Source organism: Clostridium sp. UBA871 (assembly GCF_002295255.1).
In the GTDB taxonomy this organism is placed as follows: domain Bacteria; phylum Bacillota; class Clostridia; order Clostridiales; family Clostridiaceae; genus Clostridium_J; species Clostridium_J sulfidigenes.
This window is the reverse complement of record NZ_DBFV01000007.1, coordinates 230,686-288,356: the sequence shown is the minus strand read 5'-3', so window position 1 is coordinate 288,356 and position 57,671 is coordinate 230,686. Positions and strand designations below refer to the sequence as shown.

Annotated in this window: 52 protein-coding genes (2 of these 52 only partly in view); 46 read left to right on the top strand and 6 right to left on the bottom strand. The window is 30.1% G+C overall.

Translation table 11 applies throughout. The features are described 5' to 3' along the window. The 25 genes from B3086_RS12050 to B3086_RS11930 form a co-directional block, all read left to right on the top strand. Positions 1-38, top strand: the 3' end of a protein-coding gene (locus B3086_RS12050) for an ABC transporter ATP-binding protein (RefSeq protein WP_346846412.1). The gene continues 736 nt to the left of window position 1, outside the view; the window shows 38 of its 774 coding nt (coding positions 737-774); its start codon lies off the left edge, out of view; its stop codon occupies positions 36-38. Between the two features lie 171 nt (positions 39-209). Further along, a complete protein-coding gene (locus B3086_RS12045) occupies positions 210-947 on the top strand; it encodes a ferritin-like domain-containing protein (RefSeq protein ID WP_346846413.1) in 738 nt (245 codons plus the stop codon). A gap of 262 nt (positions 948-1,209) precedes the next feature. Next, positions 1,210-1,581, top strand: coding sequence for a PH domain-containing protein (locus B3086_RS12040; protein ID WP_035130653.1), 372 nt, complete (start codon positions 1,210-1,212; stop codon positions 1,579-1,581). 238 nt (positions 1,582-1,819) lie between these two features. After that, positions 1,820-2,056, top strand: coding sequence for a hypothetical protein (locus tag B3086_RS12035; protein ID WP_346893455.1), 237 nt, complete (start codon positions 1,820-1,822; stop codon positions 2,054-2,056). 160 nt (positions 2,057-2,216) lie between these two features. Continuing rightward, positions 2,217-3,746 (top strand): ABC transporter substrate-binding protein, encoded by a 1,530-nt coding sequence (locus B3086_RS12030; RefSeq protein ID WP_346846415.1) that lies wholly within the window; start codon positions 2,217-2,219, stop codon positions 3,744-3,746. Beyond that, the gene (locus B3086_RS12025; protein ID WP_346846416.1) at positions 3,743-5,563 is read left to right on the top strand and encodes a sensor histidine kinase; all 1,821 of its coding nucleotides are present in this window, start codon (positions 3,743-3,745) and stop codon (positions 5,561-5,563) included. The genes B3086_RS12030 and B3086_RS12025 overlap by 4 nt, the downstream gene beginning before the upstream one ends. Next, the gene (locus tag B3086_RS12020; RefSeq protein WP_346846417.1) at positions 5,550-7,148 is read left to right on the top strand and encodes a response regulator transcription factor; all 1,599 of its coding nucleotides are present in this window, start codon (positions 5,550-5,552) and stop codon (positions 7,146-7,148) included. The genes B3086_RS12025 and B3086_RS12020 overlap by 14 nt, the downstream gene beginning before the upstream one ends. Before the next feature lie 286 nt (positions 7,149-7,434). Further along, positions 7,435-8,931: a sugar ABC transporter ATP-binding protein gene (locus B3086_RS12015; RefSeq protein ID WP_346846418.1), complete on the top strand. Its 1,497-nt coding sequence runs from the start codon at positions 7,435-7,437 to the stop codon at positions 8,929-8,931. A 13-nt stretch (positions 8,932-8,944) separates the two neighbouring features. Next, positions 8,945-9,961 (top strand): ABC transporter permease, encoded by a 1,017-nt coding sequence (locus B3086_RS12010; RefSeq protein ID WP_414632291.1) that lies wholly within the window; start codon positions 8,945-8,947, stop codon positions 9,959-9,961. 65 nt (positions 9,962-10,026) lie between these two features. Continuing rightward, on the top strand, positions 10,027-11,013 hold the full coding sequence (locus B3086_RS12005) for a sugar ABC transporter substrate-binding protein (protein ID WP_346846420.1): 987 nt from the start codon (positions 10,027-10,029) through the stop codon (positions 11,011-11,013). Positions 11,014-11,081: 68 nt separating this feature from the next. Continuing rightward, positions 11,082-12,119, top strand: coding sequence for an NAD(P)-dependent alcohol dehydrogenase (locus B3086_RS12000; protein ID WP_346846421.1), 1,038 nt, complete (start codon positions 11,082-11,084; stop codon positions 12,117-12,119). Between the two features lie 25 nt (positions 12,120-12,144). Continuing rightward, entirely contained in the window at positions 12,145-13,659 is a 1,515-nt protein-coding gene (xylB, locus tag B3086_RS11995; RefSeq protein ID WP_346893453.1) for a xylulokinase, read from the top strand. Between the two features lie 213 nt (positions 13,660-13,872). Beyond that, positions 13,873-15,546, top strand: coding sequence for a sensor histidine kinase (locus B3086_RS11990; RefSeq protein WP_346879247.1), 1,674 nt, complete (start codon positions 13,873-13,875; stop codon positions 15,544-15,546). Between the two features lie 4 nt (positions 15,547-15,550). Continuing rightward, positions 15,551-16,252, top strand: a complete 702-nt coding sequence (locus B3086_RS11985) for a LytTR family DNA-binding domain-containing protein (protein ID WP_346846424.1) — start codon at positions 15,551-15,553, stop codon at positions 16,250-16,252. Positions 16,253-16,357: 105 nt separating this feature from the next. After that, positions 16,358-17,794: a carbon starvation CstA family protein gene (locus B3086_RS11980; RefSeq protein ID WP_346846425.1), complete on the top strand. Its 1,437-nt coding sequence runs from the start codon at positions 16,358-16,360 to the stop codon at positions 17,792-17,794. Positions 17,795-18,121: 327 nt separating this feature from the next. Next, positions 18,122-18,766, top strand: coding sequence for a histidine phosphatase family protein (locus tag B3086_RS11975; RefSeq protein ID WP_346893451.1), 645 nt, complete (start codon positions 18,122-18,124; stop codon positions 18,764-18,766). A gap of 287 nt (positions 18,767-19,053) precedes the next feature. Next, positions 19,054-19,989, top strand: coding sequence for a DUF5692 family protein (locus B3086_RS11970; RefSeq protein WP_346846427.1), 936 nt, complete (start codon positions 19,054-19,056; stop codon positions 19,987-19,989). 106 nt (positions 19,990-20,095) lie between these two features. Then, on the top strand, positions 20,096-20,470 hold the full coding sequence (locus B3086_RS11965; RefSeq protein WP_346846428.1) for a phage holin family protein: 375 nt from the start codon (positions 20,096-20,098) through the stop codon (positions 20,468-20,470). Positions 20,471-20,624: 154 nt separating this feature from the next. Beyond that, positions 20,625-21,737, top strand: coding sequence for a PQQ-dependent sugar dehydrogenase (locus B3086_RS11960; protein ID WP_346846429.1), 1,113 nt, complete (start codon positions 20,625-20,627; stop codon positions 21,735-21,737). 219 nt (positions 21,738-21,956) lie between these two features. Next, positions 21,957-22,562: an isoprenylcysteine carboxylmethyltransferase family protein gene (locus B3086_RS11955; RefSeq protein WP_346893449.1), complete on the top strand. Its 606-nt coding sequence runs from the start codon at positions 21,957-21,959 to the stop codon at positions 22,560-22,562. A gap of 182 nt (positions 22,563-22,744) precedes the next feature. Beyond that, the gene (locus B3086_RS11950; protein ID WP_346893447.1) at positions 22,745-23,335 is read left to right on the top strand and encodes a DUF3862 domain-containing protein; all 591 of its coding nucleotides are present in this window, start codon (positions 22,745-22,747) and stop codon (positions 23,333-23,335) included. A 301-nt stretch (positions 23,336-23,636) separates the two neighbouring features. Continuing rightward, on the top strand, positions 23,637-24,449 hold the full coding sequence (locus B3086_RS11945; RefSeq protein ID WP_346846432.1) for a CsxC family protein: 813 nt from the start codon (positions 23,637-23,639) through the stop codon (positions 24,447-24,449). A gap of 311 nt (positions 24,450-24,760) precedes the next feature. Continuing rightward, a complete protein-coding gene (locus B3086_RS11940; protein ID WP_346846433.1) occupies positions 24,761-25,531 on the top strand; it encodes a CsxC family protein in 771 nt (256 codons plus the stop codon). A gap of 549 nt (positions 25,532-26,080) precedes the next feature. Beyond that, on the top strand, positions 26,081-26,857 hold the full coding sequence (locus tag B3086_RS11935) for a pseudouridine synthase (RefSeq protein ID WP_346893445.1): 777 nt from the start codon (positions 26,081-26,083) through the stop codon (positions 26,855-26,857). 2 nt (positions 26,858-26,859) lie between these two features. Further along, complete coding sequence (locus B3086_RS11930; RefSeq protein ID WP_346880111.1) at positions 26,860-27,873, top strand: serine hydrolase domain-containing protein; 1,014 nt, start codon at positions 26,860-26,862, stop codon at positions 27,871-27,873. 266 nt (positions 27,874-28,139) lie between these two features. Here the strand turns inward: B3086_RS11930 and B3086_RS11925 are convergent, their stop codons facing one another. After that, positions 28,140-28,481 (bottom strand): DUF6483 family protein, encoded by a 342-nt coding sequence (locus tag B3086_RS11925; protein WP_346893443.1) that lies wholly within the window; start codon positions 28,479-28,481, stop codon positions 28,140-28,142. Positions 28,482-28,872: 391 nt separating this feature from the next. On the opposite strand from B3086_RS11925, the gene B3086_RS11920 reads away from it, so the two are divergent. The 3 genes from B3086_RS11920 (at position 28,873) to B3086_RS11910 (ending at position 30,881) form a co-directional block, all read left to right on the top strand. Beyond that, positions 28,873-29,307 (top strand): GNAT family N-acetyltransferase, encoded by a 435-nt coding sequence (locus B3086_RS11920; RefSeq protein ID WP_346879237.1) that lies wholly within the window; start codon positions 28,873-28,875, stop codon positions 29,305-29,307. Between the two features lie 387 nt (positions 29,308-29,694). After that, on the top strand, positions 29,695-29,922 hold the full coding sequence (locus tag B3086_RS11915) for a hypothetical protein (protein WP_346880045.1): 228 nt from the start codon (positions 29,695-29,697) through the stop codon (positions 29,920-29,922). After that, a complete protein-coding gene (locus B3086_RS11910; protein ID WP_346880044.1) occupies positions 29,919-30,881 on the top strand; it encodes a GNAT family N-acetyltransferase in 963 nt (320 codons plus the stop codon). Before B3086_RS11915 ends, B3086_RS11910 begins: the two co-directional genes overlap by 4 nt. A gap of 244 nt (positions 30,882-31,125) precedes the next feature. Here B3086_RS11910 and B3086_RS11905 read toward each other — a convergent pair whose 3' ends face one another. Then, positions 31,126-31,809 carry a DNA alkylation repair protein gene (locus B3086_RS11905; RefSeq protein ID WP_346846896.1) on the bottom strand — a complete coding sequence of 228 codons (684 nt, stop codon included), beginning with the start codon at positions 31,807-31,809 and terminating at the stop codon, positions 31,126-31,128. 222 nt (positions 31,810-32,031) lie between these two features. Here B3086_RS11905 and B3086_RS11900 point away from each other — a divergent pair, with 222 nt between their 5' ends. From B3086_RS11900 to B3086_RS11885, 4 genes are all read left to right on the top strand, one after another. Then, positions 32,032-32,802, top strand: coding sequence for a hypothetical protein (locus B3086_RS11900; RefSeq protein ID WP_346893441.1), 771 nt, complete (start codon positions 32,032-32,034; stop codon positions 32,800-32,802). A 272-nt stretch (positions 32,803-33,074) separates the two neighbouring features. Then, positions 33,075-33,605: a DUF4489 domain-containing protein gene (locus tag B3086_RS11895; protein ID WP_346880043.1), complete on the top strand. Its 531-nt coding sequence runs from the start codon at positions 33,075-33,077 to the stop codon at positions 33,603-33,605. A 331-nt stretch (positions 33,606-33,936) separates the two neighbouring features. Further along, positions 33,937-35,076, top strand: coding sequence for an aminotransferase class V-fold PLP-dependent enzyme (locus B3086_RS11890; RefSeq protein ID WP_346846441.1), 1,140 nt, complete (start codon positions 33,937-33,939; stop codon positions 35,074-35,076). A 67-nt stretch (positions 35,077-35,143) separates the two neighbouring features. Further along, positions 35,144-36,874: an NAD(P)/FAD-dependent oxidoreductase gene (locus B3086_RS11885; RefSeq protein ID WP_346846442.1), complete on the top strand. Its 1,731-nt coding sequence runs from the start codon at positions 35,144-35,146 to the stop codon at positions 36,872-36,874. Positions 36,875-37,110: 236 nt separating this feature from the next. Here B3086_RS11885 and B3086_RS11880 read toward each other — a convergent pair whose 3' ends face one another. Beyond that, a complete protein-coding gene (locus tag B3086_RS11880) occupies positions 37,111-37,611 on the bottom strand; it encodes a DUF4489 domain-containing protein (RefSeq protein WP_346846443.1) in 501 nt (166 codons plus the stop codon). A gap of 245 nt (positions 37,612-37,856) precedes the next feature. Further along, on the bottom strand, positions 37,857-38,645 hold the full coding sequence (locus B3086_RS11875; protein ID WP_346846444.1) for a hypothetical protein: 789 nt from the start codon (positions 38,643-38,645) through the stop codon (positions 37,857-37,859). Between the two features lie 178 nt (positions 38,646-38,823). Here B3086_RS11875 and B3086_RS11870 point away from each other — a divergent pair, with 178 nt between their 5' ends. The 7 genes from B3086_RS11870 (at position 38,824) to megL (ending at position 47,885) form a co-directional block, all read left to right on the top strand. After that, the gene (locus B3086_RS11870) at positions 38,824-40,380 is read left to right on the top strand and encodes a hypothetical protein (protein WP_346846445.1); all 1,557 of its coding nucleotides are present in this window, start codon (positions 38,824-38,826) and stop codon (positions 40,378-40,380) included. 80 nt (positions 40,381-40,460) lie between these two features. After that, a complete protein-coding gene (locus tag B3086_RS11865) occupies positions 40,461-40,730 on the top strand; it encodes a DUF3343 domain-containing protein (protein ID WP_346846446.1) in 270 nt (89 codons plus the stop codon). A 307-nt stretch (positions 40,731-41,037) separates the two neighbouring features. Then, positions 41,038-42,534, top strand: coding sequence for a hypothetical protein (locus tag B3086_RS11860; protein ID WP_346877013.1), 1,497 nt, complete (start codon positions 41,038-41,040; stop codon positions 42,532-42,534). Beyond that, positions 42,527-44,053 carry a hypothetical protein gene (locus B3086_RS11855; protein WP_346879231.1) on the top strand — a complete coding sequence of 509 codons (1,527 nt, stop codon included), beginning with the start codon at positions 42,527-42,529 and terminating at the stop codon, positions 44,051-44,053. The genes B3086_RS11860 and B3086_RS11855 overlap by 8 nt, the downstream gene beginning before the upstream one ends. Positions 44,054-44,331: 278 nt before the next feature. Next, positions 44,332-45,060, top strand: a complete 729-nt coding sequence (locus B3086_RS11850) for an HAD-IB family hydrolase (protein WP_346893439.1) — start codon at positions 44,332-44,334, stop codon at positions 45,058-45,060. A 106-nt stretch (positions 45,061-45,166) separates the two neighbouring features. After that, a complete protein-coding gene (locus tag B3086_RS11845) occupies positions 45,167-46,414 on the top strand; it encodes a sigma 54-interacting transcriptional regulator (protein ID WP_346893437.1) in 1,248 nt (415 codons plus the stop codon). A gap of 274 nt (positions 46,415-46,688) precedes the next feature. Further along, positions 46,689-47,885, top strand: coding sequence for a methionine gamma-lyase (gene megL, locus B3086_RS11840; protein ID WP_346846451.1), 1,197 nt, complete (start codon positions 46,689-46,691; stop codon positions 47,883-47,885). Between the two features lie 66 nt (positions 47,886-47,951). Here megL and B3086_RS11835 read toward each other — a convergent pair whose 3' ends face one another. Further along, on the bottom strand, positions 47,952-49,760 hold the full coding sequence (locus tag B3086_RS11835; RefSeq protein ID WP_346879230.1) for a tetratricopeptide repeat-containing glycosyltransferase family 2 protein: 1,809 nt from the start codon (positions 49,758-49,760) through the stop codon (positions 47,952-47,954). A gap of 304 nt (positions 49,761-50,064) precedes the next feature. Here B3086_RS11835 and B3086_RS11830 point away from each other — a divergent pair, with 304 nt between their 5' ends. From B3086_RS11830 to B3086_RS11800, 7 genes are all read left to right on the top strand, one after another. Next, complete coding sequence (locus B3086_RS11830) at positions 50,065-50,364, top strand: hypothetical protein (RefSeq protein WP_150844550.1); 300 nt, start codon at positions 50,065-50,067, stop codon at positions 50,362-50,364. A gap of 74 nt (positions 50,365-50,438) precedes the next feature. After that, positions 50,439-51,236, top strand: coding sequence for a DNRLRE domain-containing protein (locus tag B3086_RS11825; protein WP_150844549.1), 798 nt, complete (start codon positions 50,439-50,441; stop codon positions 51,234-51,236). A 173-nt stretch (positions 51,237-51,409) separates the two neighbouring features. Beyond that, complete coding sequence (locus B3086_RS11820; protein ID WP_346846453.1) at positions 51,410-53,434, top strand: glycosyltransferase; 2,025 nt, start codon at positions 51,410-51,412, stop codon at positions 53,432-53,434. 157 nt (positions 53,435-53,591) lie between these two features. Next, positions 53,592-54,002 (top strand): hypothetical protein, encoded by a 411-nt coding sequence (locus tag B3086_RS11815; RefSeq protein ID WP_346846454.1) that lies wholly within the window; start codon positions 53,592-53,594, stop codon positions 54,000-54,002. Positions 54,003-54,084: 82 nt separating this feature from the next. Further along, positions 54,085-55,296: an efflux RND transporter periplasmic adaptor subunit gene (locus tag B3086_RS11810; protein WP_346893617.1), complete on the top strand. Its 1,212-nt coding sequence runs from the start codon at positions 54,085-54,087 to the stop codon at positions 55,294-55,296. A 2-nt stretch (positions 55,297-55,298) separates the two neighbouring features. Continuing rightward, positions 55,299-55,970: an ABC transporter ATP-binding protein gene (locus tag B3086_RS11805; RefSeq protein WP_346846455.1), complete on the top strand. Its 672-nt coding sequence runs from the start codon at positions 55,299-55,301 to the stop codon at positions 55,968-55,970. Further along, entirely contained in the window at positions 55,971-57,173 is a 1,203-nt protein-coding gene (locus B3086_RS11800) for an ABC transporter permease (RefSeq protein WP_346879227.1), read from the top strand. Positions 57,174-57,214: 41 nt separating this feature from the next. Here the strand turns inward: B3086_RS11800 and B3086_RS11795 are convergent, their stop codons facing one another. Next, on the bottom strand, positions 57,215-57,671 hold the 3' portion of the coding sequence (locus B3086_RS11795) for a Crp/Fnr family transcriptional regulator (protein WP_346879226.1). 203 nt of this gene lie beyond the right edge of the window; 457 of the gene's 660 nt are visible here — the last part of the coding sequence; its start codon lies beyond the right edge, outside the window — the gene reads right to left on this strand; it ends in the stop codon at positions 57,215-57,217.

Sequence of the window (57,671 nt, the reverse complement as noted above, 5' to 3'; positions counted from 1 at the left end):
TCTGTGGAGCTTCAAAAAATGATTTCTATAACATATAAACCACCCAATAATTATGGCTTTTGATTTGGTATAATATAGGGGGATAAAATGCGAATTGTAGTTATAGATGGACAAGGTGTGGAATATGGAAGGAAAAGAGTAATTATTTTCACATTTATAGATACCTAGCATAATATATTATTGAATTATTATTTCTGGAGGAAATTTTAGTGTATATTAAGCCTAGAGTAGAGAATCAAATGATGTATAATACTCAGTTACAAGAGGCTCTTGAGAGAGTGAAAGAGGCAGTTCAAGGTGAAAGAGAAGATGAACTTTTTTATGATTTTCTCATAAGTATGGCACCTACTGTGGAAGAAAAAGACATTATAACGTCTATACGAGATGATGAACGTAGACATAATAGAGAGTTTAGAAAAATTTATAAGGACTTTACCGGTATGGAGATTCCAACGGTAGAAGACGAGTCTTTTGAAAGACCAGAGTCATATATAGATGGTATTAAAAAAGCTTTATTCGGAGAGCTAAGAGCGGTAGAAAGATATAGAGATATTAGAAAAGCTTTAGGTATGGGCCCACAAAGAGATGTTTTATTTGATATAATTACAGATGAATTGAAACACTCTTCAAAATATAATTATCTTTTTACTTTGAACAGAAGTATGGAAAGTCCATCTATGAATAGACGTTCAATGCAGGATACTTCTAAATTTACGCCAGATGACTGGGTAAGGTATATAACTCCATTAGTAACTCGTGCTTTAGCAGAAGCGAGAGAAGGGATTAATCCTGAACATTTATATCAAGAATTTATCCTATCAGGTGTCCTTGTCGGTTTGGGAAAAACTCCTCAGGAAGCTATTGAACAGGTGGAAGAGTGGGAAAGGACAGGTGCATCTAAACTGCTTGCAGAGAGTAAAATGGCAAGGGGTTACTATTATTACTAGAGTATGAAACTAAAAAGTAAAATGCGATATCTTAGTATTTAAGTTATCGCATTTTTGTTTTTAATTGAAAAGAATATCGATTAAATATTAGTATCATAAGTTATAGAGGTTATTATAGCTATGTATATTAATATCATCAATAAATGAAGTGGATCTAATACTTTTACAAAAGCTTGAAAAAAATCATTTATTGAGGAAGGTTTTTCTACATAGATGCAGAATAGTAAATAGAGACAAAGATTTACTATAGGAGGTAAATAAAATGGCAGAAACACAAGGTATATTAACATGGACACTAGTATCTGAATGCCCAATTCCAAATGATGTTAATGATTTATTGGTTGAAGGAGAAGTAGCAATTGCTGCTTATAAAACATTCCGAGATAGTGCAATTTTTACTAATAAAAGATTAATTGTAAGAGATGCACAAGGGCTTACTGGCAAGAAAGTAGAGGTGTATTCTTTACCATATTCTTCTATTAACATGTGGTCTACTGAAAATGCAGGGAAGCTTTTTGATCTTAGTGCAGAAGTTGAATTATGGACTAGAGCAGGTCAAATCAAAGTAAATCTACAAAAGGGAGTAGATATCCGTAAATTGGATAAATTAATAGCTAATGCACTTTTAAAATGATAATCATAGACATATGTAAAGTGAATAAGTTTTAAATTTTATTTAGTGATTTATTCCACATCATAGGTTGCAGTAATATAATTCTGATATTTAATAAACAGCCGTTATTTAAGTTTTTAAGTAGCGGCTTTAACTTTTATAAACATTACCTTGAAATTTATTATCTACAAACTGGCTTATTATCCTTTGTTGCATTTCGATGGTATTTAATGTAAAATATTATTAGGGGGTGATTAAGATGGAAGAAGACATGAAGTTGAAATCAACACCAATACAAAGGAATGAATATGATGTTGCCATTGAATTGACTAATTTATATTTTTCATATCGAACAGATTCACCAGAAGTTGAAGAAATTCAACAGGTATATGCTAGATTTTATGCTGTAGTTTGTGGAATGGATGTTAAATTCAGAAATGGTATACCAGTAAACAAGATTGAAGAATTATTATCAGAAGCATTAAAAGAAAAATAAGTTCATTGGAGAACTCTCATTATGAGGGTTCTTTTTTTCTATTTTTTAATAGAGTAGCATTTTAATGAAAAAATAGTGATTTAATCATTTAAATATGTAGAATTATTATGTATAATGTAGCTAAATGGAATAGTATTTTATATAAAAACAAAGGAGGAAGGTGATTATTATTAGAAATAAAAGAATTTATATTTTCATTGTAATTATGGCTGTAATGATGCTTTGTTTAACTACTTATAGCGAAAATATAATAATGGCTAAGTCTAAAGATGATGAATTAATTAGTAATAAAATTAAAGCGCCTTTTTATCCATGGGATAATGAATTACCCAATATAGAAACACCAGAGGGATTTCAATGGAGGGAATTTCAAGGTACTACCCTTAATTTTGTAGTAGAAAATAATATAAATGCTAATATTCTTTCTAGGGAGTGTAGAAATTTTACTGAAAAAACTGGTATTAGAGTAAACATTAGACCAATGGACTATAGTACAATGATAAATAAGATAAATAATGATTTTATATCTGAAAGAGCAAAGTTTCAACTTGTTTATGTAGACCCATATCAAACTCTTAACAGGTTTCATAACAATCTAGAGGATTTAAATTTATATAATAATGATCCTAAAATGCCTCATATACCAGGTGGTATGGAGGATTTCTTTGATGATCAGGTAAATATTTTATCCTACTTTGGAGATAAAACTAAGTTATGTGCTATACCTTTTGATACTACAACTATGATTTTCTTCTATAGAAAGGATATTTTCGAAAAGTATAGAGAACAGTTTATGGCTGAAAATGGATTTGATTGGACTCCAGGACAGAAAGATTTTACTTGGGAAAGGTATTGTATTGTTTCAAAATGGATTGATGAAAATGTTCCAGATGAGGAAGTTAAATATGGAAGTGCACAAATGGCTCAATTACATAATTCAGTATATTGCGATTTTTCTAATGTCCTTGAATCCTATGGAGGGGATTATTTTGATGATCCCTATGTTAATACATTAGGAGTAGAAAAACCCAAAATGGTTTCAGTTAAAAATCATAACCTTGAAGATGGATTAAGTATGTACAAGCAGATGGTAGAAGTGGGTGAACCAGATAGTATTAATTGGAATTGGACTGATACTGCGGAAGCTTTTAAGAATGGTGAAATTGCAATGATGGCAAACTGGGATGAAAATGGAGCTGTAGTAGAAAATCCTAATTTATCTAAAGTGGCAGGTAAGGTTGGTTATAGCATCTTGCCCTATGGAAATGTGAGAAGTGCCAATATATATGGAGGAGCAGGAATAGGAATTAATAGTAATGCTTCAGAAATTGAAAAGAAAGCTGCCTGGTTATTTATAGTTTGGGCTACTGCACCTCAGACTCAAAGTATGGTTTTATGGGAACCAGAAGGTGGAAGCATGCCACCAAGAAAATCTGTATATAATAGCAAGGATGTACAAGACATTATAGAAAATGTAAAAAGTAATACAAATGAAATAAGTAATTTAAACCACTTACCTGCACTACTAGAGGTCTGGAAAGAGGATAATGTATATTTTAGATCTAAGATTAGTAATTTCTATTTTGTAGAGCAAATTATTATTAATAATGTAAGAGATATGGTTAAGAATGATTTAGATCCTAAGGTAGTAGCAGATAAAATTTTAAAAGAGTTGAGTTTACTACAATGAAGAGCGGGGATAAAATGAGAACTTCATGGATTAGAAAGAGCTTTAGAAATAAATTGCTAGTTATTTTTATTCTATTAATATTTATACCTATTGGATTTATATATATTATTTATAACAATGTAATGAAATCAATTATTACTACAAAGTATAGTGAATCTGCAAAACAATCTGTATATGAGGCAGGAAGCAATATTGATTTTATAATTGATAGCATTGCTGACCTGTCAGACATGGTTGTTACCAATAGAGATTTTATTGAAAGCTTGAAAGGCTCATCAACTAAAAGTCATGAGGAATTAAATAATATACTGAGAAATTTTTGTACTACAAATGAAGAGGTGGAAAGTATATACCTTACAACTAAACATAATATTTATAATGTAGGGGCTAGCAAAACCTATGTTAAACAGGGAATTGATATTAATAATATCAATATGACTCATGGTGAGTTAGTTTGGTTTGATACAATTCCTGTTAGAGTTAAGATATTGTCGGGAGAAATTCCTAAGAACTATTTTTCTTTAGGAAGAAAGATAATAGACTTAAATAGCTTAAAGGATATGGGAACAATATTTATTGATGTAGATGAAACCATATTAGAGGATTCTTATAAAAGTCTAATTACAGAGGAGAATAGTGAATTATTTATTTGTAATGAAAAGGGTCAAATAATTAGTCATCCTAATAAAGAAATTATAGGAAAGAATATAGAAGAAAAAAATTATGCAAAAGAAGTTCTATCATCTAAAATAGATATGGGTTCAATAGAGTTTACTGATGATAATGTTGAAAAGGTATGTATATACTCTAATATTACATCAACAGATTGGAAGATTGTAAAAATAGTAACTAAAGATTATCTATACAAAGAAATTACAAATATGCAACGATATATGTTAATAGGTGTAATAATTTATGTAGTTATAACTATAATAATTTGTTTATTCTTTTCGTCTCAAATTTCAAAACCCATGGTGAGTATGAGAAATATGATGAAGAAGGCTGAAGATGGAGATTTACATGTGCGCATAAATATAGATAGAATTGACGAGTTAGGGGAACTTGGAAACAGCTTTAATAATATGATAGGGAAGATGAATGAAGTTGTTGATAAGCTAGTAGAAGAAGAAAGAATAAAAAAAGAGTTAGAACTTGAGACATTGCATGCTCAGATTAATCCACACTTCCTGTATAATACACTAAATACTATAAAGTGGATGGCAAAGATACAAGGAGATAAATCTGTAAGTAATGCAGTAACTTCACTGATAAAACTTCTAAGGGTAAGTATAAACTTAGGAAAGGAAATGATTACTCTAGAAGATGAGGTAGATTACGTTAAGAATTATATTAAAATACAAAATCTAAGATTCAATGAAAAAGTTAACATTATTTATAATATTCATGAAGACTGCCTTAATTGCTCAATACCGAAATTAATTTTACAGCCTATTGTAGAGAATTCTTTGATATATGGAATTAGGGAAGATGAAGAAGAGGAACCATTGGAAATATCTATAGAAGCATGTATAGAAGGTGAAAACTTAATTATTCTTGTAGAAGATAATGGACCTGGCATCAGTGAAGAGGATTTAGAAAAAATCTTTACTAAAGAAAAGGATGTAAATAAATTTAGTAAAGTTGGATTAAACAATGTTAATGAAAGAATAAAGCTTTATTGTGGTGAAGAATATGGGATTAAGATAGGAAATAGAAGTGAAATAGGTACATATGTTAAGGTGACGATTCCTAGGAGTATAATGAGGAAACCTACTGGTGACTTTTTAGTAGATAAAGAGGGTGATGAAAGTTTATAAGGTTTTAATTGTAGATGATGAGGTTCTTGTAAGAGTAGGATTAAAATCCACAATAGATTGGAATAGCATAGGCTTTACAGTTATAGGTGAGGCTCCAAATGGTGAAAAGGCCTATGAGATGTATAAGCTATATAACCCAGATGTAATTATAACAGATATAAAAATGCCTAAGAAGGATGGTTTATGGTTAACTGAAGAAGTAAGAAAAGAAGATAGCTTAACTCAAATACTGGTATTAACTTGCTATGATGATTTTACAAATGTAAGACAAGCTCTAAAATGTGGAGCTAATAATTATATTCTTAAATCAGAGGTAGAGGATGAGGAACTTATAAGTACCATGCTAGAGGTAAAAAGAAATTTAGATAATATGGATAAGGATGCACTAGGTAAGGATAAGGCTAGTGAAACCTTAATGAAGGGTAAAAGTCAGCTTATAGAATATCTTATAGATGGTTCAAGTTCCTTTGATGAAGTAGATTTTGAGGGGTTTAAACAGATAGACTTTAATATTTATGGAGGAAAATATTCTATTTTAGGTTTCTTCCCTGAAACTAATGATATTATTACATCCATTAAAGAAAGAGAAAATGAAAATGTGAAAAATGCTATGATAGAGCTTATAACGTGGATATTTTCTAAAGAAAAAATACAATGTGTTCTGAAGGAACAGGAGGATGGACTTATATATTTTATATCCAAGGAAGATATTAAATATGGTGAAGTACAAGAGGTAATTAAATATATAAAGATCACTGTAATGCAATATTTTAATATTAAGCTAGATGTAATATATACACCTATGTTTAGTGAGCTTAGAGAATTTCCAAATTGTTTTAAGGAATATATAGAAAGAACAAAAGATATATTCTATTTGCCTTTGGGTTCTGTAGTAGAAACTAGAGAAAATAAAGAATTGAAGGATATAAATATGCTGAAGTTCGAAAAACAATCTAAGAGTATTCTTATAAACTTTATAGAAGAAGGAAATCTAGAGGGTGGAAAAAGTCATATAGAGAGTATAGAGAAGAAAATAAATGGTTGTAAAATATCAGAGTTAACATGTAAGCTTATGTATTGTAATATTATTGTTAGTATATTAGAAAAGTATGAAGAATATTTTCAAGGTAATGATTATGATACCTTATATCAGGGGTATTACAATAAAATTATGGATTCTACAAGAATTATGTTTATATCAAAACTAATGTGTAAATTTTTAGAGGAGATATGTCAGTTAGTTCTAAGAATAAGGGATGATCAGAATTCTAAATATATTATAAATAAAGTTGTGGAGTACATTGAAAAAAATTATTCAAGTAAAGTTACCCTAGAAGATATCGCTACTCATATTAATCTATCTAAACAATACCTATCATTTTTATTTAAAAAAGAGACAGGAATAAATATTTCTTCGTATATTATTAATCTGCGTATAGAAAAAGCGAAGGAAATGATTAATAAAGGTGAAGATAGCATGAAAGTTATCTATCAAAGGGTCGGATTTACAGATCAACAGTATTTTTATAAGACTTTTAAAAAAGTAACAGGATTAACTGTAGGTCAATATAAAGATACCATATAAAAATAGATAAAGTGTAGCACATTAATACTATTTAACTATGTTAAGTAGTATTTTTTTTATATAAAATTAAGATTAATGAAAAAAATGTAGAAATATATATAATTATGTTGCACAAATATATTAATATATTACACAAAAATATTAATATATTACACAAAGAACTTTGTGAAAAATTAGGCGAGAATAATTTGCACAAAACTAAGGTTATTTTCCATTATAGGTTAATTATTTTTTTATTATAATTATGCCATAGAATGAAATTAAAAGTTTACAAGGGGGGATAAAGGTGGAGAGCAATATACCAAAGCTGGAATTAAAAGGTATACAGAAATTTTTCCCAGGAGTAACTGCCTTAGCAAATGTAAGTTTTTCTGTTAAAAAGGGAACGGTTCATGTGCTTTGTGGAGAAAATGGAGCTGGTAAGTCTACACTTATGAAGATAATAAATGGTATATATCAGCCTGATGGTGGAAGTATTCATATAGATGGAAAAGAAGTTAAGATACAGAATCCTATTGAAGCTCGTAAGCATGGTATATCTATGATATTTCAAGAGCTAAATTATATACCTGAGATTACTATTGAAGAAAGTATATTTTTAGGAAGAGAGCCTGTAAATAAATTAGGAAAAATTAATTGGAAGAAGATTAGAAAAGATACAGAAGAACTTTTAAAACAAGAAAATTTACCCTATTCGCCAACAACACAATTTAAAGATCTTACAGTATCAGATATACAAATGCTAGAGATACTAAAGGCTATGTCTTATAATTCACAGGTTATTATCATGGATGAACCTACATCTGCAATTACTAGAAAAGAGGTAGGAATTCTCTTTGATAAGATTGCTGAATTAAAAAGTAAGGGTGTAAGTATAATATACATATCTCATAAGATGGAAGAAATCTTTAAAATAGCTGATGAGATAACAGTTATAAGAGATGGGGTTGTTATTGATACTAAGCCAGCTAGTGAGTTAGATATAGACAAGGTTATTTCTCTTATGGTAGGCCGTAAAATTACCAATGCATATCCTAAGGAAGATATTAAAATCGGAGAAACCATGTTAGAGGTTAAAGAACTAACTGATGGAAAACATTTTGAGGATATCAATTTCCATGTAAAAAGAGGAGAAATTGTAGGTTTTGCAGGTCTTATGGGAGCAGGTAGAAGTGAAGTGGCTAGAACAATATTTGGACTAGACCCATACCTATCAGGTGAGATTAAAGTTAAGGGTAAGGAAGTAAAAATAAAAAATGTAAAAGATAGTATTAACAATGGAATAGTTATGCTATCAGAAGATCGTAAGAGATATGGAATAGTAGGAATTAGAAGTATAACTGAAAATGTATCCATATCTAATTTAGAAAAATTCTTTTATAAGGGTCATCTACATAGTAAAAAAGAGATTAGTAGTGTATCAAATATATGTGAAAGAATGAAGGTAAAATGTCCTAATTTAGAAACCTCTATTGATTCTCTAAGTGGAGGAAATCAACAGAAGGTAATATTTGCAAAGTGGATGCTTAGAAATCCAGATGTTCTTATACTTGATGAGCCAACAAGGGGAATCGATGTAGGAGCAAAGTACGAAATATATAAACTTATTACAGAACTTGCAAAAGAAAATAGAGCAGTAATAATAATAAGTTCTGAATTACCAGAGCTCATAGGTATGTGCGATAGAATCTATGTTATGGCATCTGGAAAAATTACTGGAGAAATAGATAGAGAAAAGGCTACACAAGAAGCTATTATGAAGTTAGCTACAAGGGGGGAATAGAAGGATGAAGATGATAGATATTAGACATAAATGGTCAAAAACCTCAAGTAAATATAGTATTTACGTTGTATTACTTGCTATGTTTATGGCATGTTCTTTAATCAGTCCTGTATTTTTATCAGGAGAAAACTTAACTAATATATCAAGACAAATATCAATAACCACTATTATTGCTTTTGGTGAAACAATTTTAATTATATGTGGACTTATAGATTTATCAGCAGGTTCAGTTCTGGCTTTATCAGGTCTGCTTTCTGTTGCAGCCTTTAAGGCAACAGGTTCTTTGGAAATAGCAGTGCTAGTTGGAGTGCTTGTAGGTGTTATTTGTAACTTTATCAATGGGATAATGGTAACTAAGTTTAAAGCACCTCCATTTATTGCCACATTAGCTATGCAAACTGTAGCAAGAGGAGCAGCCTTATTATTTACAAATGGTCAAAATATTTATCAAATAGGAGATTTTATTGTACTAGGACAAAACTCTATAGGATTTATTCCTATTCCTGTAATATTCATGACTGGAATTACTCTTTTAACTTGGTACATCCTAAAACATACAAAGCTGGGTAGATGTGTTTATGCTGTAGGTGGTAGTGAAGAGGCTTCAAGAGCTTCAGGAATAGACGTAAATAAAACTAAGATGAAGGCTTATCTTATAAATGGTATATTTGTTGGAATCGCAGGTGTGTTATTTATGTCTCGTGTTAATGCTGGACTTCCTAATGCTGGTATAGGAGCAGAATTTGAAGGAATGACTGCTGCAATAATTGGTGGAACAAGCTTTACTGGGGGAATAGGAACTGCAGGTGGAACCCTTGCAGGAGCATTCATTATGGGATTCTTAAACAATATAATGAACCTAGTAGGAATACAATCTTATATGCAACAAGTAGTAAAGGGAGTAATTATTGCATTTGCAGTAATTTACGATATAAAATCTAAGAACAAAAGAGAAAGTAAAAAGCTAGGTAGTATTACTGATAAAACAAAAGACAAAACCCTAGTGAAAACCAAAGGAAGTTCTGTTTAAACTAAATCAAGTTAAGTAAAAATCAAAATATAATAAAAATAATATAATTAGGGGGAGAAAATGATATGAAAACAAAGAAAATATTAGCTTTAGCCATGTCATCGTTACTAGCATTATCACTTACTGTGGGATGTACTAATACTTCAAAGGAGGAACCAGCTGTAGAAGGTGAAAAGACTTATAAAGTTGCATATATTGCAAGGGCACAAGGAGATTCTTTTGCTGCATGGCTTGCAAATGCAGTAAAGGATGAAGTAGCTGCAAACTATAAGGATGTACAGGTAGATATATTTGATGGAGATAGCAAGAATGAAGTTATAGCATCTCATATTGAGAATGCGGTTACAAAGAAATATGATGCAATTCTTCTTCAACCATTTGATTCTGAAGCACAAGTAGCACCAGCTATGGCAGCTATGGATAAAGGTGTTAAGGTTATTACAGTAAACAACCGTATTAATGATAATGATAGAGCAGCTGCAGTAGATGCAGACCCAGTAGATCAAGCTGCTAAAAATGCAAAACTTGCTTTAGAGCAAGTTCCTCAAAATGGAAAAGTTGTAGTTCTTATGGGACCAGCAGGTAATATGCACTCTGATAAGAGACGTGAAGGATGGGAAAAAGAATTCTTTGCAAAGAGACCAGACGTTAAAATCTTAGATGAGCAAATTGCAAATTGGAATAAAGATGAAGCGATGAGATTAATGGAAGACTGGATTCAAACTCATGGAGAAATTGATGCAATAATATCTATGAATGATAACATGTGTGTAGGAGCTCTTGAAGCAGCTAAAGCAGCAGGAAAGACAAATATATTATCATATGGTGTTGATGGAACAGCAGAAGCTTGTTTAGCTATAAAAAATGGTGAAATGACATCAACTACTCTTCAAAGTGCTTACGAGCTTGCAGAAAAAGCTGTTAAGCTAACATATGATGTTATGACTGGTAAAGTAGAGCGTGATACTATAATGGTAGATTGTCCATTAATCACAAAGGATAACGCTGATGAGTTTATAGAAATTCATAAAAAAGCAGGTAATATAGACTAATAAAAAATGTAGACCTTGTACAGTTTTGTGCAAGGTCTATAATTGAACTTAATTTAGGAGGAATAAAGATGATAAACAAGGCAGTATATATGTGTGGAACTCATAATATGGAAACAAGAGATATTGAGGTTTCAGCTCCAAAGGATAAAGAAGTACTTATAAAATTAGAATATGTAGGAATATGTGGTTCAGATGTACATTATTATGAGCATGGTAGAATAGGAGACTTCATAGTAGATGGAGATTTTATTTTAGGTCATGAATGTGCTGGAGAAATAGTTCAAGTAGGCCCTGGAGTTAAGAATTTAAAAGTTGGAGATAGAGTTGCTTTAGAACCAGGTCAAACTTGTGGTCAATGTGAATTTTGTAAAAGTGGTAAATATAATCTATGCCCAGAGGTTGAGTTTTTAGCAACACCGCCATATCATGGTTCTTTAATGAATTATATAACATATCCAGAAAGTATGTGTTTTAAACTACCAGACAATGTATCAACTAAGGAGGGTGCTTTAGTCGAACCTTTAGCAGTAGGATTACATGCCGTATCACAAGGAAATGTAAAATTAGGGGATACGGTTGTAGTTTTAGGTGCAGGATGTATAGGTTTAGTAACTTTATTAGCTTGTAAGGCATATGGTGCTACAAATGTTATTGTTGTAGATGTTATAGATAAGAGATTAGATTATGCCCTAAAATTAGGTGCAACTAAAGTTATAAATGCAAAAAATCAAGATGTACTAGCTGTAATAAATGAGATTACAAACAATGCTGGTGCTAATGTGGTTATTGAAACAGCAGGATCTGAGCATACAATAAAGCAGACACCTTACTTAATAAAAAGAGGTGGAGCTATTGTATTAGTAGGACTTGCGCCAAAGGATATAATTGAGTTCGATTTCATGCAAATAATGACTAAAGAGGTTGAAATAAAAAGTGTATTTAGATATAGAAACATATATCCAGCAGCTATAGGAGCAATTTCTGATGGGAAAATTGATGTTAATGGAATAGTTACCCATGAATTTGATTTTAGTGACACAAAGGAAGCCTTTGACTATGTTATAGAAAATAAGAATGATGTAGTAAAGGCAGTTATTAAGCTTTAATAATTTTGATTGGAGTGGCTAGAAGATGAAGTACTTATTAGGCATAGATATTGGAACTTCAGGTACTAAAACAGTGCTATTTGATAGGGGAGGAAATCCTATTTCCTCTTCTACAGCAGAATATCCATTATATCAGCCAGAGATTGGTTGGGCAGAACAAGACCCACAAGATTGGTGGAATGCAGTATGTATAACAATTAATCAAGTTATAAAAGATAGTAATATAAATCCGGAATCCATTAGTGGTATTGGCTTATCTGGACAAATGCACGGTTTAGTTATGTTAGATGGAGATGGAAATGTATTAAGAAAATCTATTATTTGGTGTGATCAACGTACAGCTAAGGAATGTGTTGAGATTACAGAAAAAGTTGGAGAAAAAAGATTAATAGATATTACAGCAAATCCTGCTCTAACAGGATTTACAGCATCTAAAATACTTTGGGTTAGAAATAATGAGCCTGAAATATATGAAAAATGTAGGAAAATATTATTGCCTAAGGACTATATAAGATATATGCTTACAGGTGAATTTGCTACGGAGGTATCTGATGCTTCAGGAATGCAGCTTTTAGATATTAAAAATAGGTGCTGGTCTAAGGAAGTCCTTAATGCTTTAGATATTCCTATAGAGTATTTAGGAGATGTACATGAATCAATTGTAGTCAGTGGAAAAGTTCATAAAAAAGCAGCGGAGGTTACTGGTCTTAAAGAGAATACACCAGTAGTTGGGGGAGCAGGAGATCAGGCAGCTGGTGCAATAGGAAATGGTATTATAAAAAGCGGACAAATATCTTCGACTATAGGTACTTCAGGAGTAGTATTTGCTCATTTAGATGAACCTATAATTGATGAGAAAGGAAGAGTACACACCTTTTGTCATGCAGTGCCAGGTGCATGGCATATGATGGGAGTAACCCAAGGTGCAGGACTTTCTTTAAAATGGTTTAGGGATAATTTTTGTACTAATGAAATTGAATTAGCAAAAGGTATGGGAATTAATCCATATGTACTTATGACTAAAGAAGCAGAAAAAGTGACTGCAGGTTCAAGGGGAGTAATATATCTTCCATATCTCATGGGAGAGCGCACACCACATTTAAATCCTAAGGCAAAGGGTGTATTCTTTGGACTTTCAGCTGCTCATACAAAAAATGAAATGCTAAGAGCTGTAATTGAAGGAGTATCCTATTCACTTTTAGATTGCATGGAAATCATTAAAGACACAGGAATGAATCCTACTAATGTGATGGTGTCAGGTGGAGGCGGAAAAAGTGAACTATGGCGTCAAATATTAGCAGATATGTTTAACTGCAAAGTATCTACAAATAAGTCTTCAGAAGGGCCAGCCTTAGGGGTAGCATTACTAGCAGGAGTTGGAACTGGCGTATATAAGGATATAGATGAAGCTTGTAGCATAGCAATTTCTGAAAATAGTGTACAATTTCCAAAAGAAGAAAATTCCCTAGTATATAAAAGATATTATGAGATTTATAAGAAGATATATGATGATTTAAAAGGAACTTTTGAATTATTATAATAGATTAATTATATTATAATTTATTAAGTTAAGAATGAGCACTCTTAGGGGTGCTCATTCTTATTTGACACAACAAGTATTAATAACTTTGTTTATATATTTTAGAATTTTATATATAATATTTATAGAAACTTATTTAGATATAAAAACAACTGGTAAAATATTCGATATATGTTTTTAAAATATGCATTTAGTGAAATGGAGTTAATTTTAATGGTTGAATTACTAAGAAATCTTACGAATAATTTAGGGTATATAATCCTTATTGCTTTCTTTGTTTCAAGACTAGGGAGCTTTAAGAAAATAGTACAAAAGGATAAATTTAAAAAGAAAGATCTAATTGTGCTTTCAATAATTTTTGGAGCCTTTGGAATTTTGGGAACCTACACAGGAACAGAGGTTAATGGAGCCATTGCTAATACAAGAATTATTGGTGTAATGACTGGGGGAATACTATGCGGACCTTTTGTAGGGACAATGGCAGGTATTATAGCTGGAGTTCATAGATTGCTTGTAGACATTGGAGGTATTACATCAATACCATGCACAATAACTACTATAATTTCGGGAATAGTTGCGGGTTTAATATATAGTAAATCAAATGAAAATAACAAGTGGTTTTACGGGTTATTTGGAGGACTTTTAATTGAAATTTTAGAAATGATTCTAATACTTACAATGGCACATCCCTTTAGCAATGCCTTAACCATTGTAAAGAGCATATATTTTCCTATGAGTTTTGCTAATGCTATTGGAATTGCAATTCTAATATTGATAATTCAAAAAATACTTAAAGAAAAGGAAGAAATTGCAGCAAAACAAGCACAAATCGCTTTGGAGATTGCAAATAAAACCTTACCGTATTTTAGAGAAATGAATGAAAATTCCTTAGAACAGATATGCGGAATAATAAGGGAATCAATTAATGCAGATGCAGTATCTATAACAAATAAAGAGAATATATTAGCTCACGTAGGAGTAGGAGCTGACCACCACATAAAGGGTCAAAATATTATAACAGAGGCTACAAAAAAGGTTATTAAAGGAGGAAATTTACTTTCTCTAACAAATGCAAATCAGATAGAGTGTCCTAATTTAAATTGTAGTTTAAAATCTGCAATTATTGCTCCTTTAAAAGAAGGAGATGAAGTAATAGGTACATTAAAAATATATTATTGCACTGATAATGCCATTTCCTTTAGAAATATAAATTTGGCTGTAGGCTTATCCCAAATTATTTCTACCCAGCTAGAAATAAGTAAGCTTGGAGAACTGAAAAATATGGCAAATAAGGCTGAAATAAAGGCATTGCAATCCCAAATAAATCCTCACTTTCTATTTAACGCACTAAATACAATAATTTCCTTTATTAGATTTAATCCTAATAAAGCAAGAGAGCTAATTATTAATTTATCTACCTACTTAAGGTATAATTTAGATATAGGGGAAAACCATGTAGATATTTATAAGGAACTAGAGCAGGTTAAAGCATATGTAGAAATAGAAAAAGCAAGATTTGGGGAGAAACTTCATGTAGTTTATAATATTGAAGATGATTTAGATGTTAAAATCCCAAGTCTTATCATTCAGCCAATAGTTGAAAATTCCATAAAACATGGTATTTTAAAAGGTAAAGGTGAAGGGACAGTGACAATTGAAGTTCAAAAAGTTTCCAAGGACAACATTATGATAATTATTGAAGATGATGGAATTGGAATTTCAAAAGATATTATAGAAAAAGTCTATGAAGATAAAATGGAAGAAAATAAAATAGGCATATCAAATGTTCATAATAGATTAAAATATATTTATGGTGAAGGATTAAAGATAGAAACATTGAAAAGCGGTACTAGAATCAGTTTCAATGTAAGTAAAATAAGGGAGTGATGGTATGAATTGTATTATTGTTGATGATGAATCTCCTTCAAGAGAAGAGCTAAAATATTTTATAAACAATTTCAGTAATATAAAAATAGTGAATGAATTTGATGATTCTATTAAGGCTTTAGAATATATTGAAGAAAATAAACCAGATATTATTTTCCTAGATATTAATATGCCAAAACTAGATGGCATTGCATTATGTAAAATTATTAATCATTTTCCAAAGCAATCCCTTGTAATTTTTATTACTGCCCATAAAGATTATGCTGTAGATGCCTTTGAAATTCAAGCTTATGACTACATATTAAAGCCTTATTCAGAAGAACGAATAGTTAGTACATTAAAGAAAATTGATAAACTTTCAGATAAAAAGAGTATAAATAATAAAATAACCCTTTGGAAAGATAATAAGATGATTGTAAAAAATATAGTAGATATTTCCTATTGTGAAGCAAAGGAACGAGAAACTTTAATTTATATTAATGGAGTACAATATAATGTAAACTGTAGTATTTCAGAATTTTATAAAAAACTTCCCAAAGAACTCTTTTATAGAAGTCATAGATCATATATTATTAATACTGATAAAATTACAGAGATAGTTCCGTGGTTTAACAACACCTTTATGTTAAAATTACAAGGTGAGAAAGTTGATATACCCGTAAGTAGAAATAATATAGGTGAGTTTAAGCATATAATGGGCATATAAAAGCACTTGATGTGCTTTTTTTGTTTTTTCATGTATGAAACCGTATAAACTCCTAAAAAACATATTATAATTTTGTTAACAAATAATTAATTAGGAGGGGTCCAAATGGTATCATTTATTTTAGCGATTATTGCTCTTATTATAGGTTATTTTATTTATGGTGCAATTGTGGAAAAGGCTTTTGGAGCAGATGAAAAAATTCAAACTCCTGCTGTAAGGCTAGAGGATGGTGTAGACTTTGTTAAAATGCCTGCATACAAAATTTTCTTAATTCAATTTCTTAACATAGCAGGTTTAGGACCTATTTTTGGTGCAATTGCAGGTGCAATGTGGGGTCCATCAGCATTTTTGTGGATTGTCTTTGGATGTATATTTGCAGGTGGAGTTCACGATTATTTTTCTGGTATGCTTTCAGTAAGGCATGATGGGACAAGTATTCCTGAAGTTGTAGGTCAATACCTTGGAAAAGGCTTCAAAAACTTTATGAGAGTATTCTCAGTAATACTTTTAGTTCTTGTAGGAGTTGTATTTGTAACTGGACCAGCAAGTATATTAAAAGGATTAACAGGATTAAACATTACATTATTAATATATATTATATTTGCATATTATATAATTGCAACAATGGTTCCTATAGACAAGCTTATTGGAAAGATATACCCTATTTTTGGAATTTGTTTATTAGTTATGGCAATTGGTGTTGGTGGTGCATTAATTTTTGGTGGATTTGATATACCAGAAATAATACCGGCTAATTTGATTAATATGCATTCAAATCCAGATAGAAACCCAATATTTCCAATGCTATTTATAACTATTGCTTGTGGAGCTATTTCAGGGTTCCATGCGACACAATCACCTTTAATGGCAAGATGTATAACTAGTGAAAAGCAAGGTAGAAAAATATTCTATGGTTCAATGATAGCAGAAGGTGTAGTTGCTTTAATTTGGGCTGCAGCAGCAATGAGTTTCTTTGGTGGAGTAGCAGAGTTAAATGCTACTATGGCAATGGAAGGTCATACAGCAGCTTGGGTAGTAAACGAAATTTGCGGAAGCTTACTTGGAAGAGTAGGTGGATTACTAGCTATACTTGGAGTTGTAGCATGTCCTATAACTTCTGGGGATACAGCATTTAGAAGTGCAAGATTAACTATAGCTGATTCATTTAAACTTGATCAAGGACCTATTAAAAATAGATTTATAATTAGTATTCCTTTATTTGTAGTAGGCTTTATATTAACTAAGATGGATTTTGGAATAGTATGGAGATATTTTGGATGGTCTAACCAAACTTTAGCTACAATAGTATTATGGACATCAGGCATGTACTTAGTTACTAAAGGTAAAAAACACTGGATTGCTACTATACCAGCAACATTTATGACAGCAGTATGTACATCTTACATTTTAATTGCACCAGAAGGCTTTAAGCTTTCTCAAAGTATTTCATATCCAATAGGAATTGTAAGTGCAATTGTAGCAATGGTAATTTTCTTAATAGCAGCAAAAAAAGTAGAAACAAAAGCAAAAGGTAAAATTTAAAATTCTATAAAGTTCATTATAAAAATACTAATGGAATAAAAGTACTTATAGGCTAGATACACAAAAGTGTTTAGCTTATAGGTACTTTTTTATATATTTTTATACGGTTGATATCATCTCTAATACTTCCATCTAATTTAAAGAGGGAGTGAAGAGTTATTACATACCTGGATAAGGATTATATTATAATAAATAAAATAGTTTACAAATTGTAACTATAAATTTATTATAAAAGTATGTAATTGTAATAATAGGCTCTATATTCGATTAAAGTAATAGTATTTTAGGGTAAATGGTAGTTATAGTTTATTCGGTTACTAGGAAGGAGTGAGTGGTAAATTGGCTATATACATAGTTAGACATGGTATGGACAATGAAAATTATAGAGGTGGATGGAGTGATTTGGGTTTAATAGAGGAGGGCATGGAACAAGCCCAATTATTAGCAAATTATTTAAGTGATAATAAAGAAAAGTACAGCATTAATAAAATTATAAGCAGTGATTTAAGACGAGCTGTTGAAACAGCTAAGGAGATTGAAAGTAAATTAAATATACCAGTGAAGTATTGTAGTGATTGGAGAGAAATAAATAATGGAGTTCTGGCAGGAATGGATAACAAGGATGCATTAATAAAATATCCTGGACTCTTTTTTAATACACTAGACATGAGTGAGAGATATCCAAATGGGGAAAGCCCTAGTGAGTTTTACAAGAGAATACAAAGTACTTTTCTAGAACTTTGCAACAATATTTCAACAGGAATGGAAGAAGATGATGTAATGATTCTTACTCATGGTGGAGTAATAAATGTTTTATACTATATATTAAATAATATAAAGTGGACAAATAAGTCACCTAAACTATCTAAAACATCTACTACTGGAATGCACAAAATTGAGCATATAGAAGGAAAATGGGAAATAGTTATGAGCAATAGTGTTGAGCATTTATATTATCATAGGGAAATATAAACCTAGATTTATAGAGAAATAGGAGTATATAAAACTATATGTCTATATAAATATTTAAACAGGAAAATAGTTATATAGGAAACTATATAAATATAAAACTATATAAATAGTTGTGCTGTTCATGGGGGTTTTGGGGCGTTTTAAATATTTGACCAAAGAGTCAATATGTAATATAATTACTAAGATAACAGATAAAGATATTTAAACTTTAAATATTTACATATCTTTGCTTGTTATAAAGAGACATAATAGAATTATGTCAAATATTATTTTTAGGGGGGAATATTATGGGTTTTTTTTATGAGTCAACCAATTTTACAGGTTGGGCTATTTGGCTTTTTATTCTTTTTGCCTTAATGGCTTTTAATGAGCTTGGTCGTTCAACAAAATGGGGCGGAATTATACTTTTTTTAATTGTTCCTATAGGTTTAACTATTTTTGTTTGGCCAACAACTGCAGCTCCAGGAAATGAATATGGAACAGGTACTTGGTTTAACTGGGTAAAAACTTACTCAGCACTGGCAGGGTGCCTTGGATTTATGGCTATTCGCTATATTCCATCACTTGCTAAAAAAAAGTGGGTATTATGCTTTCCACCACTTATTTTGGCAATTAATATTCTCGAAGCAGCTATTCGTGATTTTCAATGCTTTACATATGGTGCATGGAACGGAGCATATGTAGACAATCTTTGGGTAATGTCAGGATCATGGAATATCATGAATGGTATAGCTGGATTACTAAACATTATTGCCATTTGCGGATGGGTTGGTATTTTTATTTCTAAAGATAAAACAAAGGATATGATATGGCCTGATATGATATGGCCTTGGATTATAGCATATGATTTGTGGAATTTTGCCTATACATATAATTGTATAGCAGATCATTCATTTTATTGTGGTTTGGCACTGTTACTTTCTTGCACCATACCTGCTTTCTTTATCAAAAAAGGAGCATGGCTACAGCATCGTGCACAGACACTTGCCCTATGGATTATGTTTGTTATGACAGTACCTTCCTTTGCAGATCGTATAGCACCTGTAGCTACTACACATAATCCAAAAGCATTTTTTATTTTAAGTTTATTATCTTTAATAGCAAATGTAGCATTAGTAATTTATCAGTTTAATAAGATTCATAAAAATAAACTTAATCCACTAAAAGATGAAATTTTTGTAGAAACAAAAGCCTATAAGAAGGTAGTTGAAGAAAATAGATAATATAAAAAGTATAATAATTTAATATGTATATAGGAGATTATATTTTTGGAATTTATGGGCATAATACCTTTAAGAAATTAAAATTTCTATTAAAGGAGGAATTCTTATGCCAGATAATAATGAGGTAAGAAAAGAAGGTTCTAGTGGAAATAGTATTTTAAGATGGGCAGGAAGATTGATATTAGTTGCAATTATTTTAGGTATAACATCATTTTTAACTCCAGGATTTAGTATTTATGGATTATGGTCATATCTAATTGCAGCAGTTGTAATAACTGTATTAGACTATTTCGTAGAAGCATTCATGGGAGTTGATGCATCACCTTTTGGAAAAGGAATAAAAGGTTTTATTATTGCAGCTGTAATAATATATGTAGCACAATTTTTAGTGCCAAATATGAGGGTATCTCTTCTAGGCGCAATATTAGCAGCTTTAGTAATTGGTGTAATAGATGCTGTATTTCCATCAAGAGCAATGTAATTTTTAAATACATCATATTGAAATGATTAAAGGAAGAACTCTAGAAATAGGGTTCTTTTTATTTATGTAAAAATGGAACATTAACATGAATACTTAATAATATAAATAAAGTGTGCATTGATATATGATTTATTTAAGTTTGGAGGATAGCAGCATGAAAAGAAAGATTTACAATGTTTTATCTAATATGATATTACGTGGAGATAACGCCTCTAGAGGGAAAGCAAAGAGCGGTATTTCAAGAGAACTTCCCTATGAAGTTGAAGTTATTGCTGAAAATTTATATGTACCTTGGGCCATAGATATAAGCAATGAAGGTAAATTATATTTTACAGAGCGGTCTGGAGCAGTTAGAATTATTGAAGATGGCAAACTTCTTCCACAACCACTGATTAGATTTAGTGCACCCTTTGTAAGCCAAGGGGAAGGGGGATTGATGGGAATTGTATTAGATCCAAATTATTCTCAAAACCATTATATATATGTTATGCATTCATATGCAGAAGGTAATCAACTTCACAATCGTGTTGTGAGATTGATTGAAAATAATAACAAGGCATCTATTGACAGAGTGCTTATTGATAAAATTCCTGGTGGGCGGATTCATAATGGAGGTAGGATAAAGATAGGGCCGGATGGAAAATTGTATATTACAACGGGGGATGCAGGTAATTCTGCATTGGCACAAAATATCACAAGTACAGCAGGGAAAATACTGCGAATAGAATTAGACGGTAGTATTCCTGAAGATAATCCAAATGTAAATTCACCTGTTTATAGCTTAGGTCATAGAAATCCTCAGGGTTTAACCTGGAATTCAAGAAATATATTGTATGCCTCTGAGCATGGGCAGACCGCTCATGATGAAATAAATATTATACAGCCAGGAGCTAATTATGGATGGCCTCTGGTTCAAGGAAATGAAGACTCTAAGGAAGTTATAGTGCAAAAGCCATTAATACACAGTGAAGAAGAAACGTGGGCGCCTTCTGGTATAGCCTTTGTAGAACAAGGAGCGTTGCAAGGGAAATTACTAGTTGCTACTTTACGTGGCGAACAACTACTTACTATTTCATTGAATGGAAAAGGAACGAAAGTAAATAGCGTAGATTCATGGTTGAAGAATAGATATGGGCGCTTACGTGAGATTATTCAGGGGAAAGATGGATCGATTTACCTAACAACAAGTAATAGAGATGGAAGAGGTAATCCTAATATAGGTGATGATAGAATTATTCGGATTATTCCAATTAGGGGGAGCAAGTAAAAATCAGCATAAGATTTACAATAATTATAACTCTTACCTTGATAATGTGATATATATTTTTGACTATTGCTGTACAGTGTGTTTACCTTTATATTAGAAATTTTTGCTAAAGTCTATTGACACAAATTATAAGTGATAATATAATATTTATATGAACATATGAATAAGTATTCATATGAGTAATATTAGTAAAGAGTAATTTTAAAGGTGGGAATAATTATGGGGTTAATAGAGATAGTTTCATTTGCATTACTATGTATATTTGGTATTTCATATATGGGTAAACTAATAATATTATCAAAGAAAAACAACATTAAAGCTAATGTTTTTGGTAAAGGTACTAAAAGTAAAGAAAGTCTTATTATTGAAAGGTTTCTAAAAGCAATGACTTTTGCAGGGATTGGGATTTGGACTATTAGTGCTTTATTTCCATCATTTACAGAAAAGTGGTTTGTTGGACTTGGGAAAGGCTTTACAGTAAGCATTATTGGAGTGGTTATTACATTAATAGGAGTTTCACTCTTTATATTGGCTATGGTTTTCATGAAAACTTCTTGGAGAGCTGGTATAGATAAATCAACAAGAACATCACTTATAATTTCAGGACTTTATAGATTCAGTAGGAATCCAGCCTTTGTTGGAATGGACTTGATGTTTATTGGAGCTGCAATTACCTATGCAAATCTTATTATCGTAATTGTAGGTTTATTAGTTGTAGTTGGTATACATCTACAAATACTTCAAGAAGAAAATCATATGGAAGAAGTATTTAAAAAGGAATATAATGAATATGCAAATAAAACACCAAGATATCTATTATTTTGAGAAATATAAGTATATTTGGTGATAAAGAGGAATAAGATTAATGTTATCATTCAGTTATATGGAGATTAGAGGAATCTAATCTTTTTTTCATCTATATAAGTCTTAATTATTATATGTAAGCGATTGTAAAAAAAACTATATTGTTATACAATTATAAAGGATTTAACTAATAAGGGGGAGAAATGATGAGAAAAATACTATCAATGATAACTGGTGGATTATTAATTTTAGGATTAGTAGGATGTAGCTCTAAAACTGTAGAGATACAAAATGATGCAGCAAGTAATCCGCCAACGGTTACAGAGGAAAAACCTATAGAGGAAAAGAAAACAGACACAAAAGTTACCTATGAGAATTTTTTGAAAATAAATATGGGTGCTAAATATGATGAGGTCAAAAATATACTTGGAGATGGAAAAGAAGAAAGTTCATCTGAGGTAGCTGGGATTAAAACCAATCTATATTCTTGGAATGGTTCTGGTATAAGTAATTTGACCATTACCATGCAAAATGATGAAGTTACGGCAAAGGCTCAAGCTGGATTAGAAAGTATGGATGCAAAAATAACATTAGACAAGTATAATCAGGTTAAAGAAGGAATGACATATGATGAAGTTAAAGGTATATTAGGTGAGGGACAAATACTTTCTCAAACAAAAATTATGGATATGGAAGCTATAATCTATGCATGGATAAATAAAGATGGCTCAAACGCTAACTTTACTTTTTCAGATGGAAAACTAGAAATGAAAGCTCAATTTAACTTAAAATAGTATTTAATTTATGATATAAATCTAAAGGTATATGAATTGAAACAAATATAAATAAAAGACTAGGGAAACCTAGTTTTTTATTTATTTTAAGGGTTGAGTTTATGCAAATAAATTTTAAAAGAGGATATTGTTTATTTATTTTAGATACTCTAAAGTTTCTTCAACAGGCTTATGATTGAATTTACTAAATAAAAGAAACTTTTTTATTTATATATGAACAAAAAGTAGAAATTCTTATATTATGTAGTATAAGGTCTCACTAACTATAGTTTAATTAGATAAAAATGGGGGAAATGTTATTATGAATGACAATAAAATAAATGCAAATAACAATAGATGTGTAGGAAACTCTTGTGCAACAGATTCTTGTGCAACTGTTACTACCCAAGTACAATCACTAACTGAACAACTTCCTGTAACTCCGATTGTTATTGCACCTGGACCTGCATTTGTTAAGATTCCAGTTGTGTTAGCAGAAGTAAATATAACCATTCCGGTTGAAGCTACTATCACACTAGACCAACCAGCTATAGAAATTAAACGAATTAGAAAGAATGTATATTTAACTCAATCCCGTATTATTCCATTTTCTCAAGATGATCAATTTAATACTGGAATACTATTTATAGCAGGTTTTATAAGAAAGAATATTGAGTATGCAACTAAAACTTGTAGGACAGCTGGAACTCCAAATGTTTGTGGAGATATAAGACATTGTACAGTTGAAGTACCTTTTAATTTCACAACAAGAATTGCTTTCCTTAGACCACCAATTTTTATTGAAAATAGCATTCCGAGTGAATTAGAATTTTTTACAGATAAACTTCAAGGTTGCGATGCTTGTTCAGATAGAGTAATTGGACGTAATCCTTGCGATCAGAGCTCCTTCTTTACAGAGTTCTTTAACGAAAAACCTTTTACTGAATTAGTAAGAGCGGATATTGCTGAAGTTGATATTCACACAAATCCAACTATAAATTGCGCAGTTCCTACAGAGCAAGTATTTACTCAACTTACAGAAAAAGTAGTAGTAAATTTAACACTAAAAGTATTACAAGAACAACAGGTAGAAATTACAGCAACAGAAGCAACACAAGCAACATGCAGGAATTAAATTGAAAAATTAATCTTATTTAAATGATATATTGCAGACCTAAAGCTTACTAAGAGAGGTTTTGGGTCTGTTTTTAAGAGAAATATTATCTTTATCAAGCATTACAATACTTAATATAAGCTTCATCGGAAGCATGAGATATCTTTATATCATGAATCCATAGCAATGTTTTTCCTTTGGATGTTTTGATTGGCTTTGCGATTCAATTATAACAGAAAAAAAGGGGGCATTGATATATATATAGTTTTAAAAAAGAATTAGTGTAAAAAACTTTACACTAACAATTAGATAGATAAGGAGGAAATCTTATAATGAATGATAGCCCAAAAAATACAAGTGATTATGAATGTGTAGCAGATCCTTGTGCAACTATTACGTCTAAAGTACAATCATTAACTAAACAAATCCCTGTAACACCTGTTGTTATTAAATCTGGACCTGTATTTGTTAAGATTCCAGTTGTATTAGCAGAGATAAACATAACAATTCCTGTTGAAGCTACTATCACATTAGACCAACCAGCTATGGAAATTAAACGAATTAAAAAAAATGTATTTTTAACTCAATCTCGTATTATTCCATTTTTTCAAGAGTGTGCACCTGATACTGGAATACTATTTATAGAGGGGTTTATAAGAAAAAATATTGAGTATGCAACCAAAACTTGTAGTATAATTGAAAGTCCAAATGTTTGTGGAGATATAAGATGTTGCACAGTTGAAGTTCCTTTCAATTTTACAACAAGAATTAATTTTATTAGAGAACCGATTTTTATTGAAAATGACATTCAGAGTGAATTAGAATTTTTTACAGATAAACTTCAAGGTTGCAATGCTTGTTCAGATCCCGTAATTGGACATAATCCTTGTGGTCAGAGTTTTTTCTCTACAGAATTCTTTAATGAAAAACCTTTTACTGAATTAGTAAGAGCAGATATTGCTGAGGTTGATATTCATATAAATCCAACTATAAGTTGCATAGTTCCTGCAGAACAAATATTTACTGGATTCACAGAAAAAATAGTAGTGAATTTAACACTAAAAGTCCTACAAGAACAACAGGTAAAAATTGCAGCACTATAATTATTAAATAATATAAATATAAAAGTGTAACATTGCTAAATGAATATAAGTGTAAAAGCTTTTATTACTTGATAATATTAAACAGGCCTAAAATCTACTAAGAGAGGTTTTGGGCCTGTTTTTAAGAATAGATAAATATTCATTAGTTTGTATTGTAATTGAATACCACAATTTAATTCCTATTAAATGGAAGAAAAATGTTTTGATAAGGCATGTTTATTTAAAATAATGGATTAAGACATGATTTATTATTACCTTAGTCCATTTTTATCCGATGACTACCCGCTCTAATACTCCCATCTTCTTCAAAGTGGGAGTAAAGAGCGGTTACGACCCTGGATAACGATTTCTAACCTTCAGAGGGAGTAAAAAACTCCCTCTGAAGGTTAGAAATCTGTTTATGTTTATATTATCTGTATCAAAATACTACCTTATTAATAAATGAACATCTTTACTCATAGATGAAAGTAGTATATATTATTATAGTTACTATTTTACTTAGGATAAGAGAACTAAAATTATTTTACTGATGAAAAGAAGAGGGTAAATATGAGATTAGATAAATTTTTAGCAGGGTCATTCGTTGAGACACGTAAAAAGAGTAGGGATTATATTAAAGAAGGTAAGGTTAAAGTAAATGGGGAAGTGATAACAGAGCCTGCAATGGAAATTAAGGAGAGTACCGATATCATTGAGTATCTTGATAAAGTAGTTGATTATAGAGAAAAGGTGTATTATATGTTTCATAAACCTACAGGATGTATTACTGCAAGAAAGGATGCTGATAATAAAACAGTCTTTGATTTTTTTCATGAGGATAATATAAAGGGGATATTTCATGTTGGAAGATTAGATAAAGATACAGAAGGATTATTGCTTTTTACCAACGATGGTGATTTTGATCATCAATTAATGTGTCCGGAAGGGCATGTCGAAAAGAAATATTTCTTTTGGGCATTGGGTTCATTAGATGACGAAGATAGAGATAGATTAGAGAATGGAATTTCCATTGGAGAAGGTGAAGCATTAACAAAGCCTGCTAAAATTGAAGTGGTGAAATGTGGGAACTATGAAGAGTTAGAACAGGAAACTGATATTGGAAAGTTCTATAATATAGAATCAAAACATTATAATCAGCCTATTGTCTGTGGATATCTTACAATTTCTGAGGGACGTAAACATCAAGTTAAGCGTATGTTAAAGGCAGTTGGTTGTTATGTGGTATATTTAAAGAGGATTTCTATTGGGGAGTTAACCTTAGATGAAACCCTTGAAAAAGGCCAGTATCGAATGCTAACAGAAGAGGAAGTTCACAAGTTAGTGTAAAAATTATAATTTTTGGAGATAGATATAAAAAAATAACTATAAGGCAATTGTTAACTCATGTATCAGGTATGCCAGATGAAGAGGATTATGAATGGAATAAGCCTCAATATAATGAAGATGCTTTAGAGAGGTACGTTAGAAGCATTAGTGGAAGAGAACTTATGTGGAAGCCAGGAGAAAAATTTGCCTATAGTAATATTGCTTATGAGATTTTGGGAAATGTTATTGAAAAAGTTTCAGGTATGTCTTTTGAGAAATATATGAAAGAAAATATTCTCAATGTTGTACAAATGAAAGAAAGCAATTTTTTCAAACCTTTAGTTTCAAAGGAGCTACTTACAAGTCCTCATGTCTTAGATATCAAGAATGGCTATGGTGCCACGGTTAGTGAAGTTTTTCCTTATAATCGTGCACATGGTCCAAGCTCTACGTTGTATTCTAATGTAGTTGAAATGTGCAACTACGCTATTGCTAATATGAAGGTCGGAAAATTTAAAGGAAATAAAATATTAGAAGCCCATAGTTATTTAGAACTTTGGAGAAAATATGCCTTAACAGGTTGGGGTGGTTATACTTCGGAAATTGGATTGGCATGGTTTTTGGGAGAATATAAAGAAAATAAAGTGAGATCTCACAGTGGTATGGATACAGGATTTAGAAGCAATTTAATAATATTACCAGAGAGAGGTATTGCAGTTGTTGTTATGATTAATTCAGATTATATTGGAACTAAAGTTTTATGCGAGAGTATTTTAGATATACTTTTAGGAGAAGAAGTTGAATATATAAAAAGATCACTTGCTAGTCATATAGTAAGAACAATGTTTAATAATAATTCTGAAATTGCATTACAGGAGTATTATACAATAAAGGAAAATTCCATTGAAAAATATCTTGTGTATGAGGATGAATTTAACGCTATTGCTTATAACTTGTTGGAGAGAAAAAGAATTAAAGAGGCAATAGATGTGCTCAATTTATCAATAAAAATATTTCCAGGATCAGCTAACCTTTAGGATAGTTTAGTAGAAATGTACTTATGTCAAGGTAATAAGAAGCAAGCTTTAGCGAGTTATAAGAAATCTTTTGAGTTGAATCCTAACAATAAAGAAGCTAAGAAAATAATAGATGAATTAAGTTAAATAGATAAAAAGGGAGAGTAGATAAGTTTGTGTAAACACAAATTTATCTACTCTCATTTTGATTGATGAGAGGGTACGTATGTCCAAAAATTTAGTGTATATTCTCTGATTTTGTAAATCTTATTTAGAAGTTTTGATTATTAACTTCTTTTATATATTCTTTTTACAGTATTTAAACCTTCTAATATTTCTATTTTTGAGAAATTACAACTGATGAGTTTATCTTCAGTCCATTTACTTATTTCTTCATAAAAGAATAGTGCTAGTTCTAAGTTTCTAGGGGATTTATGAGAATTGATAGCTTCAAACAGCATATTTTCAGCTTTATTGATTTCACCTTCAATTATATATTTTCTAATCATTATTTCCAGTAGCTGGTCTTCTGCAATAGTAATATCATCACTGTTTTCATCAATACTACTTTCTATAGCACTTTTCCCTTTAAATATAGAAGCTACTGCTTGTAAGGCTGTTTTTATCATTTTTATACATTTATAAAGTCACTCCTTATTTTAAATTAGTATGGTTAAAGGAATTATATTCTTAAATTTTATACAGTCACTCTAATAATTTATATTAACAGATGTTACTTTATTTTTGTATATATTTATTATATCACAAGAAAAATGTAAGTATTTATATTTGATTGGATCTTTAGTTGTTATTTCAATGTTTAGACGTATTCATAAAAAGTATAATTAGGAGGGGCGTGTTTTGGTATATCTGTAGACAGCAGCTCAATATAAAGGACTACTTGTCTACATAAGTAAAGAAATATTCAAGGGACATTCTGGGGACCGGCTCCATAATTGCTTGTATATATTTGGAACATTGATATGCTTATATTAAGACTATTGAAAGGAAGCGATAAATATGAATGAAATTTTTGATATTTCTTATGATGAGGTTGAAGTTATCAAGAACTTATGGGAAAAAAACAGACAGTATCATGAAAATACTTCAGAATACTTTAAGGAATCCTATAGGTTTATTAGCTTTGAGGAGAGAATCAAAGATTTTGAGAGCCAGACAATAAAAATTACTGTTGCCAAAAGTGATGATGGATATATTGGATATTGTATATCAACGATAATTGATGGAAAAGGAGAAATTGATTCACTTCACGTTGATGCGCATAATAGAGGAAGTGGCATTGGTAAGAAACTTGTAATTAAGCATATGGAGTGGTTGAAAGAAAATAATTGCAAAGTAATTGGGGTAACGGTATCACAAGAGAATGAAACTACCATAGGGTTTTATAAGAAACTTGGATTCTATCCCAATACCTTATATATGCAACAACGTTAATATAGAATAAGGGTGTTACTTTGATTACATCTTTAGTTGTTATTTTGCAATTGACAAAATATTCATAAAAAAGTATAATTATCAAGGTAAACAGTTATTTACTAATAATATTTTATGAAAGGAGATGTTTTTAATGAATACAAGTAAAAGGGTGATTTTAGTATAAAACTTAAAATGGGCTTAAATGTAACTTTAGACATAGTCTATTATTTGTGTTGCATTTTTGCGGGAGTAGTTAACCTTTCATAATACTGCCTATAAAGGATAAGTAACGCGACAGGAAGGTCGTGTTTTTTGTAGCCGTAGATAGTAGCCAAGTACAAAGGGTTGATTGTCTGCGGTATCTTTATGTCCATTTTTAAGGAAAAAATAATGTGGAGGCTATATATGAATAGAAAATATACAGATGCGGAACTTAAAAGAGCACTAGACATGGTAGAAGAGGGGTACTCTTTCTCAGAGGCCGCAGTGGCAAATAATCTTAATAAAAGTATTGTAGCAAGAGAGATGAGAAAGAGAAAAAATGAAAAAGCTGGACAGCATATAGATGATTATAGAAGGAAGTTTCAAAATGATATAAACAATACCAAAATAGAAAAGGAGATAAAAAAATGATTAGAGAGATAGAAGTAACCAATATGGAAGACTCAGATATAAATAAGGCGAAAAAGATATGGGTTAGACAATTTGAACTATATTGTGATAATAGTGAATTTCCATTACATTGGAAACAAGATACAGAATTATTAGAAAAGTTTCTTGTTGAAAGAATTAAAAATCAAAGTGCAGTTGTAGCAAAGTTAGACAACAGGGTAGTTGGATTCTTGGCATATGATGAATTTCCTTTCAATGGAGAGAATACAGTGTTTTGTCCAGCAATAGGACATTCTGCTATTGAAGAATACAAAGAAAGTGTATATTTAAAATTATATAAAAGTATATCACAGGAATGGATTAATAAAAATATTTTTAATCATATGTGGACAATATTTTTTAATGATATAAATTTAAAAAACATATTGTTTGATTTAGGATATGGGTCATATTTGATAGATGCATTTAATGATTGTAATATTGAGTCTGGTGAAAAATCTATGTGTGATATTAGAAAAGCTACCATGGAAAATGCTAATGTTTTATATGAGCTTGTAGAAGAATCCAATGAATATTATGCGTCTGCACCATTATTTCTTAAGAGAGACAGGTTTACTAAAGAAGAGATTGAAGAAATAATATTAAAAAGAAATGTGTTTATTGCATGGCACGAAGATATTCCGGTGGGATTTATTAATTTAAGTATTGCTGATAACAATAACTTTATAGATATGTCTATAAAAAAATGTGGTTTAATCGACGAAATTGGTGCTTATATAAAATTAGAATATAGAAATAAAAAAATAGGTATTGAGCTATTGAAAATCGTCAATGATTATTGCAAAGATTTTAATGTACCATATATTCATGTTGATTTTGAAACAGCAAATCTATATGGTAATAAGTTTTGGAAAAAGTATTTTACACCAATGTTATTATCTATGAGAAGACCAATTAATAAAGATATAAATGATAGATAAATTTTAAATGTGCACAATCAGAGGAACGCATCACAGAAACCCTTAACATGAAGAAGTTGTTTAAAAGTGCCCTGTAGCAGTTTATGAACTGTTAGAGGGCACTTTTTTGATTTATCCGATGACTACCAGCTCTAATTTTCCCATCTTCTTCAAAGTGGGGGAGTAAAGAGCTGCTACGTCCCTGGATAACGATTTCTAAAGCTTCAGAGGGAGTAAAAACTCCCTCTGAAGCAAAGAACTCTGTTTATTTTCGTTTCATATTTCTCATTACGCATTTAGTATCCTTATCTATTTGTAATGATTCAGTAATTTTTTGTAAAGCTTTGTTATAGGTCATATCATCCAAAGTATTATTTTTAAGAAATTTTATTGTTTTCTCTGGAAATTTTATATAACAGATAGATATGGCCCAAGCCACTGACATTTTAACATAATAACCCGAATGTTTAATGCCATCCAATAGCTTTAATATTTCATCAATATGATTATCATCTATATAATAGAAAAGAAGCATGACTACTCCAAAACGTATATGATACTCATGGGTATCTAGAATATAGGGCATCAAGTATTCCCACATTTCCTTTGGATATTGTTTAGGAAGTTTTAATCCACTACAAAAGCTATCGCATACGGACCAATTATCAATTTTACTAACAAAGCTTGTGATGTATGGCAATATATCAGAAAGCTCAGATTTTACATAACCAATGGTCATCCCTTGAAGCATAATCTCTTCAAAACTGTCATCTGATGCATTTTGCAAATAACCTTGCCAATCATCTTTTGCAAGTTTTTTAGCAATTTTTCGAAGTTCAGGTAAACGAACACCTAGGATGTTGTGAATACCAGGTAATAAGCCACTAGAAAATTTTTGATATTTAGGCTCTGCTAATATAGAAAGTTTTTCTTTAATTACATTATTTATTTCCATTTTTATTCTCCTTAGTTTTATAATTATATTTTATCATAGAGATTCCATATTATAATCTAAATAATAATATTTTTTTATAAGTCATTATTAATTTAGGTTATTTATGTAATATAATATACGGTTTAATCATCACCAATTTTCTATTCTAGCATATGATGTATTGAAAGTATAAAATAGATTAAATTTTATTACAGTTTTTCAAAAGGAGGAGAATTTATGTCCATTAACTTTAAGAAATTCATACCACGTCCAGGTCTTGTAAATAAGCAAGGACGTTTACCTGATCCTTCAGAGTTAGTTTGTATTGAAGTACCAAAGATTTTTGATCAATGCTTAATTAAAAGATGCCTTGTATATGGTGAAGGTCCTGACACGAATACAACAGATTGTGAATTAAGAAGCGATCCACTTATTGATCCTAAGAGATATATTGGAAGTAGAGACTTCAATGTAACACTGATATCTGTAGATAAGATACCAGTTAAAGGTAAGCGGGGATTCAAAAAAATAGTTCTAAATTATATGATTTCTTTCTATGCTGATTATATTGATTGCAATGGTATTACTAAAAGTGAATTATATGAAATTAACAGAACTGATGTAATTGGGAAGTTCTACTGTCCTGATTCAATAGCTCAAATTTCAGCTAGTTTTGTACCTGTTCAACAAGCACAAGATTTAGATTATAATATTATAAAACTTGAAATGGTTGCTGAAGCTCTTGATGGTGAGTTACTACAAGATCCAAATGGAGATGATGTTCTAGATATTACTTTGGGTTATTACATTGTTGTAAAATGTGAGCTTATTGTACAATTACTCATACCGGCTTATGACTACTGTCCAGTTCCAAAAGAATTATGTGAAGAAGAGCCTGAAGACCCATGTGAAAGATTTGATAGAGCTCCAGTTCCTAAGTTCTATCCAGAGCAAAACTTAGACCCATTATTCCCAGACTGTGACGATAATGATGAAGAGTACGATTAGTAAAAATTATAGAGTTTATTATAATAAAAAGAATACTTAAGGTTTTTACAGGTAAATGAGGAATGTAACTTAACTAAAATCAGTAGTTATGAAAGGTAATGATAGTTTTAAGTGTATTGCTATATTTTTTAATAAATTTCTATCTATCATCACCTTTTTCCTAATAAACTCATATATTATAATAAAAACACTTAATAAATAGGATAATACACTAAATTACTCATACAATTGATTTTATTAAAATTTATTTAATTAAAAGGAGGATTCTATTTATGAATTCAATGTCAAAAGATTGTTATAATCCTTGCAAACATGATCCTTGCAAGCATGACCCTTGCAAAAAGGAGATTAAAAAGGACAAACATTGCGCAACTATTATAAAATGTGGTACTCCTAGCGCAACCACAATCCCTGTAGCTACTGTAGCAGGCACAACATTTACTGTTAGCTCTGTTACTTTAGATAATTCTTGCTTGTGTAACCCAACAACTAAGTTAGAATTCGCAAGTAATCTTGTTGCTCCAGTTGCTTTTACAGGAACACTAAACTTTCAAGTATTTAAACTTTGTAAAGGTCAGATTACGCCAGTTCCTGTTGGACCTTCATGGACATTTGATTTAGTAGCACTACTTTCATCACAAACATTCTCATTCTTCGTTTGTGACTGTGATTCTTGCTTTGATGACTGCTGTACCTATACTGTAGTTGCAACGGTTACTAGTGCAGTTACTGTTGGTACTCTTAATATTAACAACGCAACACTTGGAGCAATATCAACATGTGGTAGAAATAATTGTTGCTAAAGATTAGTCATATATAAATCGATTAGTTTAGATAATTTTGATATATAAATAATTAAATTACTGATATTAATATTAACAAAGTCTCGGAGTGTGAATTTTCCATGCCGGGATTTTGTTATGTTTATATATAGGTTAGCGAATAATTGATATATTTCATTATTAGAAATAATTATATTCTTTATATTTTCATGAGCAATCACGAAACTTTAACCGTTTGAATATAATATATAATAAGCAAGAGCTTTATGACTTTAGATTTCATCATAGGTATTTCTTACTTTAATGATAAGTCATATATTTATTTGAATTGTGATTAGAAAAGGAGGTTTATATGATTTATTTGGATAATGCAGCTACGTCCTTTCCAAAACCACCAGTAGTTTATGAAGAAATGCTAAATTGCATGAAAAATTACTGTGCTAATCCAGGACGAGGCTCTCATGATATGTCAGTGAAATCAGCTTTGAAAATCATGGAAACAAGGGTAGGTATATGTGAATTATTTAATATACCTAGTCCTTTAAATTTGATTTTTACCAGTAATGCTACAGAAGCCCTAAATATATCAATTAAAGGAGCTTTAAAAAGAGGGGATCATGTTATTAGTACAGTAATTGAACACAATTCTGTTTTAAGGCCACTTCATTCATTAAATGAAGGTGGAGTTGAAATCACTCTGGTGGGTGTAGATAAAGCAGGTTATGTAAATTTTAAGGATATTAAAAAGGAGATCAAGGGAAGCACTAAAATGATCATTATCAATCATTCTTCTAATGTACTAGGTACTATTCAGGATATCGAAAGTATCGGAAGGCTTTCAAAGGAAAATGGGATTATATTTATGGTAGATGCATCTCAAAGTGCGGGAGTGATTCCCATTGATGTAGAAAATAATCATATTGACCTATTAGCTTTTCCGGGACATAAAGGATTATTGGGGCCTCAAGGAACAGGGGGATTATTTATAAGAGATGGTATTAAACTAAGGAATTTTAAGGAAGGTGGAACAGGAAGTAACTCACACTTTATGGTCCAACCAGACTTTATTCCGGATCAATTTGAAAGTGGAACACTAAATACACCAGGCATTGCTGGGTTATGTGAAGGTATAAAATTTATTAAGAGAATTGGAATAGATAATATACGAAAATGTGAAGAAGAATTAACAGGGTATTTGTTAGAAGAGATAAAAAAACTTTCTTATGTAAAAATCTATGGAAGTGATTCTAAAAAACAAAGAAGTGCAGTAATTTCTTTAAATATAGATGGAATTGACGCTTCGATTGTCGGTGAACAATTAAATGAAAACGAAATTGCTTTACGGACAGGCTACCATTGTGCACCTTTAATACATGGCGTAATTGGTACAGAGTATGCTGGTACGGTGAGAGTGAGTCCGGGATATTTTAATACTTTTGAGGATATAGAAAAATTAGTAGAAGCAATTAAGATGATTTATAAATTAAAATAATGTGAAATGGAAGATACAGTACATATATAATTATATATGTAATAAAAAACATTAGGATGTGAAAGTTATGAATGCTTGTAATAATTCAAACTCTCTTTATCAAATAGACAATCCTTCTGATTGTGAAAGATACACGATGCTTGAATATATACTAAAGATGCAGAATAGATTAGATGATCTAAATAATATAATTGATTTAATGAGTCCACCTAAAGATATAACAAACATTTGTCCAACAGGGTATGCTAAAGATATTAAGGTAGCGATAATTGGTGCGGGAGAGGCAGGGCTAGCTGCAGCCTTTGAACTCAGAAAGATAGGATGCAACATTACTTTATTTGAAGCAAGTCAGAGAATTGGGGGTAGGGTATACACATATTATTTTGATAGAAATAAAAGATATTATGGTGAATTAGGACCAATGAGTATACCAGTATCTCATGAGACTACCTGGCATTATATCAATCTTTTTAAGCTTAACACAAGCCCATTTGTAAATAATAACACTAATGCTCTGTTTTATGTAAGAGGTGAAAAGGCTGTGAACGATCCTAAAGGGAAATATATATCAAGGAATATATATCCTAGATTTCACTTAACAGACAGTGATAGAAGCAAAGTTCGTTCGCAACTTTATAGAAAATTTTATCAAAAATATCTAGATTCTCTTACATCAGAAGCAAGAAAGGAGTTAGTTGAAACTAAACCCGAATACTTAAAGAGTATAGAGGACATAGATAAACTAAGTTATAGAAGAGCCTATGAAAATGCAGAGTTTAGTGAAGATGCGATATCAATGTTAGGCTATTTAGATGGTAGTCAGCAGTTTTTTAAGCTAAGTCTCACTGAAATCCTACAGCAATATTATACTGCTGATTCTGAGTGCACTTACCGTATTAACGATGGCATGATTAACTTACCGCTTTCGATATATGGAGCACTTTGTGATAATATAGAAATAGAAGATGTATATAAAGGTATAGATAAAGATAAATTAGGTCATGTAGATATAAAAATGGGCTCTCCAGTTGATGGCATATATAGTTCATCTTCAGGTGATAAAATTCTTCTTAAATATACAGAGTGTGGAACAAGTAAAGAGAATTTAGAGGAATATGATTATGTTATATGTGCCGTGCCTTTTCCAAGCTTGAGGAGGGTTGAGATTAATCCTCTTTTTACGGTGACAAAGATGCAGGCAATAAATGAAATGAACTATGAAACAGCGCAAAAGGTATATTTATATATTAAGGAAAGGTTTTGGGAGATGGGGAATGCATCCAAAAAAATAGTAGGCGGAAGATCTTTTACTGACCTCCCACTAACTTCAGTTTACTATCCATCAGATCATGCGAAACCAGTATCGAATAAATATGGGAAATGGACGCTAAAGCCTGATGCAAGTCCAGAAGAACCAGGTGCATTGCTTGCTAGTTACAGCTGGTGTCATGAAGCGGTGAGATTAGGCAATGAAAACCCTGAGTTGCAAGTTAACGACGTTATAAGATATCTAGAAAAAATGCATGAACTTCCTCCTCATTATATTAATGAGAATTTTATTGACTATAAGTCATTAATTTGGTCTGATGTACAGTATATATGGGGAGCAGGAGCACTATCTAAGCCCCAGGAAAAAACACTGTTTTCCTATGCTGTAACTATTCCAGAAATGGGGAATAGAGTATTTTTTGCAGGAGAGCATATATCACAAAAACATGCATCACAACAAGGAGCCTTACAGAGTGGAATGATTTCAGCAAATGAAGTAGCAAAGCAAATAATAGCTAGTAAAGAGTAGACGGAAGTTTAAAGGTATAAATGCAATGGCCTACATCAACTAGATGTAGGTCATTTTGTAATTCTATGCCCAAGAGGTTTTGATTTCCAATGTTAGATGGAATAGAGGGAGTATTTGCTATCATGGCTATCTTCTTCCACAATAAAACCGCTTGCAATAAAAAAGTTAAGGACAATAATTAAATGTCCTTAACTTTAAATTAGCTAAACCAAATTATTTTCATATATGCCTAACTTTTAGCAACAGTTATTTCTACCGCATGTTGATATTGCTCCAAGTGTTGCATTGTTGATATTAAGAGTACCAACAGTAACTGCACTAGTAACAGTTGCAACTACAGTATAGGTACAGCAATCATCAAAGCAAGAATCACAATCACAAACAAAGAATGAGAATGTTTCTGATGCAAGTAGTGCAACTAAATCAAATGTCCATGCAGGACCAACAGGAACAGGGGTAAATTGACCTCTACATAGTTTAAATACTTGAAAGTTTATAGTTCCTGTAAAAGCAACTGGAGCAACAAGATTACTTGCAAATTCTAGCTTAGTTGTTGGGTTACATAAGCAAGAATTATCTAAAGTAACAGAACTAACGGTAAAAGTTGTACCTGCTACAGTAGCTGCAGGTACTGTAGTAGAACTAGGGGTACCACATTTTATAATAGTTGGACAATGTTTGTCCTCTTTAATTTCTTTTCTGCAAGGATCATAATAACCTTTTGACATTGAATTCATAGATAGAATCCTCCCTCTAATTATATAAATTTTAATAAAATCAATTGTATGAATAATTAAGGTATGCAATTATTTGTTAAGTGTTTTATTATATTATATGATTTTTGTAGAAGAAAGGTGATGATAGATAAGCATTTATAAAAAAATATAATAATATATTTAAAAATATTATCACCTTTCACAATTACTAATTTTACCGAAGGTACATTATTCATATAGATATAGAACCCTTAATTATTCTTCAGTTATAGCAAGTCCGATAATACAGTTTCATTATCGTCACAGTCACAGTCTGGGAATAATGGGTCTAGGTTTTGATCAGGATAGAACTTAGGAATTGGGGCTCTATCAAATCTCTCACATGGATCTTCGTCAGGTTCTTCTTCACATGGTTCTTTTGGAACTGGACAGTAGTCATAAGCTGGGATAAGTAGTTGTACAATAAGCTCACATTTTACAACAATGTAGTAACCTAAAGTAATATCTAGAACATCATCCCCATTTAGATCTTGTAGTAATTCACCGTCTAGAGCTTCAGCAACCATTTCAAGTTTTATAATGTTAGAATCTAAATCTTCAGCCTGTTGAACAGGTACAAAACTAGCTGAAATTTGAGCTATGGAATCAGGACAGTAGAACTTTCCAATTACATCTGTCCTATTAATTTCATATAATTCACTTTTGTTTACGCCATCGCAATCAATATAATCAGCATAGAAAGAAATCACATAATTAAGAACTACTTTTTTAAAACCAGGTTTTCCTTTGAGCGGAAGCTTATCTACGGAAAGTAGCTCTACATTGAAGTCTCTACTACCAATATATCTCTTAGGATCAATGAGCGGATCGCTTCTTAATTGACTATCTGTTGTATTTGTGTCTGGACCTTCGCCGTATACGAGACATCTTTTAATTAGGCATTGATCAAAAATCTTAGGTACTTCAATGCAAACTAATTCTGAAGGATCAGGTAAACGTCCTTGTTTATTTACAAGACCAGGACGTGGCACAAATTTCTTGAAGTTAATGGACATAAATTCTCCTCCTCTTGAAAAATTATGATAAATATAAATATATTTAATACTTACAATACATCATATGTCAGAATATTAAAGTGGTGATATTAAAAAGTCAGGTTAATATAATTTTTTGTTATATAGAAGTGCATAATAAGTTTTTATTCAAATATAATTTTATAAAGGGGGAGTGAGTATGAATGGTGTATATCCTTGGATATATAGTGACTATAAAGATAACATATGGAAGTTTTCACGAAACGACAATAAAGAGTTATGTTATAGAATTATGTACAGAGAAGGAAAATGGACTAAAGAAACTCTAATTGATGTAGAGGTGCTAGGATTCGATGTTTATGTTAGTGTAGATGAGACAATACATGTGGTATACAGTAATACTAAAGGGGAACTGAGATACTGTACTATGAAAGATACGCAATGGTTGGGAAAGCTACTATATCAAGTGGAAAGTGAAGAATTTGAAATACAAAACTTAAAAGTAGAAATTATCGGAGATGAGATGCACATCTTTTATTTACTAGTAGGTAATGATGGTAGTGACCATGGAGTGTTAATGCATTGTATATGGAATGGAAAAGAAACTAAAATTACCACAATACAGGATATTATATTGATACCTAATTTAAAAGAATATTATTCAGTACATGTAAATAAAAAGGGTAATATTTATGCATTTTTTATTTCAGATGAAGGTGATGAGATATCTTTAAACTATTGTAACTTTGAAAATCACAGATGGTCGATTGCAAGAAGACTTTATGGCATTCAAGGAGAGGATATAGGGTTTGAAGTGTTAATGGATCAACAGGAAATTCATATACTAAATAAATCTAGAGAAGACTCTATTTATTTTCTTGATCATGTTTCTATAGATATTATCGGAAGTATAAAAGAATTCAGAGTTCATGAAAGTAGAAAAGAATTGAAAGAACCTATATTATTTACTAAAAGTAATAAATTGTACGTTTGTTGGCTAGAACAAGGGAAGATTTCCTATTCAGCCTTTGATGGTAAAAAATGGAGTAGCGTAGTTTATTTTGATAGAGGTAATGAGCTTACAGTAGAAAGATATAATTGTTTTATTGGTATAGATAAGGATAGTGCTACTAAAGTAAAAAAAATTTATGGAACTAGTGGATTGGATTTGTATTTGTTTAATCCAAGTGAAATTATAACAAGTATGAAAGATTCATTAAAAAAAGAAGGAAATCAAGTTAAAGGAGCAACACTTCAGGAAAGAGAATCAATTGAAAGTTTAAAACTTGAATTATCTAGTGTAAATTTAGAAAAGAAAAATTTAGAAAAGAAAATTATAGCATTAAATTTACAATTACAAAAAAATCAAAGATTTATAGATGAATATGAGGAACAAATTGCTAGAATATTAGAACAAAAGCGGAAGTCAGATGAGAACTGTAATATATTCTTGAAATTGCAGAAGAACATTCAAAAAGAGTTAGAGGGAACAAAAAAAAAGTTTTTGGAAGAAGAACTCCTTACAACAAGTATTCAAAAAGAGTTAGAATATACAAAACAACAATTGCTAGAAGAAAGGAAGATTAAAGTAGCGGTAGAAAGTAAATTGAAAGAATGCCAAGAAGAAAATGTAATAATTAAACAGCAAGGTGAGATCATAAATGAAGAAAAAAGGAGATTGAGTGAAGAACTTGAATTAGAAAAGAATCAATCCATTATGGAACGATTACTAAGAAGAAGGACAAATGGAGTATAAAGTCACTTCTACAGCTTTAAAGCATACAATAAAGTAAGGAGCCTGTATAAATTAAGGCGTCACAAAATAGAGGTGATAATATGAAAATAGAAGATTACGATTATATCATGGTCTTTACTTCTCATCACAGGGCGCTATATATTTACGAGCGTTTAGTTAGAAAAAATATAGCGGTAAAACTTGTTACTGCTCCTAATAAAATTAATATTAGTTGTACTCAAGCAGTGAAATTTAAAGAAATAGATATGGAAGCTATACAAAAAGAATTACAAAGAAATAATATTTACCCAACTAGTATGTATAAGATTGTTAAAGAAGGAAAAAGCCAAACTTATGAATTAGTTGAATAATATTTGCTTGGTTAGTTTTTTTATATTTATATTGCATAATAAGCAAGCATAAAGCATATTTTTTAGTATAAGAGTGAACTCGGAAACTAACTTCAAATAGAATCAAAAATAGTTTTTATATAGTTTTAGTACCGATCACTCTTTAAGTTATTATTTGGATTAATTTATAATTAAAATCACTTATATAGGCTGAAAAGTGAAAATTGAATATTAAGATAAATTATATAATAGACCTAGAATAATGATATAAAGATTTACTGATGGCACAATATGATTTATTAGTAAAGGAGGAGGTGAAGGCGAGTCTATGTTTAATAAAAGAGAGAAAATCATCTATTATATATCGCATTTAGGAACAGGAAAGGTATCTATAATTGATGGGGATAGTTATAGTATTATAAAAGAGATTGATGTTGGTCCAAGGCCTCTAAGTATTATTGTTGATGAAAAAAGCAATGTGTATATAGCTAGTGATAGAAATAGTAAAGTTACACTTATTGAGGATTTATATGATTCAAATAGAACATGGAATATTACTAACAATGGTAATATAAAAGTAGATTTCATAGCTCAGAAAATCTATGTCTGTGATACTGAGGAAGTATGTATTTATAGCTTAAGATCTGGTGAAAAGCTTGGTTGCATAAAAGGGTTTATGGCTGCAGATAGTTTAGAACTTGACAAGGAGAAGAAGAAATTATTTGTACTGGACATTTTTCAGAATGAAATAAATGTTTATGATACATCAGACTTCCAATTGATAAAAGTGTACAAAGATGTTGGGACTGCGCCTAGCTGTATTCTTATTGGAGAAGATGAAAAATATATTTATATATGTAATAAAGGAATTAATAAAGGAAATTATATGGGCAATGTCTCTATATTGAATCTTGAAAATGGGGATATTTCATATATAGATTTCCCAAAAGGGTCTGATATTACATCTTTAGATCAGGCCGGGATTCTTTTATATGTAGCAAATAGTGGGTTGCATAGAATTGAAGTTATAGATATCTTAAAAAGAGAAAGTATAGCAACAATAAAAACTACTCTACCAGAATTACAAAGAATTAAATTATCTCCTGATAAAAAAACATTACTTGTAACTAGTATAAGTAATGATGGGAAAGGGGTATTTGAAAGGATTGATATTTCTAATAATGTTATTTTAGATACTCTTACTTTTGTACAGAATAATAGTATTCCATACGATATAGGTGTGGTTACTCAGAATAAATTTCAAGTAGATGAAGAATCTTTTATTTTCGCAGAGTGTGAAGATGAAGAAAAACAAGAAAATGTAACCACTATATTAGCAAAAAAAGTTATATCTACCTATCAAGAAAAAATAATCTTTCCACAGGTATTAAATGAAGTATCTTCAAAAGGTGAAAAAATTATAAGTGTGGAAGAAATTGTATTTAAAAAGTGTGAAATTGTAAAAGAAACAAAGAATAGAGAAATTATAGATAGTCGAAAAAAATACTCAATACTACAATATGATTTTTATATTCCCTATTACATAGAATGCAAAGATGAACGGGAACAAAAATATATAGTTGAAGGAAAAATTAAGGGAACACAAAAAGCGACATTATATATACCCGCATATGCAGAACAAGAGGGAGTAGAATTTGTAATCAATTCTTTTGCTAAATTAACAGGCACTCCAGTAATTATAAACAACAGTTTGAAGTTTGATGTTAGTGTTTTGATTTCAACAAAGGTAATTGTAGAAGAAATAGTATTTATTCCATTTTGTAGAGACTGTGAAGGTTGTAGAGGAGAGAAGAAAGATGACTAACGAAAAATATGATTGTTTTTTGGTTAAGCAGAAAGATGGAAGATTACTAAAGTTTTGTTATGATAGTAACCAAGGCATATATTATCAAATACTTATGAATCATGAGTGGTCAGAGAAGATAAGCATTTATAAAGATAGTTTTGAATATTTTTATGTTTTGGAGGAGTGGAATGGGAAGATTCATGTTTTCTGTCAGGATATTTGTGGCGATCTTATTTTATCTACATTGGAAGGAAAAGAATGGACGCATAAAACTCTCCTCCATATGAAGTATGATGTAATTACACCTATACGGATTAGAGCTTTTTTTTGCTCCAAGGATATTCATTTACTATATAACGTAGTAGATAAACATACTTATTCAGAAATATTAGTTCATCAATTTGCTGAAAATGGAACGTTATGGACTCAACCGCAAATAATTGCTAATTTAGAATGTTACTCTAAGTTTCCGTATGGTACTTGCCAAGCGTGTGAATCTAATATAATCTTATTAAACACTATGGTAGCTGGAGTATATCAATTAATTTCTAGAAATTTCCACGTTGTAGAAGGGCGATGGGGAAAGGAAGAAGTTATACACATGTCTCTCTTACCATACATAGATTTTACTTTTTGTGTAGAAAAAAATATAAAGCACTATCTGTTTATTACTCAAGATGATCATGTTAATAGAGTGATTTACCAGTATAAGGAAGCAGGGCTGCAAAAAAATACTATACTGTTTCAACATGTAAATATTAATTCTTGCACATTAATATTATATAATAGGGTGTTATGGGCTTTGTGGATTTGCGATAACAAGCTTTATGGATGTTTTTCTGCAGACTGTGGACAAAATTTTAGCAATCCTCAAGTGTACAGGCATTTTGATAAGATATTGCCTAAGAAAGTATTTTATCAAGAAAATATAGAAGATAAACAAAACAATTATTTTATTAATGAGATATATGTAGTGAATGTTAATGGACAGGAACAAATGTTTTTGCCGGAATTTTTAGAAAATTCAATAGATACTGAAGTAGAGAATAATAAAAACCTAGAGCATAAGGTTGAAAATTCTACATTTAAAAAGGAGGAGTTAAAAAATTATTTTTCAAAAGTTAAAATACTTAAAAGAGAAAAAGAAGAATTAGAATTAAAGCTTAAAGAGACTTATGAAGAATTAAGAACATTGAAAGAGGATATGCAGTATGAAAAAAATCAAATATCAAATTTGAAATATAAATTTTACAATGAAAAAGAGAAAATTAATATATATATGTATGATAATGATGTATTAAAAAAGAAAAATAGTTGTTTAGAGCAGATGCTGTTACAAAAGGATAAAGAAAAAATATTAATGGAAAAGAAATTAGATGAAAAAGAAAAAGAAAATGAAGATTTAAAACAACAAATGAATGTTAAGAGTGTCGAGAATTTATCTAATCTAAAAGAAGCTAAAACAAAAAATGAAAATAAAATTCCTAAACATGTGAGATTTTCTTTGATTAAATGGTTACTAGATGATGAAATTTAAAAGCATTCCTAATAAAATGTCATTGACAAAAGGGTGCCTTTTATTATGTAGGTTTTGTATAAAATATTTAATTATTATAATAATAGAAAATGACGGATTTATTTAATAGATTAGTAAAATCCAAATTAGTGAACCCTATTATGAATACTGGACTTTAAATCATAAATATGTTATTGTAGATAAAATATTATAATGGAAACTTCTTCTTATTTTTATTTGAAGAAGTAAATCTACTAACAAAAGTGTAGAGTTGAAGTGTCATTTAAGGAGGGCTTTATATGGGAAAGATTGCAGCATTTTTTGATATAGATGGAACTATCTATAGAGAAGGTTTAATAACAGAAGTTTTTAAGAAAATAATAAAATATGAGTTAGTTGAAGAAGATAAATGGTATAATGAAGTTAGGCCAGCTTTTTCCAAGTGGGATATTAGACAAGGGGATTATGATACCTATTTACTTAAAATGATTGACGTTTATATTGAGGCAACTAAGGGTTTGAGTAAAGAACATATAGAACATATAGCTAGAAATGTGATTAATCAGAAAGGTGATAGGGTATATACATTTTCTAGGGATAAAATTAAATGGCATAAGGAACAAGGTCATGTTGTAATTGCTATTTCTGGATCTCCCATAGAGCTTGTAAGAGAGATGGCAGGGAAATATGAAATGGACGATTTTAGGGGTACCATTTATAAAGCCAATGACCACGGAAAATATACTGGTGAAATTATACCAATGTGGGATTCTGTAAGTAAAGAAAATGCTTTAATGGAGTTAAAAGAAAAATATGATATAGATTTAAGTAAAAGTTATGCTTATGGAGATACTTCTGGGGATTTAACTATGTTTAAATCTGTAGGAAATCCATATGCTATAAATCCAACTAAAGAGCTTATTTCAAAGATAATAGAAAATGAAGAAGTAAAGAAAAAAATCAATGTTATAGTGGAACGAAAAGATGTCATTTATAAATTAGATATTAATAATTTAGAATTAATCTAAGTAAAATAAAGTTTTATATTTTAAGGGATAGCTTAAGTGGCGTTACAATAGAAGTCTTGTAACGCCACTTTTAAACATAGTACTTTCTTACAAAAGGGGGATTTGTATGATTAGATTTGAGATAATTACAAGAGATAGATTGGGAATTACAGTAGAGATATTAGAGAAAATTTACAATAGGAAAATTAACTTGATTTCTATGGAAGTGTTTTTTCAAAAGGTATGTGTAAAGGTTGAGGACATGGAAGATGGGTTAAAGAAGGAACTAATGAAAGAGATTTGTAATATTAAAGATATTATTTCAGTTAAAGAAATGGATTTATTATATTATGAACAGAAAGAAAAAAAGTTAAAAGCCATAATAGATTCAATAGAGGATAGGGAATTCAAGAACATAATTGGTACAAGCAAGGCAATAGAGCAAGTTAAAAATATGACTTTGACTATTGGAAAGAGTAACTCAACGGTGTTATTAAGAGGTGAAAGTGGTACGGGTAAGGAAGTCTTTGCAAAGGCAATACATGACATAAGCCCTAGGTGTAATAAGAATTTTATTGCTATTAACTGTGCAGCATTACCAGAAACCTTATTAGAGAGTGAGTTGTTTGGATATGAGCCAGGAAGCTTTACAGGTGCAACGACAGGGGGAAAAGATGGTATTATTAAAGAAGCTAGTGGAGGAACTTTATTTTTAGATGAAATAGGAGAAATGCCTATGTTTATTCAAGCAAAGTTATTAAGAGTGATACAAGAAGGGAAAATTAGAAAAATTGGTAGTAATAAAGAAGAATCCATAGATGTAAGAATCATAGCTGCAACTAACAAGAATCTTGAGAACATGATTAAGGATAAAACTTTTAGAGAAGATTTATATTATAGATTAAATGTAGTTCCTATGTATATTCCAACATTAAAGGAACGATTAGAGGACATTCCGATGTTTGTACAGTTCTTTATAGAGAAGTTAAATTATAAATTAAATAAAAATATAAAGGGCGCTGATGTTGATTTCATTAGCGAGTTAATGAAATATCATTGGCCTGGAAATGTTAGAGAGTTACAAAACGTTATAGAAAGAGCAATGAATTTATGCAAAGGTGACATATTAACTGCAGAGGATATTTTTATTAATTTTAAGAATGATATTTATAGCTATGGACCTAAAGAGATTATAGATAAAAAATCTGATGAATATTTGCAGCTACCATTAAAAGATATAATGGAGAAATGTGAAAAAGAAATTATTAAAAAAACTATAGATAATTATAAGAGTTATAGAAAAGCTGCAAGTGTACTTAAAGTTTCTCATACTACAATAATGAATAAAATTAATAAGTACCATATAAAAATGTAGGTGTTTTTGTATTAAAGTATGTAAAAATTAATTTACAGATGTAAAAAAACATTTACAAAAAATTCTGATAAGTAAAGATATATTTACACTAAATTAGTATAAATATTAAGAGTTGCATATTATAAAAATAAATGAGATTCTCCTTTCCTTGTTATTAAAGCTTTGTCTAAAACTATATTCACCTAGATCTAAGTATCACTTAAGTTATCCTTAATTTGGCACTAGAATTGCTATATATTATTGTAAAAATAATTTATATTGGGAGGTCAAATTAATGGGGAATAATTTAAAAACAATGGGCTTTGCTACTAGAGCAATTCATGGTGGACACGTTAAGGATCAATTTGGTGCTTTAGCTACTCCTATTCATCAAACAGCAACCTTTACTTTCGAATCTGCAGAGCAAGGTGGTAGACGATTTGCTCTTGAAGAAGGTGGATATATATATTCAAGACTTGGAAATCCAACAAATACTCAATTGGAAGATAAGTTAGCAATGCTAGAAGGTGCAGAGGCGGCAATTTCTACAGCGTCTGGCATTGGAGCTGTTGCATCAGCATTTTGGACAGTGTTAAAAGCTGGAGACCATGTGGTAGCAGCAAAAACTCTTTATGGATGTACCTATGCTTATTTGAATCATGGAATAAGCAGATATGGGGTTGAGGTAACTTTTGTAGATACCACCAATCTTGAAGAAGTAAGACAGGCTATGCGAGAAAATACTAAGGTAGTTTATTTAGAAACACCAGCAAATCCAAACCTTGAAGTTGCAGATATAGAAGCTATAAGTGAGATAGCTCACCAAAATAAGGATTGTATAGTAATGGTTGATAATACTTTCTGTACTCCATATATTCAAAGACCATTAGAATTTGGAGCTGATGTAGTAATTCATTCAGGAACAAAATTCTTAAATGGTCATGGAGATGTAATTTCTGGTTTTGTAGTTGGAAGTGGAGAATTTATAAAAAATGTTAGATTATTTGGTGTAAAGGATATGACAGGAGCTAGCTTGAGTCCTTTTGATGCATTTTTAATCATTAGAGGTATGAAAACTCTAGAAATAAGAATGGAAAAACATTGTGAAAATGCTATGAAAGTAGCTAAATTTTTAGAAGGACATAATGCAGTGGAAAAAGTATATTATCCAGGTTTAGAAAGCTTCCCACAATATGAATTAGCTAAAAAGCAAATGTCTTTACCAGGAGCTGTAATAGCTTTTGAGGTAAAAGGTGGAATCGAAGAAGGTAAGAAAGTTATAAACAGTACAGAGCTTTGTACAATAGCAGTAAGTCTTGGAGATGCTGAAACTTTAATTCAACATCCAGCATCAATGACACATTCACCATACACTAAAGAAGAAAGAGAAATGGCTGGTATTAGTGATGGATTAATAAGAATAGCTGTTGGTCTAGAAAATGTGGAAGACATAATAAATGATTTAGATAATGCATTAAAGTGTATACTATAATATAGTATAGTATAGAACTAATAAAGACTCCTAAATTAACGTTTGGGAGTCTTTAATTATATAGATTTATGAGACGTCTTTATTATTAATGCAATATTGCAATATATCTAGACTATCACTATCATAAACTTCAAATTCTTTTATTGACCTAATGATTTCTTTTTTGGCATGCTCAATATATCCATGTTTAAAATATAGTTTTCCTAGATTAAGAAGCACAAATTTATTATTTATTAAATTTAGTAAGTGTACAGCTATTTTAAGTTCGTCATATTTATCATTTATAAGCAATATTTCACATATTTCTAGAATAATATCAAGATATTCCCTTTCATTTTCATCTTCGGATAAAAGAGTGGTGGATTCTTTGGTAAATAATTTTAAAAACTGTGAATACACTTCTAATAGTTTTTTATTGTAACCTAATAAGGAATCCTCTTTAAAATTGGATAATAAGGATAACGCCTTATCATAATTATTAGTTAATACACTACTTATAACTTTGTACATTGAAAAATATAAATTTGAAGAATTATCATCAACTATATTGGTCATGTCAATACACTTGGTAAAGGAACCAGACATTACAAGACATTTAGCTTTAAGTAATACCAGCTCTTCAGTAATAGTTTCAGATAGTTCACATTTTTCTACGTATTCCAATGCTATTTCATAGAGTCCTTCATTATAAAACAAATCTGCAATAATATGATTAGATTTTGGAGAACTAGAAATAAGATCTTCTATAATCCTTTTAAAGTTATCCATTGGGGTATTTTTGAATTTTAATATATCTCCAATAAGGTATAAGGGATTAAGGAAATCTGACTTTGATTTAAGTGTTTCAATATAATAATTGTATGCAGCATCATAGTCTTTTAGTGCGAAGTAGGCATTGCCTAACTCATAGTATGCCTTGAAACTTCCTATTCCGTATAAGCATTTTAATTCAGATGGTGCTTCACCTAGCTCAATACATTCTTTAAGAGCTTTTATCTGAAGTGTAGGCATATTCATATCTTTAAAAATAAGAGATTTTAAAAAATATAAGTCAGTAAATTTAGGATAATGCTTAATACCGATGTCTATGAACTTAAAAGCTGTATCATAATTTTTAATTTTATAGTTTAAGAAAATTATCCTAAATATTAGTAAATAACTATATCCGTTGTATGGGTCAAATTTCTCATAGGATTTATAGTAATGTTCTAACGCAGTTTCATTATCGTTTAATGCTGCGTATTCAGTACCGAGGTTAAAGTGAGCAAAGGAATCATTGGGGTCTTTTTTTATTTGATCATTTAAAATAGGTATATTTCTATTTCTTTTATTCTTAGATTCTATTGATTTAGTCATATATCCATAATGATTAATTTGCATTAATTGATAAATTGCTTTATATTTGTTTTCTGAGTATACTAATTGATTATGAATTTCTCCTTCATAGTGAGTTCCATGGTTATTTTTAAATAGTCTAGGATTTAAATTTATAGTTATTGAATTATCATCAACAATATTTCCATAATAATTTAATGTTTCAAAGTAGTAAATCGCATTTTCATCTAATTGTCTGTATAGTAAATCTTTCAAGTTTTCTTGATTCTTAGGGGATAATTCATCATCTGCATCTAATATGAGTATCCAATCTTTGGTAGCATGCTTTAGTGATTCATTTCTAGCTTCACTAAAGTTATTGTGCCAAGGAAAATAGTAAACTTTAGCCCCAAAGCTTTTGGCAATATCTACAGTTTTATCCGTAGACCCTGTATCAACAATAATAATTTCATCCACAATATCTTTAATGCTGTTAAGACAGCTTGGCAAATAGTTTTCTTCATTTTTTACAATCATACACAAGCTTACTTCATTTTTCATAATATATTATCTCCTCTTTTAAATAAAACCTTCATTGTTGAATAAATAAAATATTCTATTAGTTTTACCATATATACTATGTAAAAATTTAATGAACTGTTCTTGTAGTAAACATTACTATTTATATAATAATATTTAGTTCTATTTGTGAGAAATAAAATAGAGTGAAGGAGAAAAAGTATAACTACTATACTTGTATTTAGAAAAGTAATTACAGGATAATAAATTTAAAATCACATTTTGTATATAAGGTCATATAATATATCAGGAGCAAAATCCTAAAAAAATTTGGGGGATGAATTTTATGGCTTTAACAATTGATTTTGATACTCCTCAAACTGGTACACCTCGTTCTGTTGGAGTTACAGGCACTGTTGCTAGAAATAGTCTTGCTTATTTAACCATTAGACTTAATGTTACAAACGCTGTTTCAACAGGAAGAGATAGATCGTTTTATAGAGTAATTGCTTATGATAATACAGCAAATGGAACATCATTAGCTGTTAATACCTCTTATACTTTGTCAATTGTACCAAAATTTATAACAGGTGATACTGTTGACGAATCTACTGGTGTAGTAACTGCATGGTCATATACCATCTAGAACTATTTATAATGGCATGGAGCAATTTATTGCTCCATGCTTTAAACTAATGGATTAAAAAAGAGGTGACAAATTTGTCAAATATAATAATTTATGCTACTAAGAGTCTTACGGTAACCAGTAAATTGATAAACGGAAATATGAATAAACCTACTATAACTGTAGGTAGTGATGGTATACACAACTATATTAGTTACCTATTTTTTGATATTTCTAGTATACCAAGTAATGCATCAATTTCTAGTGCAGAACTTGTATTGTTTAAGACAAATAATTTTTATAATGATTGTAGGAAAATATTTTCAATATACCCCCTATGTGATTATTTCAGCACTTATACAACTTTCAATAATCGACCAGAAGTAGATATCAATATTAAAAAAAATTTTCATCCAATAACTTCAGATGTGGCTATAACAGTGGATTTAACTGATTTTGTTGTATTATGGTTACAGAATAAATTAAGTAATAGAGGTATAGCATTACTTGATAGAAGTAATAGCATTCTTACACAATTTGGTTCTTCAATATGTAAGGATAGATATCTTGTTCCATTTTTGAAAGTGGTTATAAACGACGAGTGTAAATGTTGTAAGGAATGCAATTGTTGTAACAAAGGGGAAGGCACTATAAGACAGGTAAATGTCAAGGGAACTGTTGCAGAGAATTCAAAGTATGTAGCCATAGTAAATATTGGAGTAACAAGAAGTGGTACTGGACATACAGATAATTATTATATAACTGATGAATATAACAATTTATCAAATAGTAGTCCTCTTTATGTAGATAAAATCTATAATATGGCTATAGTACCAAAGGAAAATCCAGGAGATATAGAGACTGTAAGCTTTTATGGTTCATATAAGGAGTAGATTATTAGTTTCTACTATAATTAGTAATCTTTTGTTCAAATTAATATAAAACTGTATGATTACTAATTAACATAAGATATGGTAAAGATAAATGAGATTTTATTGGATAGGCTATCAATAGAATAAGTATCTATTCTTACTATATTTAATAATAATAATGAAGGAGCAATAGTATGGTTGAAAATGTAAGTAGTATGAGAGTTGATTCTGAGAAAAGTAATAGAAAAAATATTGTCTTTTTTGTAAAACAAGGGCTAGATAGTTTTTTAGAAGATATTATTAATGGATTATCTCATGACTATGTGACTAAAAAAATAGTGGTAACAAATTTAAAGCAAATTGATGAAGGGATGAAGTGTGCCGATATATGCTGGTTTGAGTGGTGTGATGAATTAATATCCTATGGAAGTAAACTTAGCATTGCTAAAGAAAAGAATATTATATGTAGAATACACAGCTATGAATCCTTTACTGAATATCCATGTAATGTTTACTGGAAAAATGTTGATAAAATCATATTTGTAGCAGAACATATAAGGAATTTTACTATTGATAATTTCAATATTGATAAAGAAAAAACCATAGTAATTCCTAATGGTATAGATATTCCTAAATGGACTTTTCAAGATAGAAAACCTGGGTTTAATATTGCGTATGTAGGTTATATAAACTATAAGAAAGGACCTATGCTATTGCTTCATACTTTTAAAGCTATATATGATAAAAACAGCCAATACAAATTATATATTGCTGGTAAATTTCAAGATACTAGAGATGTTTTGTATTTTAATCAAATGATAAAAGCATTTGAATTAGAAAATAATGTAGTTTATGAGGGTTGGCAGGATAACCTAGATAAATGGCTAGAAGATAAAAATTATATATTATGTACAAGTATTTTAGAATCACAAAACATTAGTGTTATGCAAGCTATGGCAAAAGGGATAAAACCTATAATCCATAATTTTGTTGGTGCAAAAGAAATATATCCTCAGTGTTTAATTTGGAATACAATAAATGATGCTCTTGAGATGGTAATTGATAGTAAATATGATTCTCAAGAGTATAATTGTTTTGTTAAGAATGATTTTGAGTTGCAGGATCAAATAGAAAAACTAAAGGCATTATTCATAACTCTATCTGAAATAAAAAAAGTTTCAATGATTGAGCAACCATTAGTTACTATAGGAATAACAAATTATAATGGTAATAAATACTTATCAAAATGTGTAGATTCTTTTATAAATCAAACCTATCCTAATATAGAAATTTTACTTATAGATGACTGTTCAACAGACGGCTCTGATGAAATAATTAGAAATTATGAGAAAAAACATAAAAATATACGCGGAATTTATCATAGTCTGAACTCAGGTGGAGCATCAAAAGGAATTCAAGAAATTATTAGTAACGCAAAGGGGAAGTATTTTCAATGGATTGCTTGTGATGATTTTGTAGAAAGGGATGCTATTTACAAATTTGTAGAGTATTTAGAAAAAAATACCAATAAGGACTATGTATTTAGTGACTTTAATATAGTGGATGAAGATAATATAATAGTTCAGCAATGGAACTACCAAGTTCATCCTAAAGATGAGGTCATTGAACGTATTTTTAAATCTGCATCGGGTATTATACCTATGAATTGTCTTCATAGATTGAACTTTTTTAAGGACAACAAAATAAATTGGATAGTTTATAAAAACAATGATTTTTCTGCAGATACATTGAATTGTCTGCAGTTAATAAAATATAATTGGAATTATGGAAAAGTAGATGGTGCAGTAATAAATTATAGAATTCATTCAAATAATTTATCACATAACTTACAAAGGAGAATAGATTCATCTGTTACTATATTCGATTATATAATTAAAAATTTTAAAGAAGAAGTATATGCATCTGAAATTAAATGGAGTCAATTTGAGGATAGGGACCAGCTAAAAAATTATGTAATAGCTCAATTTTATTATAATCAAATTCAAAATCATATAAATATGAAAGCAATACCCCAATATATAAAGTGTAATGTTGCTAAAGAAGAAATAGTAAAATATTGTTTTATTTTTGCAAAGGAAGGGATGAAGTATATTGATGAAGGATTAAAGCATGGAGGAGCTTTTCTAAATGAATTTCTTAATTTAAAAGAGTTATATGATAAATATAAAAAAGAAGTCGAAGATTTAGGAAGTGTTTAGTAAATAGAAATAGCATAAAAAATTCTATAGTTTTTAATTCCACATACTTTTAGGTATAAAAATAGTAATTTTAAGTAATATATACAAAAAAGTATAGATTTCTGCTAAAATAGTATTAGAAATTATTTAATATAATTATATAAGGGGGAATTATAAAATGGAAAAAAAGACGAGGGGATTTTGGACCACATTAGTGTTAGTATTTTACATTCTTGGAGGAATTAGTTCAATAGTAACTGCTATTATAAATAAGTCGTTAGCTGAAATAGTTCCAGAGGCTGCTCTTAGCAGTGGTATGGTAGTATATTCAATCATATCTGGTATAATAATTATCCTTATTTCTATAGGAATTTTCATGTGGAAAAAGGCGGCAGTATATGCTTTGGCAGTATACTATCCTGTTAACTTTTTATTAGGTTTAATTACAATGGATTATAGTATGGCACCAGTAGTGATTGTTTCAATAATTGTTGGTGTAATAGGTATTATAATATCATATCTAATGGTATTCAGCCTACTTAAAAAAATAAAATATAATGAAGAAGTAAAAAATACAATGAATGTATAAAATTAGTGTATAATAAATAAAGAAGATAGATTCTATCTTCTTTATTTATTATAGAATAGGACAAGGAGTGAAGAATTTGAAGATGGATTTCAATCTTTCAAAGAAGAAAAAGTATATACTAATTGTCATTGCAGTAGTATTATTTATAATACTTTCAGCAGTAATAATTGCTATAAAGTTAAAAGGACCAAAAGAGGAGACAACAATTACTCATGAAGATAGTTATGAAATCAAGGGAGAAGAAACATTAAAATTTAATGGTATTAGTATTATAAGTGATGAGCAAATTATTATAGTAGATAAGTCACAAGGAGAATTAAAAGATATTAAAGTTAAAGATGGACAAGAGGTAAAGAAAGGCGATGTATTATTTTCTTATCTTAATACTGCAGTTGAAGATCAAATAGCACAGTATGATAGGGAAATAACCTCCAATAATGGCAAAGTATCTAGAGTGAAGAAGGAAAAGGATAAAGTTAACACAAGCATTAATAAGCTACAAGGAGATTTAAATGCAATAAGTGGTGAACTAAATAAAGTTAAGAGTGAAATATCTAAGCTTAGTACATCAGAAGAAAAAGAAGCTCAAAGTCAATATAATGAATTATTGAAAACAAAAGATGTCCTTGAAGGTAAGCAACTAGAAGTTTCTCAACAAATAGAAATGTTAATGAATCAAGTTAATGGCATAGAAACTGAAGTAGCAAGTTATGAAGAGGGAAACAAGTCAATAGTAACTGAAAGGGATACTTTAAAGAAAAAAATAGGTAAAGATATAGTTGCAGATATAGATGGAGTAGTGAAAGTAAATAGCAAGGGTATAGATGACCCAACTGTAGCCTATATGAGAATAATATCTAAAGAGCCTTTAGTTAAAGCAGAAGTTTCTGAATTTGATGTAAAGAATTTGAAAGTAGATGATGAAGTAATGTTAAAGGTTATTAGTAGTGGAGAATATATTAAAGGTACTATAACTGAAATTGACGAGCTACCTATTGAAGAACCAGGAAGAACTACAACAGGATACAATTTTTACATAAAACCAGAAAAGAGTATCAGAATAGGGTTTAGCTTAGAGGTTAAGTGCAATTACAAAGGAATAGAAATACCTAAAGATTATGTATATGAAAAAGATTCTAAGATACATATACTTAAGGAAAAAGGCGAATCTTATGAAGATATAGAAATAAAAGCAACTTTAGAAAATGATAAGTATTATTTATTAGATGGAGCTATAGGGATAGGAGATAGGTTGATTAAAAATCCTTCTACGGTACTAGAAGGGAGCAAATAATTATGATTAAATTAAAAGACATAAATAAGTTTTATGTTACTGGGGATGAAACTCTTCAGGCATTAAAGGATGTTAATTTAGAGATAAATAAGGGTGAGTTTCTAGCAATAATGGGACCCTCTGGATCAGGAAAATCAACACTTATGAAAATATTAGGATTGCTGGATAAAAAGTTTGATGGAAGTTACACATTTTTAGATAAAAATATAAGTTCTTTTTCAGATGATGCTTTAAGTAAGTTTAGAAATGAAAAGATAGGATTTGTATTTCAAGATTTTAACCTTATAAAAAGGCTTTCAATAAAAGAAAATATTGAAATACCTATGCTTTATAGAGGTCATAGAATAAAGGAAACCAAGAAGCGAGTTGTAGAACTATTAAAAAAGGTTAATCTTGAGAGTAAAATAAATAAGTATCCTACTGAATTATCAGGAGGACAACAACAGAGGGTATCTATTGCTAGAGCATTAATTAATAATCCAGATATAATAATTGCAGACGAGCCTACAGGTGCTTTAGATAGCCATACATCTAAGGAAATAATGGGTATGTTTAAAGAACTTAATGATGAAGGAATTACTATAATTTTAATCACCCATGATGTAAATGTAGCAAGACAAGCTAATCGAATAATGTCTATTTTCGATGGTGAGCTTAAGGAAGGAGAATTTTAGATGAAGCTTAGTGTTCTAATTTTTTCTGCTTTAAGAAACCTTATAAGAAATAGAAAAAGATCTTTCTTAACTATGTTAGGTATAATAATAGGAATAGCAGCAGTAATTACCATAGTTGCATTAGGGGAGGGGTATAAGAATAAAACTATAAAAGACTTTACAGGAGAAAACGAAGGTAAAGTTGTATTAAATGCAATGTTTACTCCATCAAATGCGGAACATATTAATGCTGCAGGAAATAGTTTTAATAATAATGATAAAAGAGCTATAGAAAGATTACAAGGAATTGAATCAGTAGAATATATATATTCTAGCAATGAATATGGTGAGCTTGTAGATTTACAAGTAAGGGGAGCTGCCATTCAAGGAATGGCTTCAAAGGTAGAAAAAACTGATTCTCCAAAGATTATAGGAAGAAATTTAAGTGAAAAAGATAATGAAAATTCAACAAGAACCATAGTATTAAGAGAAAGCCTAATTGGTGATAAGGTTGAAGAGAAAGAAGAGTTAATTGGAGGTATTGCAACCTTAAAGGGTATTACCTTTGAAATTGTAGGTATTATAGAATCTGATGAAGATGAGGAGTTTAGCTTTAGCTTTAAACCAGATATTCAAATTCCAAAGAACACCTATGATAAGTTTTTCCCTTCCAGTGATGTAGTTCAAGGTATGAGTATTACCTTAGTTAATGGAGTAAATGTTAAGGATACTATTAAGGATATAGAAAACGTCCTTAATGAGGAAGGCTCTAAAAAAGCTGAAGGAGAATATATGGTAATGGATACCAGCGGAATAATAAAAATGATGGGTTCAGTACTAAATACATTAACTTTATTTATTGCTGGAGTTGCTGGTATATCATTATTTATTGCAGGAATAGGGGTTATGAACATGGTTTATACTTCTGTTTCTGAGAGAACTTTAGAAATTGGAATAAAGAGATCAATAGGAGCCAGAAGAAAAGATATAAAGCGAGAATTTTTAGTAGAAGGTGTAGTTATTACTGTCACTGGTGGAGTGATAGGATATGTATTTGGAATAATAATTGCTAATATCATATCTTATTTTATGCATATGGCAATAATACCAAGTCTATTTACTGCATCTGTAGCTATAGGAATTTCCATATTTATAGGTATAGTATCTAGTATAATTCCTGCCAATAAGGCTGCTAGTGCAAATACCATTGATATACTTAAATAAAAATAGTGGTGGACTTTTTAAGTTAAAGGTCTACCACTTATCTATTTATCAAGGTTTACTATTGTAATAGAAAATGCATCGTATTCTATTAACCCATCTTTTCTCATTTTATTTAATTCACGGGATAATGAGGATCTTTGTACCCCAAATTTTTCTGCTAAATCCTTTTTAGTTACTTCTAGTTTAATTATATTACTCTTTTGAACATAGCTTTCATACATTAGAAAGTCAATTATGCATTGTCTTATAGATTTAAGAGAAAGTGTTTTTATTTTATCTGTTAAAATTAAGGTTTTGTCTGAGATGGAGTGAAGAAATTTAGATAAAAAAGTAGTATTACTTTGGCAGAGACTTAAAACTAAATCTTTTTTTAAGTGTATAAGTGTTACTTCCGTTTTTGCTAGAACCATCATTGGATAAAAGTTTTTATGGGAAAAAAGCAGATTTCCTCCTAGTTCACTTCCGATAGTAAAATCACTTATTGAGATATAGTTTCCT

Excerpts from the sequence above, each read along its gene's own strand:
- B3086_RS12040 (WP_035130653.1), top strand. The coding sequence starts at position 1,210 with ATGGCAGAAACACAAGGTATATTAACATGGACACTAGTATCTGAATGC.
- B3086_RS12035 (WP_346893455.1), top strand. The coding sequence starts at position 1,820 with ATGGAAGAAGACATGAAGTTGAAATCAACACCAATACAAAGGAATGAA.
- B3086_RS12025 (WP_346846416.1), top strand. The coding sequence starts at position 3,743 with ATGAAGAGCGGGGATAAAATGAGAACTTCATGGATTAGAAAGAGCTTT.
- B3086_RS12020 (WP_346846417.1), top strand. The coding sequence starts at position 5,550 with ATGAAAGTTTATAAGGTTTTAATTGTAGATGATGAGGTTCTTGTAAGA.
- B3086_RS12005 (WP_346846420.1), top strand. The coding sequence starts at position 10,027 with ATGAAAACAAAGAAAATATTAGCTTTAGCCATGTCATCGTTACTAGCA.
- B3086_RS12000 (WP_346846421.1), top strand. The coding sequence starts at position 11,082 with ATGATAAACAAGGCAGTATATATGTGTGGAACTCATAATATGGAAACA.
- xylB (WP_346893453.1), top strand. The coding sequence starts at position 12,145 with ATGAAGTACTTATTAGGCATAGATATTGGAACTTCAGGTACTAAAACA.
- B3086_RS11990 (WP_346879247.1), top strand. The coding sequence starts at position 13,873 with ATGGTTGAATTACTAAGAAATCTTACGAATAATTTAGGGTATATAATC.
- B3086_RS11985 (WP_346846424.1), top strand. The coding sequence starts at position 15,551 with ATGAATTGTATTATTGTTGATGATGAATCTCCTTCAAGAGAAGAGCTA.
- B3086_RS11980 (WP_346846425.1), top strand. The coding sequence starts at position 16,358 with ATGGTATCATTTATTTTAGCGATTATTGCTCTTATTATAGGTTATTTT.
- B3086_RS11970 (WP_346846427.1), top strand. The coding sequence starts at position 19,054 with ATGGGTTTTTTTTATGAGTCAACCAATTTTACAGGTTGGGCTATTTGG.
- B3086_RS11965 (WP_346846428.1), top strand. The coding sequence starts at position 20,096 with ATGCCAGATAATAATGAGGTAAGAAAAGAAGGTTCTAGTGGAAATAGT.
- B3086_RS11960 (WP_346846429.1), top strand. The coding sequence starts at position 20,625 with ATGAAAAGAAAGATTTACAATGTTTTATCTAATATGATATTACGTGGA.
- B3086_RS11955 (WP_346893449.1), top strand. The coding sequence starts at position 21,957 with ATGGGGTTAATAGAGATAGTTTCATTTGCATTACTATGTATATTTGGT.
- B3086_RS11950 (WP_346893447.1), top strand. The coding sequence starts at position 22,745 with ATGATGAGAAAAATACTATCAATGATAACTGGTGGATTATTAATTTTA.
- B3086_RS11945 (WP_346846432.1), top strand. The coding sequence starts at position 23,637 with ATGAATGACAATAAAATAAATGCAAATAACAATAGATGTGTAGGAAAC.
- B3086_RS11940 (WP_346846433.1), top strand. The coding sequence starts at position 24,761 with ATGAATGATAGCCCAAAAAATACAAGTGATTATGAATGTGTAGCAGAT.
- B3086_RS11935 (WP_346893445.1), top strand. The coding sequence starts at position 26,081 with ATGAGATTAGATAAATTTTTAGCAGGGTCATTCGTTGAGACACGTAAA.
- B3086_RS11925 (WP_346893443.1), bottom strand. The coding sequence starts at position 28,481 with ATGATAAAAACAGCCTTACAAGCAGTAGCTTCTATATTTAAAGGGAAA.
- B3086_RS11920 (WP_346879237.1), top strand. The coding sequence starts at position 28,873 with ATGAATGAAATTTTTGATATTTCTTATGATGAGGTTGAAGTTATCAAG.
- B3086_RS11915 (WP_346880045.1), top strand. The coding sequence starts at position 29,695 with ATGAATAGAAAATATACAGATGCGGAACTTAAAAGAGCACTAGACATG.
- B3086_RS11910 (WP_346880044.1), top strand. The coding sequence starts at position 29,919 with ATGATTAGAGAGATAGAAGTAACCAATATGGAAGACTCAGATATAAAT.
- B3086_RS11900 (WP_346893441.1), top strand. The coding sequence starts at position 32,032 with ATGTCCATTAACTTTAAGAAATTCATACCACGTCCAGGTCTTGTAAAT.
- B3086_RS11895 (WP_346880043.1), top strand. The coding sequence starts at position 33,075 with ATGAATTCAATGTCAAAAGATTGTTATAATCCTTGCAAACATGATCCT.
- B3086_RS11890 (WP_346846441.1), top strand. The coding sequence starts at position 33,937 with ATGATTTATTTGGATAATGCAGCTACGTCCTTTCCAAAACCACCAGTA.
- B3086_RS11885 (WP_346846442.1), top strand. The coding sequence starts at position 35,144 with ATGAATGCTTGTAATAATTCAAACTCTCTTTATCAAATAGACAATCCT.
- B3086_RS11880 (WP_346846443.1), bottom strand. The coding sequence starts at position 37,611 with ATGAATTCAATGTCAAAAGGTTATTATGATCCTTGCAGAAAAGAAATT.
- B3086_RS11875 (WP_346846444.1), bottom strand. The coding sequence starts at position 38,645 with ATGTCCATTAACTTCAAGAAATTTGTGCCACGTCCTGGTCTTGTAAAT.
- B3086_RS11870 (WP_346846445.1), top strand. The coding sequence starts at position 38,824 with ATGAATGGTGTATATCCTTGGATATATAGTGACTATAAAGATAACATA.
- B3086_RS11865 (WP_346846446.1), top strand. The coding sequence starts at position 40,461 with ATGAAAATAGAAGATTACGATTATATCATGGTCTTTACTTCTCATCAC.
- B3086_RS11860 (WP_346877013.1), top strand. The coding sequence starts at position 41,038 with ATGTTTAATAAAAGAGAGAAAATCATCTATTATATATCGCATTTAGGA.
- B3086_RS11855 (WP_346879231.1), top strand. The coding sequence starts at position 42,527 with ATGACTAACGAAAAATATGATTGTTTTTTGGTTAAGCAGAAAGATGGA.
- B3086_RS11850 (WP_346893439.1), top strand. The coding sequence starts at position 44,332 with ATGGGAAAGATTGCAGCATTTTTTGATATAGATGGAACTATCTATAGA.
- B3086_RS11845 (WP_346893437.1), top strand. The coding sequence starts at position 45,167 with ATGATTAGATTTGAGATAATTACAAGAGATAGATTGGGAATTACAGTA.
- megL (WP_346846451.1), top strand. The coding sequence starts at position 46,689 with ATGGGGAATAATTTAAAAACAATGGGCTTTGCTACTAGAGCAATTCAT.
- B3086_RS11835 (WP_346879230.1), bottom strand. The coding sequence starts at position 49,760 with ATGAAAAATGAAGTAAGCTTGTGTATGATTGTAAAAAATGAAGAAAAC.
- B3086_RS11830 (WP_150844550.1), top strand. The coding sequence starts at position 50,065 with ATGGCTTTAACAATTGATTTTGATACTCCTCAAACTGGTACACCTCGT.
- B3086_RS11820 (WP_346846453.1), top strand. The coding sequence starts at position 51,410 with ATGGTTGAAAATGTAAGTAGTATGAGAGTTGATTCTGAGAAAAGTAAT.
- B3086_RS11815 (WP_346846454.1), top strand. The coding sequence starts at position 53,592 with ATGGAAAAAAAGACGAGGGGATTTTGGACCACATTAGTGTTAGTATTT.
- B3086_RS11810 (WP_346893617.1), top strand. The coding sequence starts at position 54,085 with ATGGATTTCAATCTTTCAAAGAAGAAAAAGTATATACTAATTGTCATT.
- B3086_RS11805 (WP_346846455.1), top strand. The coding sequence starts at position 55,299 with ATGATTAAATTAAAAGACATAAATAAGTTTTATGTTACTGGGGATGAA.
- B3086_RS11800 (WP_346879227.1), top strand. The coding sequence starts at position 55,971 with ATGAAGCTTAGTGTTCTAATTTTTTCTGCTTTAAGAAACCTTATAAGA.